Source organism: Mesorhizobium sp. P2_D5 (genome assembly GCF_056404355.1).
On record NZ_JBFUEE010000013.1, the window covers coordinates 1 to 57,671 of the forward strand.

Here is a 57,671-nt window from a genome sequence, read left to right on the forward strand (position 1 = left end):
GGGCGACATCCACGACATCGGCAAGAACCTCGTCGGCATGATGATGGAAGGTGCCGGCTTCGACGTCATCGACCTCGGCATCAACAATGCGGTCGAGAAATATCTCGATGCGATCGAACAGCACCAGCCCGACATCATCGGCATGTCGGCACTGCTGACCACGACCATGCCCTACATGAAGGTCGTCATCGACACGATGAAGGAAAAGGGCATCCGCGACGATTATGTCGTGCTGGTCGGCGGTGCGCCGCTGAACGAGGAATTCGGCAAGGCTGTCGGCGCCGACGCCTATTGCCGCGACGCCGCGGTGGCGGTCGAGACCGCCAAGGACTTCATGAAGCGCAAGCACAACGTGCGGACTTGAGCACAGCAGTTCGATCCATGTTTGTGACCGAGAACGCCGCCATGCACCCGGATGGCAAGATGGCCAGAATCGCTTGGCACGAAGGGGGCTGAGGTCCGTATGCGCATCGAGTCGATCAAAGTCTATCAGGTCCTTCTGCCTGTCAAAGGCGGCGCCTACCGGATGGCTAGCGATACCGTGCAGACTCTGGATAGCACACTCGTTGAAGTGACCACCGAGGACGGACTGTCAGGCTGGGGTGAGACGTGCCCGGTCGGCCCTGTTTATCAGCCCCAACATGCTCTGGGTGCGCGAGCGGCAATTGCCGAAATAGCGCCTGGACTCGTTGGTGAGGACACTGCGTCCATGCGCCGCCTCGCGAAAAGAATGGACGAGCGGTTGAACGGTCACAACTATGCCAAGGCGGCCTTGGACATAGCTCTCCTCGACCTCGCCGGCCTGCGGCTGGGTGTTCCGGTTTCAACACTTCTGGGCGGGGCGCTCACCGATCGTGTGCCGTCTTACTACTCGACTATTGTCGGTGCACCGGACGAGACGGCGCGTATTGCCGTCGACAAGGTCAAGGCCGGATACCCACGACTTCAGATCAAGATAGGCGGACAGGATCTCGAGCAAGACGTCGCCACCGTGCACAAGGTATGGGAAGTGGTTGGCTTCAAGGCCCGGATAGCCGTCGACGCCAATCGTGGCCTCACCGCCGCTGCGGCGTTGCACGTCGATCGGCTTTGCCAGGCAATCCCGTTCGTGTTCGAACAGCCTTGCAACACCATGGAGGAAGTCGCCAGTCTCAAGGGACGCGTGACCCATCCGGTCTACCTCGATGAGAATACCGAGGATTTGAATGCCGTCCTGCGGGCAGTTTCTTCAGGTATCGCGGACGGATTCGGATTGAAGGTCACCCGCCTTGGTGGCCTCACCAAGATGGTCACGGTCCGCGACCTGTGTGCGATACGATCGCTCCCGCACAGCTGCGACGATGCCTGGGGTGGGGACGTCATCGCCGCGGCGTGCGTGCACCTCGCCGCTACCGTCGAGCCGAGCCGTTTCGAGGGCGCCTGGATCGCGCAGGAATACATCGAAGGGCATACCGACCCGGTAAACCCCGTCGTCATCGAAAACGGGCATATAAGCGTCCCGCAGATGCCAGGGCTCGGTGTCAAGCCTGAGCGCTCCCGGCTCAAAGCGCCTGTCGCGACTTTCGGAGGCTGAGGATCCTGTGATGTTCGTGGCGATTGTATCTGCCGGTATCGTCGGCAGTTAACCGCGGAAGTGCTTTTGCGAACCTCCAGAATGTCTGGCGGGGCGCCTGGGGGCTGGCGCTGCGGGACTTCATGAGCCGCAAAAAAGTCGATATGCAGGATGTGTGGTATTGATAGCGTCAAGCCATCAAAAGCCGGAGACCCTGCATGCGACTGACAGTGCTCGTTGCCGCCCTTTCGATAGCCTTGCCCGCGGCTGCCTTCGCCGGACCAGCGTCCGATGCGGTGAAGTTCTTCTATGTGCCGGCGGTCAAATTCGAGGCTGACGAGCAATACCGGGATCGGTTTACCGAGCCGGTGACGAACCTGTTCAACCTGAACGACCAGGCAACGAAAAAGAACCCGGACGAGGTCGCCTGCATCGATTTCGATCCTGGCCTGGATGCGCAGGACTTCGATCAGAAGACTGTCTCGAAAACGCTGAAACTGTCCGAGAAGCTGGATGGTGACACCGCCGAGGTTACAGCCTCCTTCAGCCTCTTTGCGGAAGGCGATGACTCCAAGCGTGACATGGTCTGGTCGCTCAAGAAGATCGACGGCAAATGGAAGATATCGGACATTGCCTCCAAGACCAGCGACTGGAAGCTCAGCGCGCTGGAATGCGTGGCCGGCCAGACGCCGGAGTGAAGGCGATGGTCCGTCGCCGGATCCTGGCACTATCGGCCATGTGCCTGCTGGCAGCGGGTCCGAGCGGCGCCGCCGCGCAAGGGCTGTTCGGTGCGCCGCCGGCAAACGCGCCGGCCGACACCGCTCCGGGCGACAGCGGAGCGCCACCTGCAAATGCGCCCGGCGGTGCTGTGGAACCCGCAACGCCACCAGTTGCATGGCCGCCCAGCGAGCCCGCCGCCCCCGTCCAGCCGGGATCGCCGACAGCGGTGGTGCGGCCATTTTACGATCAGGTCGGGCTCGAACTCGATCCGGCGCAGCGCGGCCATTTCATCGATCCGGCGAAAACCGTTCTCGACAAGAGCGACGCCTTGCGCAAATCGGGACAGGGCGAATGCCTCGACCCCAACATGGCGCTCGACAACGCGAACTATGACAAAGCCGAGATCGACAAGAGCCTGAAGACGCTTGAAGCGATCAATGGCGACAAGGCCAAGGTCATTGTCGCCTTCGTTGTCGCCGGCAACCCGCACCGGCTGGAATGGAAGTTCAGCAAGGTCGACGGCGACTGGAAGATATCGGACCTGTTGTCGGTGACCGGCGAATGGGCGCTCAGCCAATATCAGTGCGAATGAGCGGGAGACCAAAAGCGCGTTGTTGAAACGGATTCAGGCGACGCGCTTTAAGTCTTTGTTCCTATATTTGCCGTTGCCTCAAAACCGGCGTCAATTTTGGGTGGCATGCATCAGCCGCGCCCGCGATAGGGCGCCACTCCGGTATCGGGCAACCAGGCGCCTTCCGGCGGCGCGCCGGTCTGCCAGAACACGTCGATCGGAATGCCGCCGCGCGGGAACCAGTAGCCGCCGATGCGCAGCCACAGCGGCTTGGTTGCCGCCACGATGCGGCGGCCGATCATGACGGTGCATTCTTCATGGAAGGCGCCGTGGTTGCGAAATGAGGTCATGAACAGTTTCAGCGACTTCGATTCCACCAGCAGCGCATCGGGGGCGTAGTCGATGACGATATGGGCGAAGTCCGGCTGGCCGGTGACCGGGCACAGCGAGGTGAATTCCGGGCAGGTGAAGCGCACGATTGCGGGCGGGCCGTCGCCGCGCGTAAACGGCACGGTCTCCAGCACCGCCTGATCGGGGCTCTGGGGGGTCTCGACGTGTGCGCCGAGCTGGGTAAGGTTCTTGGTGACGGTCATGGGCAACATTCCTTCGAATTTGCCGCTCATTAGCACCGGACCGAAAAGGACGCAGCGGTTTTCGGACGAATCCGATGATTAAATAGGATCTGAACCATCGGACCGAAAAGTGCCCCGGCATCGTTGGTGGCGCGCGGTCGGCCCTGCGTACGAGAGCCCGTGTACGTCGGTCAGGCCGCGCGCCCGCACGTCATTGGCTTGTCGCCAGACAACGTACGATTCTGTGAGTTACTGCTTCTCAGACCATCCTGGCGACGGCCATGCAGAGCACGGTCACGACCAGCAGCCGCGCGGCAATGCGCTCGCCCGTCGCCATTCTGGCGCGCAGTTGCGTTTCGGTTTCCGCACTTGCGCCGGCAAGCCGCCGGCTGGGCGCCCTGACCATGGCGCCGAGCACGCCCGCGGCGGCGAAAGCGGTCAGGATGCCAAGCGCCAGCACCATTTCCATCGAGCCGAAATAGGCGCCGTGGAAGAAATACCAGAGCAGCGCTCCGGTCAGGAAAACCATGCCGGCCGCACCCATTTGCGGCTGGATGAAGCGCTCGGCACGGATATCGGGATCGCGCGCCAGCGTGATCGTCGTGCCTGCCCAGAATACGCCGGCCATGACGTGAAGGCCGATAACGACGATGTAGACGTACTGCATGACCGGGTCTCCTCTTTCGTCCGCCATTGGTATAGTTAGATATCTAATGGTTAGGTGTCAATGTATAAACCATGGCCAGTTCCATCGGCCTTTCCCTTGTTCTAGTGTCTGGCAATGACGCCCTTTGAACGCCCGCCAGTCGGCATGAATCTCGGCCGTACCGCCAAGCTGGTTGCCCAGGCTTTTGACGCTGCCCTGGTCGAGGCTGGCGGCACGCTGCCTGTCTGGCTCACTCTGCTGTCGGTCAAGTCGAGCAAGCTTGCCAACCAGCGCGAGCTCGCCGGCATGATCGGCATCCAGGGCGCGACGCTGACCCACCATCTCAACGCGATGGAGACGCAGGGCCTGCTGACGCGCCGCCGCGATCCCGTCAACCGCCGGGTTCACCTGGTCGAACTGACCGATGCCGGAGAAGCGATGTTCGAGACATTGCGCAAGGCAGCGCTAGTTTTCGACAAGCGGCTGCGGGTGGGGTTGTCCGACGAGCGCTTGGCGGAGTTCGCACAAGTGCTGGCGGCCTTGCGGGGCAATGTGGAAAGCTAGGGCAGGCTCAGTCGTCGTAGCTCTGGATTGCGCCAAAGGTGTAGCGGCGCAGCTTCAATGCGGTGATCAGGTTGGTCAGCTTGGTCTTGCCGTCGAAACTGTCCTGGAACATCTCGTCATGCATCAGCAGGATCAGCTTGTGCGGCTTGACGAAGCGGCCGTAGCCGAACAGGTGATCGATCTCGCTGACCAGATGGTCGACGCTCTGCACCGGCTCGCCGCTGTCCTTGTGCACCCATTCATGGTCCCAGCCGTAGAGATAAAAGCCTGAGGCCGCGACAAACTCATAGTCGGGCTCCTCGCGGCCTTCCTGGGCCAGGCCAAGCGAAGTGTCGTTCTTCGACATCGAGGGCAGCCTGAACACGTCGCGCCCCGGCAGCCGCGCGTGCACCACCGGCTTCAAGCCGAGCACCGCGTTTGCCCGCATCATGTCGGCGACGACGCCTTCGGTGTCGGCGTAGTAATGCTGGTAGCGGTTGTTGGCGTGGCTGTAGCTGTGGTTGCCGAGCGTAACCAGCGGAAGCTGTTTGGCGCGCTGGACGAGTGCCCTGTTGGCGGCGCTCGCTTGCGCATGCATGCCGACCATGAACATGGTCGCCGGAACCTGTTCGGCTTCCAGCACGTCGAGGATGTTGCTGGTGCCGTTCAGCGGGCCATCGTCAAAGGTGAGATAGATTGTGCGATCCGCCCCATGGGCGGGGAACGCAAGAATCAACAGTGCCGCCAGGACAATCCGAAACGGTGTCATCACCCGCACTATCAGGTTGCGATGACGACAGGCCGCCATGTCCACAACGGCTTGTCAAGGCGTGCGGTGCATGTCGCCCAAAAATGCGCAGCGGTTTTGGGGCAACGACATGGAGAAAACAGAGAGACAAAGCGCGTCGGATGTCTCCGCTCGAGCGCGACGCGCTTTGTGCAGCGCCTACGCCAGGCTTCCCTGCAGCACCGTCAGCCTGGCCTTCTTCGGCATGCGGGCCGTCAGCCATTCCAGCGCCTTGTCGTGCGGCATCGGGAAGGCGATGGAATAGCCCTGCACCTGGTCGCAGCCGATCGCCATCAGCGAATCGAGCTCGGCCTCGGTTTCAGCACCTTCGGCAACGATCGAAATGCCAAGGCCCCGCGCCAGCTCGGTGATGGCGCGCACGATCTTCGAGTTGTCGCCATTCTCATGGATGTTCTGGACGAAGCGGCGGTCGATCTTCAGCCGGTCGATCTCGTTGGGGTTGACATGGCTGAGCGAGGCATAGCCGGTGCCGAAATCATCGAGTTCGAGATGGACGCCGGCTGCCCTGATATGGCGCAGCTTGGCGGCGATGCCGGTCTTCTCGTCGTCGAGAATGACGGACTCGACGATTTCCAGCGACAGTTTCTGCGGCGGCAGCCCAGCCTTCTCCAGCGTCTCGAACAGGAACGCATCGAAGTCGTGCTCGCGCAGTTCGGTGCCTGAAACATTGACGGCAAGCCGCCCAAAGGCAATGCCGGCGCGGTTCCATTCGGCGGCTTCGTTGATCGCCTTGCTGATGACGATGCGGCCGATCTCGGGCATGAAACCGCATTTCTCGGCGACCGGAATGAATTCGCCGGGCGAGATCATGCCGCGCTCGGCATGGTTCCAGCGCACCAGCGCCTCGATGCCGCTGATCGTGCCGTCGGTCAACGAGACCTGCGGCTGGAAATAGACCTGGAACGCCCGGTCCGCGATGGCGATCTTGATGTCGTGCTCGAGCTGCTTGCGATAGTCGAGCTCGCGGCGCAACTCTTCGGAGAAGAACGAGAAGTTGCTGCCTCCCAGCTTCTTGGCGGAGTACAGTGCCAGGTCGGCGTGGACCAGCAGGTCCTGCGCATTGTCGGCGTCGACCGGGTAGACGGCGATGCCGGCGCTGGCGCCCGGAAGAATGGTCGTGCCGTGGAAGATGATCGGCTCGTTGATGTGGGCCAGGATACGCCGCGCCAGCATGTTGATGTCTTCGGTGCCGCCGGCGCCGCCGAGGATCATGACGAACTCGTCGCCGCCCAGGCGTACGCACAGGTCCGATGCCCGGCAGGAATCGCGCATGCGCTGCGCCGTGACGACCAGCACATAGTCGCCGGCGGCGTGGCCGAGCGTATCGTTGATCTGCTTGAACCGGTCGAGGTCGAGCTGGACGACGGCAAGCCGCTCACGACGCCGTTGCGAGCCCTTGATCAGCGTATCGAAATGATCGGTCAGGAACGTGCGGTTGTGCAGGCCGGTGAGGCCGTCATGCACCGCGATGAAGGCCATGGAATTGCGTGCGTCGATCAGCTCATGCGTCTTGCGCAGGATGGCGTTCGACATCGGCCTGAAGATGAACAGCGCCACCAGCACGATCACCCCGAGGGTGGCGTAGAACAGCGTGCGGTGAAGTGCGAGCAGCTTCTCGGCGCGCTCGTCGGCATCGGCGCTGATGCGCTGGCCAAGCGCTGCGTAGCCCGACAAGGTCGCGTTGGCGACAGAGGCATCGAGATTGACGCGCTCGCCGCTGCCCTTGTAGCCGTCACTGGCGCCCGTCAGCTGGGATTCAAAGGATGAAATCAGCCGCTTGCCATTGGCGACGAGGCCTACCGAGAAATAATCGAGATGGAACGGCTTGGCGAACAGCACGCTCTCGGTCGATTTCGGGTCCAATCGGGCAGGGGACATCGGGTCGGCGTTGGTCTGCTCAAGCAGCAGATCGTAGTTCGTCTCGAACTCCGCCGTCGCCTGCTTGAGAGCGCTGACCAGCGCCGGCTGCTTGTCACGCGAACCAGAACTCGTTGCGCCGGCAAGGAAGACGATGCGCTGCGACAGCGTCTTTTGCGTGCTTACGATGTCGAGCAAGGTGTTGTTGTGCTGCTGGGTGGCCATCATCTGCTGCAGCAGGATGAAGGAAGCTATCACCATGGCGGCGATGATCAGCAGGGCCAGCCAGTAGCCAGCCTTGATCAGCAGTATGAGCTTGCCTGAAACGGTTTGCACCGGCTGCTGCGACATGTTGTGGGGCGGCCCTCTCGCCAACGGATTCTTGTTGCGAGGACCATTGGCTTGCAAACGTTAACAGGTCTGGAAATCGACAGCCGGACGGCGAGGGGGAAACGCTTAAAGATCGCGAAATGGTTATCGGCTGGTTTCGCGCTGTGTCGGCATTTGAGCGGTCGTCGGCCAGCACTGTTGTCGTGACGTCGCTTCCGCGGCCGCACGACGATGCATATCGGGGCCGCATGCCCACCGATCCGGTCGTTTTTGCGATGGATTTTTCGCGCGGGCCGGACGACAGTCGGCCCACATCAAACGAGGCCCGATCATGACCGCAGCATTTCTCTCTCACATCGACAGCGAACTCGCGGGGCTCAAGTCGGCCGGCCTCTATAAATCCGAGCGGGTGATCTCTTCGACCCAGTCGGCGCAGATCGAGGTCGGCGGCCAGAAGGTGCTTAATTTCTGCGCCAATAACTATCTCGGCCTCGCCGATAGCGCCGACCTGCGTGCGGCGGCCAGCCAGGCGCTCGACCGCTATGGCTACGGCATGGCCTCGGTGCGCTTCATCTGCGGCACGCAGGAGGAACACAAGCAGCTCGAGGCGACGATTTCATCCTTCCTCGGCCTGGAGGACACCATCCTCTACGGCTCCTGCTTCGACGCCAATGGCGGCCTGTTCGAGACACTCCTCGGCGAGAACGATGCGATCATTTCCGATGCGCTGAACCACGCCTCGATCATCGACGGCGTGCGGCTGTCGAAGGCAAAACGCTTCCGCTACGCCAACAACGACATGGCCGACCTCGAAGCGCGGCTGAAGGAGGCGAAGGATTGCCGCTTCCGGCTGATCGCCACCGACGGTGTGTTTTCCATGGATGGCATCATCGCCAATCTAAGGGGTGTCTGCGACCTCGCCGACAAATACGATGCCATGGTGATGGTCGATGACAGCCATGCGGTCGGCTTCGTCGGCCAGAATGGCCACGGCTCGGCCGAGCATTGCGGCGTCGAGGGCAGGGTCGACATCATCACCGGCACGCTCGGCAAGGCGCTCGGCGGTGCATCCGGCGGTTACACATCGGGCAAAAGCCAAGTGGTCGACTGGCTGCGCCAGCGCTCGCGGCCCTATCTCTTCTCCAACACGCTGATGCCGGCGATCGCCGGCGCCTCGATCAAGGTGTTCGACCTGATCCGCAATGGCGACGCCTTGCGCGAACGCCTATATGCGAATGCGGCACGGTTCAGGTCGCAGATGGGCAAACTGGGCTTCACGCTGGCCGGGGCCGATCATCCAATCATTCCGGTGATGCTGGGCGACGCGACGCTGGCGCAGGAGATGGCGGCGCGCATGCTGAAGCGTGGCATCTATGTCATCGGCTTTTCCTTCCCGGTGGTGCCGAAGGGCCAGGCACGCATTCGCACGCAGATGTCGGCGGCGCACTCCAGCGCCGACATCGACCGCGCGGTCGAGGCGTTCGGCGCCGTCGGGCGCGAACTCGGGGTGATTTCCTGAAAGGCCGAAGTCGCAAAGCGATTCCGGAACAAGAGATTCAAGGGATAAAGGCATGTCGAACATGATGAAGGCGCTGGTGAAGGCCAAGGCCGAACCGGGCATCTGGATGGAAGAGGTGCCGGTGCCGGAGATCGGCCCCAACGACGTGCTGATCAAGGTCAGGAAGACGGCGATCTGCGGCACCGACGTCCACATCTACAATTGGGACCAGTGGGCGCAGAAGACCGTGCCGGTGCCGATGGTGACGGGCCATGAATTCGTCGGCACGGTTGCCGATTTCGGCGCCGCGGTCACCGAATACAAGGTCGGCCAGCGCGTGTCGGGCGAAGGCCACATCGTCTGCGGCCACTGCCGCAACTGCCGCGCGGGCCGGGGGCATCTCTGCCGCAACACGCTCGGCGTCGGCGTCAACCGCCCCGGCGCCTTCGGCGAGTATCTGGCGATCCCGCAGCACAACGTCGTGCCGATCCCCGACGACGTGCCGGACGAGATCGCCGCGATTTTCGATCCGCTCGGCAATGCGGTCCATACCGCCCTGTCCTTCGATCTGGTCGGCGAGGATGTGCTGGTCACCGGGGCCGGCCCGATCGGCATCATGGGCGCGCTGGTGGCGCAATGTGTCGGCGCGCGCAAGGTGGTCATCACCGACATCAACCCGGTGCGGCTGGCGCTGGCGAAAAAGCTTGGCGTGCAGCACGTCGTCGACGCCTCGAAGGAAAAGCTGCGCGACGTCATGCCGGTGCTCGGCATGACCGAGGGTTTCGACGTCGGTCTCGAAATGTCGGGGGCGGCGCCCGCCTTCCGCGACATGATCGACACGATGAACAATGGCGGCAAGATCGCCATTTTAGGCATTGCGCCCACCGGCTTCGAGATCGACTGGAACAAGGTCATCTTCAAGATGCTGCATCTCAAGGGCATCTACGGCCGCGAGATGTTCGAGACCTGGTACAAGATGATCGCGCTGGTGCAGGGCCCACTCGATGTTTCCGGGCTGATCACGCATCGCATCGGCATCGACGACTTCCAGACCGGCTTCGATGCAATGCGCAGCGGCAGTTCCGGCAAGGTGGTGATGGACTGGTAAGGCGCCGAGTAAAGAGGCGCAGCGATCCTTCGCGCCGACCGCTAGCGATCTAATTCTTGCCCAACGCTTGCTCCAGCGCGGCCAATCCTACCCCGATTGCCATACGCTCGTTGACAGTCAACTTTTCCAGCAATTCCCGCTCGAACGCCTTCGCCAGCGGCACCATCTCACGATATGCCGCGAGCCCCGCCTTGGTCAGGGTCAGATGCTCGACGCGGCGGTCGTTTTCATCGGGAGTGCGCGTCAGCCAGCGCCGTCGTTCGAGTTCGGCGACAGCGCGCGACACCTTGGTCTTGTGCATGGCCGATTGCACGCCGAGTGCTGTCGCGGTCATCGTGCCGTGCTGGCCGAGCCCCGAAAGGGTGCGCCATTCAGGCCGGGTCAGGCCATGACTGTCCTTGTATATCCCCGCGAATTCCCGGCTGACCACGTCGGCCAGGCGATAGAGCCGGTAGGGAAGGAAGTTTTCCAGGTCGAGGATTTCCATGGTTGCACATCCGGCAGAAGCATTGGCATTGATAGTTACATTTTCGATGGTTACAAATGAAACCAGTTTGGTCAATTCCGGGAGGAAGCGATGGCCTTTTCCTACATGCCGGGCTTCGGCAACGACTTCGAAACCGAAACCTTGCCCGGCTCGCTGCCGCAGGGACGGAATTCGCCGCAGCGGCCGGCCTATGGCCTCTATGCCGAGCAGCTTTCCGGTTCGCCGTTCACCGCGCCGCGCGGCACCAATGAGCGCTCCTGGCTCTATCGGATCCGTCCGAGCGTGAAGCACACCGGCCGCTTCAAACCGGCTGACTATCCGTTGTGGAAGAGCGCTCCCAATGTCGGTGATCACGAGCTGGCGCTCGGCCAGTACCGCTGGAACCCGGTGCCGATGCCGAAGGAGCCGACCGATTTCATCGCCGGCATGCGCAGCATCACAACCGCCGGCGACGTGCTCGGGCAAACCGGCATGGCGGCCCACGTCTATGTCGCCAACCGCTCGATGGCCGACGATCATTTCTTCAACGCCGACGGCGAGTTGCTCATCGTGCCGCAGGTCGGCGCTTTGCGCTTCGTCACCGAAATGGGCGTCATCGAGCTTCGGCCCGGCGAGATCGCCGTGCTGCCCCGCGGGCTTGTCTTCAAGGTCGAGCTGGTCGATGCCGAAGTGCGTGGCTATGTCTGCGAGAACTATGGCGCCAAGCTGACCTTGCCGGACCGTGGCCCGATCGGCGCCAATTGCTTGGCCAATCCGCGCGATTTCAAGACGCCTTGCGCCTGGTTCGAGGAGAAGGAGACACCGTGCCGGCTGACGGTGAAATGGTGCGGCAACTTCCATGTGACCGAGATCGGCCACTCGCCGCTGGACGTCGTTGCCTGGCACGGCAACTACGCACCCTATAAATATGATCTGGCCACCTTTTCGCCGGTCGGCGCCATCCTCTTCGACCATCCCGATCCGTCGATCTTCACCGTGCTGACGGCGCCCAGCGGCGAGGAAGGCACCGCCAACATTGACTTCGTCATCTTCCCGCCGCGCTGGCTGGTGGCGGAGGATACGTTCCGGCCGCCCTGGTATCACCGCAACATCATGAGCGAATTTATGGGCCTGATCCACGGTCAGTACGACGCCAAGGAGGAAGGCTTCGTTCCCGGCGGCATCAGCCTGCACAATCTGATGCTGGCCCACGGCCCGGATGCTCCTGGCTTCGAAAAGGCCTCGCGCGCGGACCTGAAACCGGTCAAGCTCGACAACACCATGGCCTTCATGTTCGAGACCCGTTTTCCGCAGATGCTGACCCGCTACGGCGCCGAACTGGAAACCCGGCAGGACAATTACATCGACTGCTGGGCCGACCTGAAGAAGCGCTTCAACGGCACGCCCGAGGGCGACTGGTCTTGAGCGGCGAGCCGATACCGGACCGGCTGGTGCTTTTGGGCTCGAAGGGCGGCCCGGCGCTGCGGCCGGGTGGCCCATGGCCGAGTTCGTCGCTGCTGCAGATGGGGGGCCGCGGTATTGTCGTGGACTGCGGACTTGGCGTAACGCGGGGTCTCGTCGACGCCGGAATTGGGCTGAAGGCACTCGACCTGATCTTCATCACGCATCTGCATTCCGACCATGTGCTGGAACTCGGGCCGCTGGTCCACACCGCCTGGACGGCCGGTCTGGCCTCGCCCGTCAGCGTGTACGGTCCGCCCGGCACCGGCCATTACTGGCGGCGCTTTTGTCAGGCTATGGAATTCGACATCGAAATCCGCATCGTCGACGAAGGCCGGCCGGATATTCGCGAGCTGGTTTCGATCAACGAATTCACCGAAGGCTTGATTGTCGAGCAACACGGCCTCGAGGTTTCAGCGCTGCGCGTCGACCATCCGCCGGTGACCGACTGCTTTGCGCTGCGCTTCGAGCATGGCGGGAAAGGCGTGGTGTTCTCCACCGATACGGCCTTTTTTCCGCCGCTCGCTGATTTTGCCCAAGGCGCCGACATCCTCGTCCACGAAGCCATGCTGGAGGAAGGCATAGAGCGGCTGGTGGCCAAAACCGGCAATGGCGCGCGGCTGCGGGAACATCTGCTCGCCAGCCACAGCTTTGCCGAGGAGGCCGGGCGCATCGCCAGCGATGCCGGCGTGAAGAGGCTGGTGCTCAATCACCTCATTCCGGCCGACGATCCCGGAATCGGCGAGGCCGACTGGATCGCCGCTGTCAGGAAAACATGGGCCGGCGACTTGACGATCGCCAGCGACGGCCTTGTTGTGGAGTTCGCATGACCCTGAAAAGTGGAAACCGCTTTTCGCTGGAGAGAATGCGTAAGACAAAAATCCAAAGCGGCGCCAAGGCCGTAACAGGAGAGGAAACCGCATGAAGCTTGCCACACTGAAGGATGGGACGCATGACGGAAAACTCGTCGTCGTCTCGCGCGACCTGACACGCTTCACCGACGCCTCGTTCCTGGTGCGCACCCTGCAGGCAGCGCTCGACGACTGGCGGCGCATCGCCCCGCACCTCGCGACAATAGCGGAATCGCTGGAGAACAACGCGGTGCCGTCGGAGCGCTTCCACGAGCATGACGCGCACTCACCGCTGCCGCGTGCCTATCAATGGGCCGATGGCTCGGCCTATGTGAACCATGTCGAACTGGTGCGGAAAGCGCGTGGCGTCGAGATGCCGGCGAGTTTCTGGACCGACCCGCTGATCTACCAGGGCGGCTCGGATTCCTTCATCGCGCCGCGTGATCCGATCCGCATGGCCGACGAGGCCTTCGGCATCGACATGGAGGGGGAAGTCGCTGTCATTGTCGACGATGTACCTATGGGCGCCAGCCTGGATGAGGCACGCGCCGCAATCCGGCTGGTGATGCTGGTCAACGACGTGACGCTGCGCGCGCTCACCGGGCCGGAGCTCGCCAAGGGTTTCGGCTTCTTCCAATCAAAGCCGTCCTCGGCGTTTTCACCTGCCGCGGTGACGCCCGATGAATTGGGCGACGCCTGGGATGGCGGCAAGGTCAGCCTGCCGCTGCTCGCCGACCTCAACGGCAAGCCGTTCGGCCGGGCCAATGCGGGCGTCGACATGACCTTCGATTTTCCGGCCCTAATCGTCCACGCCGCAAGGACGAGGCCGCTGGTATCAGGTACGATCATCGGTTCCGGCACCGTCTCCAACAAGCTCGACGGCGGACCAGGCAAGCCTGTCTCGGCCGGCGGCGCCGGCTATTCCTGCATCGCCGAACTGCGCATGATCGAGACCATTGTATCAGGCGCGCCCAAAACGCCGTTCCTGCGCTTCGGCGACACGGTGCGCATCGAGATGAAGGACAGGACCGGTCATTCGATCTTCGGCGCCATCGAGCAGAAGGTCGAGAAGTACGAGAGGTGAGGGAATGACGGGGGAAGCATTCTATCTGCTGGCGGGCGTCTGGGCGCTTGCCATACTGGCCGTGTTCATCCTGGCGATCCGGTTGAGCTACCGCATCGAGGCGCGCTCGCCGGACCTGACCAACCGCAGCGGCTTTCCGCGCAAGGCGATGATGTTCCACACCATCACCAACATGAAAGTCGCGCGGGACGCCGAAACGCAAGGCTTGCGGCGGCGCATGAACAGGCTGCTGCTGATCGTTCTCGCCGGATTTGCGGTTATGTGGGCGGGTCTGTATCTGGTGCGGTCCGCCGGATGAACCTGCTGGATCATCTGCGCCGCATGGCCGGCAACAATCTCTGGTCGAACGATCGGCTGTACCGTGCTGTTCTGCAGCTCAAGCCCGGCGAATTCGCAGCCGAACGCACCAGTTTCTTCCCGTCGATCGAGGCGACGCTCAACCACATCCTTGCGGTCGATCTTCTCTATCTCGATTTTCTCGAAGAGGGTGGCGTCGGTGCTGCCGCCCATGACGATTTTGTGCCCATCGACGAGCCGCAGGCGTTGTTTGCCGCACAGGTCGCCGCGGACCGTCGCCTGATCGCTTTTTGCGACCGGCTCTCGGCAGCCGATCTCGATCGTCAGGTCGTCACCGACCGGCGCAAGGACGGCATGATCCCCGAGCGCATCGGCGACATCCTCGCTCACGTCTTCCTGCATGACATCCACCATCGCGGCCAGGTGCACGCCATGCTTTCCGGCACGTCGGTCGCGCCGCCACAGCTCGATGAATTCCTGCTCGACTACGATATGAAGCTGAGGAAAGAAGAGGTCGAGCGGCTGGGCCTCAAGATCTGATTTGGCGCATGACCCGAAACCAGGGTCATGCGCTATCCGCTCGACCTGAAGCCTACTCCGCCGCCTGAACCTTGATCACGCCGCGCTTGATCTGGTCCTGCTCGATCGATTCGAACAGGGCGCGGAAATTACCCTCGCCAAAGCCTTCGTCGCCCTTGCGCTGGATGAACTCGAAGAAGATCGGCCCGATCACGGTTTTCGAAAAGATCTGCAGCAGGATCTTGGTCATGCCGCCGTCGACCACGCCTTCGCCGTCGATCAGGATGCCGTGCTTCTTCATGCGTTCGATCGGCTCGTCGTGGCCGTTCACGCGGTCATAGGACATGTCGTAATAGGTTTCCGGCGGGCCGGGCATGAACTTCAGGCCGTTCTCGGCCAGCCTGTCGGTGGCGGCGTAGATCTCGTCGGTCCCAACGGCAATGTGCTGGATGCCTTCGCCATTGTACTTCTTCAGATACTCGGCGATCTGGCTGGTCTCGTCCTTGGACTCGTTGAGCGGGATGCGGATCTTGCCGCAGGGCGAGGTGATGGCGCGGCTGACCAGACCAGTGATCTTGCCGTCGATATCGAAGAAATGGATCTGCTTGAAGCCGAACAAATTGCGGTAGAAATCCCACCATTTGTCCATCTGGCCGCGATAGACATTGTGGGTGAGGTGGTCGAGAAAATAGAAGCCGACGCCTTGCGGCCGCGGATCGCGCGCGCCGAGCCACTCGAACTCGGCATCATAGGCCGAGCCCTTCTTGCCATAGGTGTCGATGAAATAGAGCAGCGAGCCGCCAATGCCGACGATGGCCGGCACGTCGAGCGCCTTGTCTGTGCCTTCATAAGGCGTGGCGCCCTTGGCAACGGCGTGGTCGAAAGCGTGCTTGGCATCGACCACCCGCCAGGCCATCGATGCGGCACAAGGGCCGTGCTTGTCGGCGAACTTCATCGCATGTGAGCCCGGCTCGGCATTGACGACATAGTTGACGTCGCCCTGGCGCCAAACGGTGATGTCTTTCGTGCGGTGCTTGGCCACCGCGACATAGCCCATGCGGGTGAACAATTCGGCGAGCTTTTCGGGCTCCGGATGCGCGAACTCGACAAACTCGAACCCATCCGTGCCGGCGGGGTTGTCCTTGCTGATCTTGGCGGGCGGGGCGTCGTGCGGGAAGGGGCCCATGATAGTTCTCCGGATATGGCTTGGCCTGAAACGGCCACCTGACGCCATCATAGCGCGGAGCCGGCGCATGGTGCTTGCATTCGAACGCTTGAAATGATCAGTTCATGCGTAAAGCGTGCACGAAAGGGTAGAAATCCATGGACGAGACGCGCATTGATCAATTTGACCGCAAGATAATGGCGCTCTTGCAGGGCGATGCGGGGCTGACCAACAACGATTTGTCTGAGCGGGTGAACCTGTCGGCGTCACAATGCTCGCGCCGCCGCCAGCGGCTGGAGGAGGACGGCTATATCAAGGGCTATCACGCCGTGCTCGACCGCGACAAACTCGGTTTTTCCTTGGTCAACGTCATCTCGGTGACGTTAGCCACCCACAATCGCGACAACGCCAGGCGCTTCGGCGAACTGGTGGCGCGGCTGCCCGAGGTGCAGGAAGCGCACGCGTTGACGGGCGAGATGGACTACATCCTGAAAGTGGTGACGCCCAACCTGAAGTCGCTATCGGAATTCGTCAACGGCGTGCTGCTGCCACACGAATCCGTGCAGCATGTGAAGACGGCGATCGTGCTCGAGACGCTGAAGGAAACCGGCGCGTTGCCGATTTGAACATTCTTCGATTGGCCCGCGCTAAATGGAATTACCAACCTGCGGTGAACCATGTCCAACTTTCAGCTTGCCGGCATAATCCTCTTTCTGGTCGGGCTGGTGCCGTTCACGATCGGCGGCCTGATCTTCCTACGGTACGATTCCTCGAATTGGAACGCGTCGCTTTTGCGAGATACAAGTTGGTCATGGCGGGATCGCAAGATAGGTTTTGAGGGCATCCTGGCCCATCCGAAGTCCCGCTGGTGGTGCGGGATTGGCTTTTCAATCTGTATCTCGGGTTTTGTCTTGCTGGTCGTGAGCACGGTCCCACTCGCCGCGCTCGCGCCCTTCATCGCTCTTCTAGGGCTTCTTTTTGGCATCCGAAGCTTCGTCGCCAAGGGGCGCCAATAGGCTCACGCCGATCAGCCAATTCACCCTTTCGACTGCTGGATCAACCCATACAGATTGGTGCAGCGCGCGCCGGAGCGGCAATAGGCGAACACCGGGCCTTGGAGCTCGTCGAGCGCCTCGGCTTGATCCTCGACATTCTCGGCAGTGATCTGGCCGCTGATGACGGGGATGTAGCGGAAGGCCATGCCGGCGGCCTCGACCGCGGCTTTGAGCGTGTCGGCCGAAGGCTGGCCGGGCTGCTCGTCGTCGGGCCGGTTGCAGATGACGCTCTTGAAGCCGGCCTCCTTGATGGCGGTGACGTCTTCGGGCTGGATCTGGCCCGAGACCGAATAGGCCTCGCTGATCTCGCGGTATTCCATGGCTGTATCCTCGCAATCTGATTTGGCGAGAAGTCTTGCCACTCTCCGGCGGAACCGGCAACTACTTCCTATGCCGCAGCCGGCTGAGCAAGCCGTGACCTCGCGAAACGCGCCACGACGATGCCGGCGATCACCGCCGTGACAAAGATCGCCGTCGCGGAGGAGCCGAGACCAAGCGCGGGAATGGCGCCGCCGGGACAGAAGCCGGCGATGCCCCAGCCGATGCCGAAGACAGCGGCGCCGCCGGCCAGCTCCGCGTCGATGGTGCGCGTCGTCGGCAGGGCGAACGCGGTTTCGAACACCGGTGACTTACGGCGCCGGAATATCAGGCGGTAGCCGGCGAAGGCGACCGCAAGGCCACCACCCATGACGAAGATCAGGCTCGGGTCCCAGCCGCCGGCGATGTCGAAGAAGTTCAGCACCTTGGCAGGATTTATCATCCCGGACACGGCGATGCCGAGGCCGAAAATCCCACCGATCAGAAATGCCGAGACGAGCTTGTTCACGGGCTCAGCCTCCGATCACGTGGCGGATGATGAAGACGGTGACGAAGGCTGTGACCATGAAGATCGCGACGGCGACTATCGAGCGTGGCGATAGCCGCGCTATGCCGCAAATGCCGTGTCCGCTCGGGCAGCCGCCACCGAAATGCACGCCGATGCCGACCAGGAAGCCGCCACCGACAAGTGCCAGCGTCGACACGGGCACGCTGAAGGCGATGTGTCCGCCGACCGTCTGATAGAGAAGCGGCGCCGCCACGGCGCCGGCGAGAAAGGCGGCGCGCCAGCGCCATTCAGGCGAAAGCGGCGGAATGACGCCGGTCAGAATGCCGGTCATGCCGGCAATCCGCCCATGCAGTGCCATCAAGAGCACTGCCGACAGGCCAATAAGAGCGCCGCCAAGCAGCGACTGGAAAGGCGTAAAGTCTGTCATGTGATGCCGGCTTTTGATCCACGGTCGATCCGCGTCTTTGCGCAACTCGACAACATAGCGCAGATAGGCATTTCCGGCGCGGAATCCAGCTCAAACTGCCAGAGCGCAAAACAGACAGGCGGAGACCGGCTCCGCCTTTCCGGGGAGGGCGCGTCAGCTGCCGAGGATGGCGCCTTTGATCTGGCGGATGTTGTTGTGCATCATGTCGATATAGGTCGAGGCCGGGCCGTCGGGCTGCGACAGCGCATCCGAATAGAGCGTGCCGCCGACCTTGATGCCGGTCTCGCTGGCGATCTGCTCGATCAGGCGCGGATTGGTGATGTTCTCGACGAAGATCGCCGCCGCCTTGTCCTGCTTCACCTGATCGACCAGCCTGGCAACATCGGCGGCGGACGGTTCGGAGTCAGTCGAGATGCCTTGCGGGGCGAGGAAGGTCAGGCCGTATTCGTGCTCGAAATAGCCGAAGGCGTCATGCGAGGTGATGACGACGCGCTTCGCTTCGGGGATCGACTGGATCGCGGCCTTCACTTCGCCTTCGACCGCTTCGAGTTTCTTGGTGTAGGCGGCGGCATTGGTCTGGTAGCTGACGCAGCCGTCGGAGTCCGCGGCGCAGAAGGCTTCGGCGATGTTTGCCACATAGATCTTGGCATTGGCGATCGACTGGAAGGCGTGCGGATCGGTAACCGTCTTGCCGCCGCCGGTCCCGGCCCCTTCGGCGGCGTCGGCGTCGGCGAATTCAGGCTTGAAATCGATCGGCGTCACGCCCTTGGTCAAGGTGACGATCGAGGCCTTGGTGGCGCTGGCATCGACCAGCCGCTGCAGAAAACCCTCGAAATGCAGGCCGTTGACCAGCACGATGTCGGCCTTGGCCATCGCCACCGCGTCAGCCGGGCTCGGCTCGTAGACATGGGCATCGCCGTCCGGTCCGACGATGGTGGTGACATCGATGCGGTCGCCACCGACATTTTTGGCAAAATCGGCAATGACGGTGAAGCTGGCGACCACTTTCAGCGGTGCCGCGAAAGCCTGCGAGGCGCCGATGGCAGTTAATGTTATAACGCTCATCGCCAGGGCGGCACGGATCGATTTCAGCATGGACGGGTCTCCTTCTAGGGGCGGGGGATCAGGCCGTTCTGTGACGGTGATGGACGATGCGGGCGCGCAGGATGCCGCGCGTGCCGAACAGGATCGAGGCGAAATAGACCACGCCGGCCGACAGGATGATGGCCGGGCCGGACGGCAGCGACGCGTGATAGGACAGAAGCAGCCCGGCGATGCAGGAGGCAAAGCCGATCAGCACCGCCAGCACGCACATCGGCTCGACGCGCACGGTCCAGAAACGGGCAGCTGCCGCCGGCAGCATCATCAGTCCGACCGATAGAAGCGTGCCGAGTGCCTGGAAGCCGCCGACGAGGTTGAGCACGACGAGGCCGAGGAAGATGAAATGCACCGGACTGCCGAGCCGGCTGACCGAGCGCAGGAACAGCGGATCGAGGCATTCGGCGACCAGCGCCCGCCAGAAGATGGCGAGGCTGACCAGCGTCACCGCCACAATGCCGCCGATCAGCGTCAGCGCTTCGTTGTTGAGCGCCAGCACGGTGCCGAACAGCACATGCATGAGATCGACGCTGGAGCCGCGGATCGACACCATCAACACGCCGATGGCGAGCGAAATCAGATAGAAGGCTGCCATCGAGGCGTCTTCGCGCTGGATGGTGAAGCGCGAGACGGCGCCAGCGCCGAGCGCAACGATGACGCCGGCGATCAGCCCGCCAATGGTCATCGGCAGGATTTCCAGGCCGTAGAGCAGGAAGCCGGCGGCGGCGCCCGGCAAGATGGCATGCGCCATGGCGTCGCCAGACAGGCTCATGCGCCGCAGCATCAGGAACACGCCAACCGGGCAGGCGCCGAGCGACAGCATCAGCGAACCGATCAGCGCCCGCTGCATGAAGCCGAAATCGGCGAAGGGCGCGATGAAGAGACCGTAAAGCGTGTCCATCAGGCAGCCCTCGGTCCGGCACCGTGGTGATGGTCATGCCCGTGATCGTGGCCATGATGGTCGTGATCGTGGTCATGAGCATGCCCGTCCGGCTCGCACCAGGGCGCATTCTCTTCCCAGGCTTCGTGGAAGCGGCGGGCGCGCAACAGGTTCTCCGGCTTCAGCGTTTCCCTGGTCTCGCCCCAGGCAATCGGCTGGCGGGCCAGCAGCAGCGTTTCGGGGAAATTCTGGCGCACCAGGTCCAGATCGTGGACGACGACCAGGATGGTGCGCTCTTCGCCATGCCAATGCTTGATCAGCGCGATCAGGTCGCCGACCGTCTTGGCGTCGACCGCGTTGAACGGCTCGTCGAGCAGGATGAGGTCAGCGTCCTGCAGCAGCACTCGCGCAAACAACGTGCGTTGCAACTGGCCGCCTGACAGCGTGTCGATCGGCCGCTTTTCGAAGCCGCCGAGACCGACGGCCATCAGCGCCCGGCTGACGGAATCGCGATCTTCCCTGGTATGGCGGCCGAGCAGGCCACGCCGCGGCCACAGGCCGAGCGAGACCAGGTCAACCACCCGCGCAGGGAAGGAGCGGTCGAGCTCCGACTGCTGCGGCAGATAGGCGGCACGCACGCCGGGCGCGCGGATGACTTCGCCGGCCATCGGTTTCAGGACGCCAACAATGCCTTTCATCAGCGTCGATTTGCCCGAACCGTTGGCGCCGACCACGGCAGTCAGCGAGCCTTTGCGAATCTTGCCGTCAAGATGATGGATCGCCGGGTGGCTGCCGTAGCCAAGCGTCAGGTCGCGGAAGGTCAGGCAGGTATTTGTCATTCTGCGATCCGTGAGGGCAGCGAAAACCGGCTGCTGGTAGCGGCCGATTGGATATGTGATGTTATTACATTAGTCAACAAGCCAGTCGGGCGGAATTGCGACTGCCGGGTCAACTTGCCGTGTGTGGACATCACACGCCCTTGGCCCAAAGGGATTTGCCAAGGGATTTGACTGGGCGACCTTGCCCGAAGCCGGCCGCAACTTTAAAGAAGCGCGACCACAAAGGAAGGAACCTCCCATGAGCATTCGTCGCATCGATGTTGGCCCGCGCATGAGCCCGATCGTCATTCACGGCAATACCGTCTATCTGGCCGGCCAGGTTGGTCAGCCGGGCGGCAACGTCGCGTCGCAGACCAGGGATGTCCTGGCGACCATCGACGGACTGCTGGCCAAGGCCGGCTCGGACAAGACCAAGATCCTGCAGGCGATCATCTGGCTGGCCGACATGAGCACCTTTGCCGAGATGAACGCGGAATGGGACAAGTGGGTGCCGCAAGGCAATACGCCCGCCCGTGCCACCGGCGAAGCAAAGCTCGCCGGACCGGAATATCTGGTCGAGATCATTATTACCGCAGCGGTTTGAGGCGCAGCGCTGGCGAATTCAGCGCGCCAGTGGCGCGCTGAAAGGCGGGCGAACGCCGGGAGGCTGCCGTAGGCAGCGGGGATCCGGGCTTGCTCGACTGCCTCCGCTATGGCTCCAGGCGTTCGGCGTTCGAAATGCCAAATCGTTGGCTTTTCGCCAGCCTTCAACTGGACACACCTCACCCCTGCGACGGCCTGAATCGCGCCACCAGCGTGTGGCTGTCGGCGGGGTAGGTGAAGCGCACATAAGTGACCGGGTGTTCGGCGCTCCATGTCCGCCGCTCGACCACCAGGCAGGGCGCGCCGGCCGCGATGTCGAGTGCCGCCGCGACCTGCTTGTCGGCGCCGACCGCACGAATGCGGTGCTCGGCTTCGCTCCACGGCACGCGGCCGATCAGCCACGGGCTCGGCGCGATGGTCAGGAATTCCTCGTCTGATGCTTCCGGCACGGCGGTCAGGTTGATCAGCCGCTGCTCGTGCGCGAACGGCCGCTTGCCGGCGAAATGCCGGCATTCCAATGCCAGCACCGGCCCGGCGGCACCAAGCTCCAGCAAGGCGCGATCCTCGGCGTCGCTGCGCCTTTTGTGCCGTGTCACGCGCTCGTAGCGATAAAGCAGGCCGAGCGCTTCGACCTCGACCCGGATGTCATGGATCTCCAGCACCGCAGCCTGCGACTGCGGCTGGCGGACAAAGCTGCCTGAGCGGCGCCGCCGCTCGATTAGCCCCGCCTTGGCAAGCTGCGACAGCGCCTTGTTCACTGTCATGCGCGAGCAATTGTATTGCGCGCTCAGTTCATGCTCGAACGGGATGCGATGGCCGGGCGCCCAGGCGCCGGACAGGATCTTTTCGCTGATGTCGGACAGGATGCGCTGGTGCAGCGAGACGCCGCCTTCCGCATCCGCCGTCTCGATCATGCTCATGCCGAAAGCGCCGTCATCACGCTGCGAAACCGCTCGGCGATGGCCTCGCGCCTTGCATGCCGGCCGCCGCTGACCTGTTTATTGCCATGCACCCAGACGCAGTCGACCTTGCTGCCATTGGCGAAGATCCAGGCATCGAGGATCGCGTCACCGGTCTTGCCGGCCAGCGAGGGGTGATTGCCGTCGAGAGAGACGAGATCGGCGGATGCACCGGCGGCGATTTGCGAGGCGCCGGCCCCAAGGGCGACGCTGCCGCCGTCGAGCGCGGCCTCGAACAGCGCGCGTCCGGTCGAGCCGCCGGCCACCGCCAGCACATTGCGGGCGCGGTGCGCGAGGCGCTGCGAATATTCGAGCTGCCGCAGCTCGTCGGGCAGGCCGATCAGCACATTGGAATCGGAGCCGACGCCGGAGCGGCCGCCATGCTCCCCGAACAGCGGCGCTGCAAAAGTGCCATCGCCAAGATTGGCCTCGGTGATCGGGCAAAGGCCGGCGATAGCGCCGCTCTTCGCCATCCCGACCGTTTCCGCATCGGTCATGTGCGTGGCGTGGATGAGACACCAGCGTTGGTCCACCTTCGCGTTGGCCAGCAGGAATTCGACTGGTCGCGCGCCCGACCAGGCAAGACAGTCCTCGACTTCCTTCACCTGCTCGGCGACATGGATATGGATCGGCCCATCCGGCGCCATGGCGGCCACCTCAGTCAATTCGTCCGCTGTCGCGGCGCGCAAACTGTGCGGAGCGACGCCGACAACAGCTTGATTCAAAGTGCGAACGCATTCCCGGCTTTTCTCAAGAAGCCTGGAGAAGCGATTCACATCGTTGGTGAAACGCCGTTGGCCTTCGTTAGGCGCAGCGCCTCCGAAAGAAGAGTGCGCGTAGAACACCGGCAGCAGCGTCAAGCCGATGCCGGTTTCGCCGGCCGCCGCCGCGATGCGCTCGGCCATCTCGGCAGGGTTGGAATAGGGTTGTCCGTCGCGGTCGTGATGCAGATAGTGAAATTCGCCGACGCGTGAAAAGCCGGCCTCCAGCATCTCGACATAGAGCTGCGCGGCAACCGCCTCGACCTGGTCGGGCGTCATGGACAGGGCGAAGCGATACATCACCTCGCGCCAGCTCCAGAAACTGTCGGCGGAGGGCCCGCGAAGCTCGGCCAATCCGGCCATGCCGCGCTGGAAGGCATGGCTGTGCAAATTGGGCATACCGGGCAGCAGGATCGCATGGCGTTCGTCGCCGGCCACGGTGGTCGCACCCGGCTCGACAGTTGTTATGCGTCCCTTGGCCAAGGTGATCCGCACATTGCTGTGCCAGCCATTGGGAAGGAGCGCCTGTTCCGCGAAGATGTCAGTCACTTTTCTCTCCGGTTCCCTGTCTCATATGCGATGATGGCACTTGCAGTGCGTTTCAATATGTATATACATAATCGCCACCGATTGAAACGGAAAAGATGATGGCTGCAGAGAGCAAAAGCCGGGCAGGGGGTCTTCGTCTATGGCGCAATGCGCGCCTGGCGACCATGGCCGAGGGAGCCGCCGGACTTGGCGTCGTCGAACACGGCGCGGTCGCGGTTCGTGATGGCCGCATTGTCTATGCCGGCCCTGAATCGGGCATGCCCACAGCGCTTGCCCAAAATGTCGAGACGATCGATTGCGAGCAGCGCTGGATCACGCCCGGCCTGATCGACTGCCATACCCATCTGGTCCATGCCGGCAATCGCGCCAATGAATTTGAGATGAGGCTCGCCGGCGCCACATATGAAGAGGTCGCCAGGGCCGGCGGCGGCATTGTCTCTTCGGTCAAATCCTTGCGTGCCGCCGGCGAAGACGATCTGGTCGCGCAATCGCTGCCGCGCCTCGATGCGCTGATCGCCGAGGGCGTGACGACGGTAGAAGTAAAGTCGGGCTATGGGCTCGATCTGGAAAACGAAATGAAGTCGCTGCGCGCCGCGCGGCGGTTGGGCGGTGAGCGGCCGGTGACGATCCGCACGACCTTCCTTGGCGCCCATGCGTTGCCGCCGGAAGCCAAAGGCGACAAGGACGCCTTTATCGATCTGGTCGCAAGAGAAATTCTCCCGGCGGTCGCCGCCGAGGGGCTGGCCGATGCCGTCGACGGGTTTTGCGAAGGCATTGCCTTTTCTCCGGAGCAGATGGCGCTCGTGTTCGATGCCGCCAAGGCGGCAGGCTTGCCGGTCAAGCTCCACGCAGACCAGCTCTCCAACCTGCATGGCGCCGAACTCGCCGCCCGCTATGGTGCGCTGTCGGCCGATCATCTCGAATACACAGACGAGGCAGGCGCCGTGGCCATGGCGAAGGCGGGAACCGTGGCGACGATCCTGCCCGGTGCCTACTATTTCATTCGCGAGACCAAGAAGCCGCCGGTGAGCCTGTTCCGCCAGCACGGCGTCAGAATGGCGGTCGCCACCGACAACAATCCCGGCACCTCGCCGCTGACCTCGCTGCTTTTGACTATGAACATGGCGGCGACCCTGTTCGGCCTGACGGTCGATGAATGCCTGGCCGGCGTTACCCGCGAGGCCGCCCGCGCGCTCGGCCTGCTGGGAGAGACCGGCACGCTCGAAACCGGCAAATCCGCCGATCTGGCGATCTGGAACATCGAGCGCCCCGCTGAACTCGTCTACCGCATGGGCTTCAACCCGCTGCATGCCCGCATCTGGAGAGGACAATGACCGAACTGACCCTGAAGCCCGGCAATGCGACGCTGGCCGACTGGCGCGCCATCTACCGTGGCGCCGTGCCCAAGCTTGACGATGCCTGCCAGCCAAAAATCAAGGCGAGCGCCGAGGCGGTCGCCAGGATCGTCGCCAAGGGCGAGCCGGTCTATGGCATCAACACCGGCTTCGGCAAACTGGCCAGCGTCCGCATCCCCGCCGCGGACCTCGAGACCTTGCAGCGCAACATCGTGCTGTCGCATGCCGCCGGCGTCGGCGAGCCGATGCCGGTCGCTGTTTGCCGGCTGATGATGGCGCTGAAGTTGGCCAGCCTGGCGCAGGGCGCCTCCGGCGTGCGGCCGCAGACCATCGAGTTGCTTGAAGCGATGCTTGCCAACGACGTCATCCCGGTGGTGCCGGCGCAAGGCTCCGTCGGCGCCTCCGGCGACCTTGCCCCCCTGTCGCACATGACGGCGGTGATGATCGGCGTCGGCGAATGCTTTACCCCGCATGGCCGTTTCCCGGCCAAGGTCGCCTTCGTCTCGCACGGGTTGGAGCCAGTGACATTGGGCGCCAAGGAAGGCCTGGCACTGCTCAACGGCACGCAATTCTCGACGGCCTATGCGCTGGCTGCATTGTTCGAGGCCGAAGTGCTCTACCAGTCGGCGCTGGTCGCCGGCGCCTTGTCGACCGATGCGGCAAAGGGCTCCGACGCGCCCTTCGATCCGCGCATCCATCAACTGAGAAAGCATCGCGGCCAGATCGAGACGGCGGATGCGCTGCGCAATCTGATGGCCGGCAGTGCCATCCGTGAATCACACCGCGTGGGCGACGAGCGCGTGCAGGATCCCTATTGCCTGCGCTGCCAGCCGCAGGTGATGGGTGCGGCACTCACCGTCCTGCGTCAGGCGGCGGACACGCTGGGCACCGAGGCCAATGGCGTCACCGACAATCCGCTGATTTTCGCCGAGGACGATACCGCACTTTCCGGCGGTAATTTTCATGCTGAGCCGGTGGCCTTTGCCGCCGACATGATCGCGCTGGCCGTCTGCGAGATCGGCTCGCTGTCGGAGCGGCGCATCGCCATGCTGGTCGACCCCGCGCTGTCGGGCATGCCGGCGTTCCTGACGCCCAAGCCCGGCTTGAATTCCGGTTTCATGATCCCGCAGGTGACGGCGGCGGCGCTCGTTTCCGAGAACAAGCAGAAAGCCTATCCGGCCAGCGTCGATTCCATCCCGACCTCGGCCAACCAGGAAGACCACGTTTCGATGGCAGCGCATGGCGCGCGCCGGCTGATCGGCATGGTCGAGAATGCGACGGCGGTGATCGGCATCGAGTTGCTGGCCGCAGCGCAAGGCTGCGATTTCCATGCGCCACTGGCATCGAGCAATGCCCTGGAAGCGGTGCGCAAGCTGGTCCGGGCCGAGGTGCCGCATCTCGACAATGACCGCCACTTCCATCCTGATATGGAAAAAGCCATCGCCATGGTGCGCAGCGGCGCGACCGTCAAGGCGGCCGGCGCGGTAACACTGCCTTCGATCTCGGGAGCCTGAGATGACCGACTGGCTTACAGTGACGGAAGGCACGGCACCTCTGCTGGTGTCGATCCCGCATACCGGCATCGATCTCGTCGGCATCGACAACCGGCTGGTCTCGCCCTGGCTCGGTCGCCGCGACTGCGACTGGTGGATCGACCAGCTCTACGATTTCGCCGCCGGCCTTGGCGCGACAGTCGTGCATACGTCGATCTCGCGCACCGTCATCGACGTCAACCGCGATCCCTCCGGCGCCTCGCTCTATCCCGGGCAGACGACGACGACGCTTTGCCCGACAGAGACTTTCGACGGCGATCCGCTTTACCTGCCCGGCGAGGAACCGACGCCGGCGGAAATCAGCCAGCGCTATCAGTCATATTTCGCGCCCTACCATGAAATGCTCGGGTTTCAGGCGACCAGGCTGCGCGGCCTGCATCCGAAGGTTGTCATCTATGATTGCCACTCGATCCGCTCGGTTCTCCCGCGTCTGTTCTATGGCACGCTGCCGGTGTTCAATCTCGGCACCAATGACGGCCAGACCGCCGATCCGGTGCTGCAGGGCCTGGTCGGCCAGATCATGGCCGAAAGCGGCGACAGCTACGTCATCAACGGCCGTTTCAAGGGTGGCTGGATCACGCGCTACTTCGGCAATCCGCAAGGCGGCTTCCATGCGCTGCAGATGGAACTTGCCGATCGCGGCTACTTGCATGAGCCCGAGGGCAAAGGTGAACCGGACAATTGGCCGGTGCCCTATGATGCCGCGTTCGCCGCACCCATGGCTGCGAAGCTGAAGAAGATTCTCGAGACCGCGATCACCTGGGCGCAGAGCTGACATCGAAACATCGGGAGGATGTCATGAACCGCCATGCCAGGATCGGCTTTCTCGCCATTCTGTTCGCAGCGACGCTGGTTTTCGGCGCGTCAGCCGATGAGGTGAAGATGAAGGGCGCCAATATCCTCGCCACCTTGAAAGGCGCGCATGTCGAAGGGCCGGACTGGACACAGAGTTTCGACGACGGCGGAGCCACCATCTACACAAAAGGCGGCACCCAGTCTCCCGGGCGTTGGGATGTTCGTGGCGACCAGTACTGCTCGCTATGGCCGCCTTCGGATGTCTGGGCCTGCTACGCCATGACCATCGATACTTCCGACCCTGCCCATGAGCAGGTCACCTGGATCAGTGCTGACGGCCACCGCAACGCCGCGCACCTCATTCGAAAGGGACAATGATGAACAATCCTCGCCACAACATCCGCGAAGTCCGCAGCCCGCGCGGCACGGAAATCAGCGCCCGCTCCTGGTTGACGGAGGCGCCGCTGCGCATGCTGATGAACAATCTCGACCCGGACGTCGCCGAAAACCCCAACGAGTTGGTTGTCTATGGCGGCATCGGCCGGGCGGCGCGCACCTGGAACGACTTTGACCGCATCGTCGCCTCGTTGAGGACGTTGGCCGATGACGAGACCTTGCTTGTGCAGTCGGGCAAGCCGGTCGGCGTCTTCCGCACCCATCCCGACGCGCCGCGCGTGCTGATCGCCAACTCCAACCTGGTGCCGCACTGGGCGACATGGGAAAAGTTCAACGAGCTCGATAAGAAGGGTCTGATGATGTACGGCCAGATGACGGCCGGCTCGTGGATCTACATCGGCACGCAAGGCATCGTGCAGGGCACCTACGAGACCTTCGTCGAGGCCGGCCGCCAGCACTATGGCGGCAATCTCAAGGGCAAGTGGATCCTGACCGGCGGCCTCGGCGGCATGGGCGGCGCCCAGCCGCTCGCCGCAGTTATGGCCGGCGCCTGCTGCCTGGCCATCGAATGCAACCCGGATTCGATCGATTTCCGCCTGCGCACCCGCTATGTCGACGACAAGGCCGAGACGCTCGACGAGGCGATGGCGATGATCGAGCGCTGGACCAAGGCAGGCGAGGCGAAGTCGGTAGGCCTGCTCGGCAATACAGCCGAGATCGTTCCAGAAATGTTCAGGCGCGGCATTCGCCCTGATATGGTCACCGACCAGACCTCGGCCCACGACCCCATCAACGGCTACCTGCCCAAGGGCTGGACGATGGCTGAGTGGCGTGAGAAGCGCGTCAGCGACCCGAAGGCAGTTGAAAAAGCCGCCCGCGCCTCGATGCGCGAACATGTCGAGGCGATGGTGGCGTTCTGGAATGCCGGCGTGCCGACGCTCGACTACGGCAACAACATCCGCCAGGTGGCCAAGGAGGAGGGGTTCGAGAACGCCTTTGCCTTCCCCGGCTTCGTGCCGGCCTATATCCGTCCGCTGTTTTGCCGCGGCATCGGCCCGTTCCGCTGGGCGGCCCTGTCGGGCGATCCCGAGGATATCTACAAGACCGACGCAAAGGTTCGCGAACTGACGCCCGGCAACACCCATCTGCACAACTGGCTCGACATGGCGCGCGAGCGCATCGCCTTCCAGGGCCTGCCGGCGCGCATCTGCTGGGTTGGTCTTGGCGACCGGCACAGGCTCGGCCTCGCCTTCAACGAGATGGTGGCCAAGGGCGAGCTCAAGGCGCCTGTCGTCATCGGCCGCGACCATCTCGATTCCGGCTCAGTCGCCTCGCCGAACCGCGAGACGGAATCAATGAAGGACGGCTCGGACGCGGTGTCCGACTGGCCGCTGCTCAACGCGCTGCTCAACACCGCATCTGGCGCCACCTGGGTATCGTTGCACCATGGCGGTGGTGTCGGCATGGGCTTCTCACAGCACGCCGGCATGGTCATCGTCGCCGACGGTACGCGTGAGGCGGCTAGGCGCCTCGAGCGGGTGTTGTGGAACGACCCGGCGACCGGCGTCATGCGCCACGCCGATGCCGGCTACGACATCGCAGTCGAATGCGCGAGGGAGCACCAGCTCAACCTGCCCGGCATTCTCGGGTGATGGACTGACTGATGCGCGTCCTGCGGGCAGCCGGATACAAGTCCATGCCGTGGAAGAACGGCGGCGGGGTGACTACCGAGGTCGCCGTCTCGCCTGCCGACGCCGGGCTAAATGACTTCGACTGGCGCGTCTCGATGGCGCGCGTCGAAGGCAGCGGTCCGTTCTCGCAATTTGCCGGTATCGATCGCACGCTTGCAGTGCTCGAAGGCGAGGGCATCGTGCTGGATGTTGCTGGCCGCCCGCCGATATCAGTCACTGGGGCGACCGCCCCACTTTCCTTTCCGGCTGACGTGGCGACCGCGGCCGCGCTGATCGGCGGGCCGATCACCGATCTCAATGTCATGACCCGCCGCAGCCGGATGACGCATTCGGTCGAACGCCTTATGGTTTCGAACCCTGTGGAAATCAGGACCGGGACCGGGACGACCCTCGTCCTGTGTTTGAACGGCGAAGTCACCGTGCCCGGCACCGAGCCGGTCCACCTCGGGCCGCTCGACACGCTGCTGCCCGGCCCGGACACCGCCAGCCTCTTTATCCAGCCCGTCCAGGAGACGACGCTGTTCGTGATCCGGATCGGCGGCATCTCCGGCAACGATTAACGCTTGTTTCCAAACATGATCGCGATGCCGGCGAAATATAGCGTAAGCTATCGGCGGCATCACGAAAAAGCCTGAATCCTCCCCGTCGATCGAGCTTGACGGGAGAAGGGGCGCTCGTCTTGGAATTTTTGCTGAGAGATAACGCCCTGTCGTGGTGCGGAAACAAACTTTCAGCAAGTGGGATTATGCAACCAATTGCATTTGAATCGGTTTTAGGGCCATTGCCGTGGCGGTGACGCCGCTCAGTGTCCGCATACGGAATTTTCAATGAATATTCAGACGACCCCTGCCCAGATCGAGAAGACGAGCGCGAGCTTCCCAGGCATCACGGAAGAGCCGATCCGATCCAATTTCCTACCCGAAGAGCGTCTTCGCCTGCTTGGCGAAAGCCTGGCAAAAGGCGATCTCACCGATCTGTTCGGCCTGACGCCGTTCGACTTTCAGGCCCGCATCCGCGACAGCGCCAAGAAGATCTTGGAAGTCTACCGCTCGACCAATGCCGCGCAGGCGAGGGGCGAGACGATCACGCCGGCGGCGCAGTGGCTGCTCGACAACAATTATCTGGTCGAAGAAACCATTTTCCAGGTCAAGCGCGATCTGCCGCGCCGCTTCTACCGCCAGCTGCCCAGCCTGAAACTGCCCGAGGGCGGCAGCGTGCCGCGCGCGCTGGCGCTGGCCTGGACCTATGTGGCGCATTCGGACAGTTCCGTCTCGGCGACGATGTTCAAGTCCATCGTCCAGGGCTTCCAGTCGCTCGAGCCGCTGAAGATCGGCGAACTCTGGGCGCTGCCGTCGCTTCTGCGCTTCGTCCTGATCGAAAATCTCCGCCGGCTGGCGGTCAGGGTCAACCGCACCCGCCAGATGCGCCAGATCGCCAACGATGTCGCCGACAAGGTTCTGTCGACCGACGACAGCCCGGACCGGCAGGCGATCCTGTCCAAATTCAGCGCTCATGCGCAGGACACCACCTTCGCCACCCAGCTGCTCTATCGCTTGCGCGATGGATCGCAGAATGCCGGCAAGGCCCTGGAATGGCTCGAAGGCGAGCTCGAAAAGACCGGCTCCGACGCCGAGGAAATCATCATTTCCGAACATCACACGCTGTCCAGCGGCAATGTGACGACCGGAAACATCATCCGCGGCCTGCGCCTCATCAACGACGTCGACTGGACGGTGTGGTTCGAAGGCGTCAGCCGCATCGACACCGTGCTGCGCGAGCGCACCGATTTCGCCGCGCTCGACTTCTTCTCGCGTGACCAGTACCGGACCGCGATCGAGGAACTGGCGCGCCGCTCGGACCTTTCGGAATATCGCGTCGCCGAGAAGGCCATTGAACTGGCCGATCACGCCGCCACCGAGACCCTATCGGGCGATGATGAAGGCTCTGCCGCCCAAGTTGCATCCGCCCACACCGATGTCGGTTTCTTCCTCGTCGGTCCGCGCCGGCTGGAACTGGAGAAGGCGATCGGCTATCGGCCGACCATCAGCCAGACGGTCAAGCGCACCTTCCGCAAGACCGGATGGCTTGGCATCGTCGTACCGGTATTTGCGCTGACGGCCCTGCTTCTCGTGCTCACCGGCAACGCGCTGGCCAATCTCGGCCTGTCGGTGCCGTCAATCGTCGTGATGTTGGCGCTGTTTGCCGTACCGGCCAGCGAGGGCGCGCTCGCCTTCTTCAACACCGTCGTATCGCTGTTCCTGAAACCGACGCGCCTCGTTGGCTATGATTACAGGCACGGCGTGCCGCCTGAGGCGCGCACCCTGGTGGTGGTGCCGTCGCTGATCGGCTCACGCGACGACGTCGAGGAAAACATCCGCAACATCGAGGTGCATCATCTCGCGAACACGGCGGATGAAATCTATTTCGCGCTGCTTTCGGACTGGCCCGACAGCAAGACCGAAATCGATGCGGCCGATACCGAGATCCTCGAATTCGCCCGCGCCGAGATCGCTCGTCTCAACGCCCGCTATCCCTCCGAAGGCACGCCGCGTTTCTACATCCTGCACCGGCGCCGGCTCTTCAATGCGGCGCAGGGTTCCTGGATGGGCTGGGAGCGCAAGCGCGGCAAGCTGCATGAACTCGACCTTCTGCTGCGCGGCGACAGCGACACCACATTCCTGCCGCTCGACGTGCCGCTGCCCGAGAACGTCGTCCATGTGATGACGCTCGATGCCGACACGCGCACAACCCGCGACGCGGTCGCGACCCTGGTCGGCAAGCTCTGCCATCCGCTCAACCGTCCGCATTTCGATGCTACCAGGCGTGTTGTCACGGCCGGCTATGCCATCCTGCAGCCGCGCATCACCGCGTCGCTGACCAGTGGCGACGATGCGTCGTTTTTCCAGCGGGTGTTCTCGGCCAATCGCGGCCTCGACCCTTATGTCTTTGCCGTCTCCGATCTCTATCAGGATGTCTTCGGCGACGGGTCCTTCACCGGCAAGGGCCTTTATCACGTCGATGCTTTCGAGGCCGCACTACAGGGCCGCATCGAGGAAAACACCATCCTAAGCCACGATCTGCTGGAAGGCGCGCTGGCGCGCTCGGCGCTGGTCACCGACGTCGAACTGGTCGAGGACTATCCGATCCGTTATTCAGTCGACGCATCGCGCCACCATCGCTGGGCACGCGGCGACTGGCAGCTTCTCGGCTTCATGCTCGATCCGCGCTCCGGCGTGCCGGCTCTGTCGCGCTGGAAGATGGTCGACAATCTGCGCCGCTCGCTGACGCCGATCTTCTGGGTCATGGCCGCGATCGCCGGCTGGACGCTGCTGCCCTTCACGCAGGCCGCCCAATGGCAGGCCCTGCTGATCCTCAGCCTGTTCATGGCCCCGACGTTCGACATCGTCAACGCCATCCTGCCCAAGAGCGGCGACCAGACGCCGCGCGGCCATTTCTCGGCCCTGGCGCGAGACGTCGCCTTCGGCACCGCCATGGTGGCGCTGAAGATCGTGCTGATGGCGCACAACGCCTGGATGATGGGCGACGCCATCATCCGCACGATTTACCGGCTCTTCGTCAGCCGCCAGAACCTGCTGGAATGGCGCACCGCCTCGCAGGCGCACAAGGCGGGCGACAACGATGTCGGCTCCTATTACGGCATGATGTATGGCGCCGTGATCATCGGCTTCGTCGGCCTCGCCATTCCGGTGCTGGCCGATTCCACTGGCGCCTTCGTCGCCTTCTTCTTCGCCCTGTTCTGGATCGCTTCGCCGGCCATCGCCAGCTGGATCAGCCGTTCGGCCGAAACCGAGGATCGCTTGCGCATATCGCAAGCCGATATCCACGCACTGCGTACGGTGGCGCGGCGCACCTGGCATTATTTCGAAAGCTTCGTGACGGCCGAGCACCACAATCTGCCGCCGGACAATTTCCAGGAAAGCCCGGCGCCGGTCGTGGCGCCGCGCACCTCGCCGACCAATATCGGCGTCTATCTGCTGTCCGTCGTCTCTGCCCGCGACTTCGGCTGGATCAGTCTGTCCGACGCCATCACCCGCATCGACGCCACCATGACGACGATCGAAGGCATGCCGCGCGACCGTGGCCATCTCTTCAACTGGTATGACACGACGACGCTGAAGCCGCTCTACCCGCTCTACATTTCGGCTGTCGACAGCGGCAATCTGGCCGGCCATTTGGTGGCGGTTGCGGCGGCATGCGCCGAATGGGCGGAAGCGCCCTCGGTCCATCTCCAGGGCGATTTCGAAGGCATTCTGGACACGGTGACCATCCTCAGCGAGAGCCTCGACGAACTGCCCGACGACCGCCGACAGCTGCGACCCTTGCGCCAGCGCCTCGTCGACCGTCTCGACGGTATGCGGCGCGCGGTCGACACCATCAAGGCGCAGCCGGAAATGGCGTCGATCCGCACCATCAATCTGGCCGTGCTGGCCGGCGAGATCCGCAAGCTCGCCACCGCCATCCACACCGAGGCGGCGTCGGCCCAGAGCGACGTCATCGTCGACTGGGCGGCCAGGCTCGAGGCCACCTGCGAGGCGCATGTCCATGATGCGCATAGCGACGACAACGCCGTCGAGGCGCTGCGCGCCAAGCTGCTCACCTTGCGCGAGCGCACGCGCCGCTTCGCCTTCGAGATGGATTTCTCCTTCCTGATGCGGCCCGAACGCAAGCTGCTGTCGATCGGCTACCGGGTCGAGGAACACCAGCTCGATGAAAGCTGCTACGACCTTATGGCTTCCGAGGCGCGGCTGACCAGCCTGTTCGCCATCGCCAAGGGTGACCTGCCGACCGAGCACTGGTTCCGGCTTGGCCGGCCGATCGTCGAGATCGGTTTCAAGGGCGCGCTGATGTCCTGGTCCGGCTCGATGTTCGAATACCTCATGCCGCCGCTGGTGATGAAGGAGCCGCAAGGCAGCATTCTCAACCAGACCAGCAAGCTGATCATCAAGCGGCAAATCCAGTATGGCCGCCAGAAGAACGTGCCGTGGGGCATTTCGGAAGCGGCCTACAACGCCCGCGACCGCGAACTGACTTACCAGTACACCAATTTCGGCGTGCCCGGGCTCGGCCTGAAGCGCGGCCTTGGCCAGAACACGGTGATCGCGCCCTACGCCACCGTGCTCGCGGCACAGTTCAACCCGCGCGAAGCCGTGCAGAATCTCGCCAGGCTGCGGGAGATCGGCGCGCTTGGCCGCCACGGTTACTACGACGCCGTCGACTTCACGCCGCAGCGCGTGCCGGAAGGCACCGATCATGTCGTCGTGCAGAACTACATGGCCCACCATTCGGGCATGTCGATCGTGGCCGTCGCCGACGCCATCTTCGAAGGCCGCATGCGCGATCGCTTCCACAGTGACCCGGTCATCGAATCGGCTGAACTGCTGCTGCAGGAGAGGGCGCCGCGCGACATCCCGACCGCGACCGTCAGGACCGAGGCCGACGAGCGCTCCAAGGACGAGACGGAAGTCGAGAGCCCCGACACCCGCATCGTGCTCGATCCGTTGCGGTCGCTGCGGTCGACCAGTGTGATGTCGAACGGCCGGTATTCGGTGATGGTCACCGCGACCGGCTCGGGCTACAGCCGCTGGGGCGATCTCTCCATCACCCGCTGGCAGCCGGATCCGACCGAGGACCGGCTCGGCTCCTACATATTCCTGCGGGACGCAGGCACCGGCGATTGGTGGTCCGCTACAGCCGAGCCGAAGCGTGCGGCCGAGGAGAAGGCGCAGACCTTGTTCTCCGACGACAAGGCAAGCTTCGTCAAATCGGTGGGCACGTTGCGCTCCGAAGTCGAATGCATCGTCATCTCGGAAGGCAATGGCGAGGGCCGTCGGGTCACGCTCTACAATGACGGGCCGTCCGACCGTCACATTGAAGTCACCTCCTTTGCCGAACTGGTGCTCGGCCTGGAGGCGTCGGACAACGCGCATCCGGCTTTCTCGAAGATGTTCGTGGAAACCGAAATCGCATCGAACAACGCGCAGATCTTTGCGACGCGGCGCAAGCGGGAGACCAGCGAGCCCGATATCGCCATGGTGCATTTCGTCACCGATCCGTCCGGATCGGCGCGCGATGCCGAAGCCGAGACCGACCGGCGCGCCTTCATCGGCCGCGGCCGCACCATCGTCGACGCCGCCGCCTTCGACCCCGGCGCCAGGCTTGGCGGCCATTCGGGCTTTACGCTCGATCCCGTCGCAGCGCTGCGCCGCCAGGTGCGCGTGCCTGCCAACAAGAAGATATCGCTGACCTTCTGGACCGTCGTCGGCGCCAGCCGCGCCGAACTGGAAGAGGCCCTTGCCCGGCTTGACCATCCTGAGAGTTTTGCCCGCCAGGCCATGCTCGCCTGGACGCGAAGCCAGGTGCAGACCCGCCATATGGGCCTCAGCCTGACCGATGCCGCCAATGTGCAGAAACTGGCGCGCTATCTGATCTATCCGGATCCGTTCCTGCGTCTTCCGGCCGAATCCATCGCCACGGGGCTGGGCAAGCAGTCGAGCCTGTGGCCGACCAGCATTTCGGGTGATTTCCCGATCTTCCTGGTCAGGATCGGCGACGTCGCCGATCTCGAAATCGTCGCCCAGGCGCTGCGTTTCCAGGAATACATGCGCACCCGCGGCATGATGATCGACTTCGTCGTCGTCAACGAGCAGGCGTCGTCCTATGTCCAGGACCTGCAGCGGGCCGTGGAGACGCTGTGCGAAAACAGCCGACTGCGCGGCAAGGAACTCGGGCCTCGCCAGCACATTTTCGCGGTGCGCCGCGACCTGATGGACGAGATCACCTACAAGACGCTGCTCGCTGTCGCGCGCGTCGTCCTGCACACGCGCAACGGCACCATCTTCGACCAGATCGAGCGGGCCGAGGCGGCCGCCCTGCAGGCGCGCGACGCCCTGCAGCCGGCAGCATTGGCGGTCGCGCGCGAATTGCCGTCGCCGGTGCCCGTGATGCACGCCTCGCAGGCCGTGGCGGATGTCAGCGCCGATGGAAGCGGCCTCAGCCAATGGAATGGTTTTGGCGGTTTCGACGGCGACGGGCGGCACTATGTCGTGCGCCTGGCTGGCCGGCGCACCACGCCGCAGCCATGGATCAACGTCGTCTCCAACGCTTCGTTCGGCTTCCACACCTCCGCCGAGGGTGCCGCCTTCACCTGGAGCCGCAACAGCCGTGACTACCAGCTGACGCCGTGGTCGAACGATCCGGTCTCGAACCGGCCGGGCGAGGGCGTGTACATCTACGATCAGGCCAGCGGCAAGGCGTTCTCGCCGCTCGCCGCCGTGGTACGCGACCCCTCGATGACCTACGAGGCCTGGCACGGCCAGGGTTTCTCGACCTTCCGTTCGAGGCGCGGGCCGTTGTCGATGGACCTCACCCATGTCGTCGACCCGATCGACCCGGTGAAGATCTCGCGGCTGCGTATCCAGAATTCGGGCTCGGCGCCGGCGCGGCTTCGTGTCTACGCCTATGCCGAATGGGTGCTCGGCGGGCATCGGTCGCGCACGGCCGCAACCATCGTCCCGTCTCGCGACGCTGCCACCGGTGCGTTGCTGGCGCAAAACCCCTACGGGCTCGATTTCAGCGAGCGGGTGGCTTTCCTTGCCGCCGACGGCGGCGTCCATTCGGTGACCACCGACCGTTCGGAGTTCCTCGGACGGCATGGCTCCAGCGAGCTCCCACAGGCGGTGCTGAGCGGCGCGGCGTTGTCGGGCCGTGTCGAGGCCGGAGACGACCCTTGCGCGGCGATTGCCCGCGACATCGAGATCCCGGCCGGCGGAGACGTGACGCTGCTCTGGCTGCTCGGCGATGCCGAGACCGTCGAGGAGGCCAGCGCCCTGGTGCAGGAGCATCGGGTCAAGGACTTCGACCGGAGGCTTGCCGACAACGAGCGCGAATGGCGCGGCTTCCTCGACACCATCCAGGTCGATACGCCGGACAAGGCGCTCGACGCCATGGTCAACCACTGGCTGCCCTACCAGAGCCTCGCCTGCCGCATCCGCGCCCGCTCCGCCTTCTACCAGGCAAGCGGTGCGTTCGGCTTCCGCGACCAGTTGCAGGACACGCTGGCATTGCTGGCGCATGATCCGCAACTGGCACGCGACCAGATCCTCAATGCGGCGCGGCGGCAGTTCCCCGAAGGCGACGTGCAGCATTGGTGGCTGCCGCGCACCGGGGCTGGCGTGCGCACCATGATTTCCGATGACGTGGTCTGGCTGGCCCACGCCACGGCGCGCTATTTGCTGGTCACCGGCGATGCCACCATCCTGAAGCAGCAACTGCCATTCATCGATGGACAGGCGCTGGGCGAGGGCGAGCACGATGCCTTCTTCACCCCGGAGATTCTGAAGAAGACGGCGTCGCTCTACGACCATTGCGCCCGGGCGCTCGATCTTGCCATCAAGCGCAGCAGTCCCGCCGGGCTGCCGCTGATCCTCGGCGGCGACTGGAACGACGGCATGAACCGCGTCGGCGAACACGGCAAGGGCGAGAGCGTCTGGCTCGGCTGGTTCCTGCTGAAGACGCTGGGCGACTTCGCCGCAATTGCCAAGACCGAAGGCGATGCCAAGCACGCGCAAGCCTGGGCAAAGCATGCCGATGCGCTGAAGCGGGCGCTTGAAAGCACGGCATGGGATGGCGAATGGTACAGGCGCGGCAGCTTCGACGACGGCACGCCGCTCGGGTCGCGGTCCTCGCAGGAGTGCAAGATCGACTCGATCGCCCAGTCCTGGAGCGTGCTTTCGGGAGAGGGCGATCCGGCTCGGTCGACGACGGCGATGGAGCAGGCGACCAAACTCCTCGTCGACGACAAGCTCAAGATCGTCAAGCTGTTCACGCCGCCGTTCTCGAAGACGGACAAGGAACCGGGTTACATCAAGAGCTATCCGCCCGGTGTCCGCGAAAATGGCGGCCAGTACACCCACGCCGCCACGTGGTTCGTCATCGCGCTCGCCGAAATGGGGCGGACCGACGAGGCCTATCGCTGTTTCTCGATGCTGAACCCGGTCAACCACGCAACCGACGAGGCCTCGGCCGAGCACTATCGCGTCGAGCCCTATGTGGTGGCGGCTGACATCTACGCCGGGGACGACAAAGGCGGCCGTGGCGGCTGGACCTGGTACACCGGCTCGGCCGGCTGGCTCTACAGGGCTGCGGTCGAAGGGATCCTCGGCATCGAACGGCGCGGCAAGCGTGTTCAGTTCAAGCCAAGACTCCCCCGCCATTGGGATGGTTACTCGGCAACCCTCAAGATGCTGGGGGCCGAACTCAAGGTTCGCGTCGTCCGCGACAATAAGGCCAAGGCGATTTCGTTGGAGCTGAATGGGGTTAAGACCAAGGTTTCGGCGGTCGAACTGAAGGATGGCGAAGTTACCGACGTCGTCATCAGGATCCCGGCCTGAGGCATTTTGCCCAGAAAGCGTGCTCTCGGGCTCAAGAGCCCGGGGGCGGTTTTCGGGACCACGACAAGGCTAAAGGCGCCATGCCACCCTGCGTTGCCATCGCCTTGGGTGAAGGGCATGCCGATGAAAAGAACATAAAATCAAAGGCTTGACGCCAAGTGCATACGCCGCCCAGGCTGGCTGGGCTTGGCACCTCGTCGCCTTTGGCGGGCGCGAGGCCGCATTTGTTTGGCGCTATACTGTGTAGAAGGCGATTTCGGCATTGGTCATCCGCCAGACATCGTTGTTGATTAAATTTGTGGCAGCACGTGCCAACTGCCATGATTTCGCCGCATGCCTGACATTTTACCTGTCTTCTCAAACCGTTAGGTGATCACGGCAGATTTCGGAACGTCGCCATCTTTTGTTCGCGAATTGGGAACTGAAGAGGTACACGGCCATTGTTTTGCGACGTATCAACCGATACGAGTCAAATGATGCAGTGCACAATAAACAGCATGGCGGAGTAACTGGGGTGACCCTTCTGCAAATCTACTGGCGAGCGCTCGGTTATCTGGCCGCAGACAGGAAACGCGTCGCGTTGATCTGTTCGGCCAACGTCGCTCTCGCGATCATCGCTATTCTCGAGCCGATCATGTTCGGACGAGTGATCGATGCGATTTCCGAACGCGGTTCGGTGTTTGCCACGCTTGCCCTGTGGGCGGGCCTCGGCGCCTTCAACATCGTGGCCTTCGTCCTGGTGGCGCGCGGTGCCGATCGCTTTGCCCACAAGCGGCGCAGCGAGGTGCTTTGCCAGTCGTTCGAGCGCGTGATCACGATGCCGCTTGCCTGGCATCACCAGCGCGGCACCTCCAATGCCCTGCACACCCTGTTGCGCGCGGTCGAGACGCTGTTCAGCCTGTGGCTTGAATTCATGCGTCAGCACCTGTCGACGGCAGTCGCGCTGTTCCTGCTGATCCCGACCGCGATCAGCATGGACCTGCGCATGTCGATGGTGCTGTTGGCGCTCGGCGTGCTCTATGTCGGCATCGGCCGGCTGGTGATGAAGCGGACCAAGGAAGGTCAGGCCGCGGTTGAGCGCCATTACCACAAGGTTTTCGCGCATGTGACCGACTCGGTCTCCAACGTCGCCGTGCTGCAGAGCTACAACCGCCTCGGCCACGAGGCAGACACGCTGCGCCGCTATGTCAAGAACCTGCTCGACGCGCAGAACCCGGTGCTCGACTGGTGGGCGATGGCCAATGCGCTGCACCGTCTGTCGTCGACGATTTCGATGATGGTGGTGCTGTTGATTGGCGCCTATCTGGTCACCCATGGCCAGCTGCGCATCGGCGACGTCATCGCATTCACCGGCTTTGCCACGCTGCTGATCGCCAGGCTCGACCAGATGTCGGCTTTCGCCAACCAGATTTCGGAGGCCCGTGCCAAGCTCGAGGACTTCTACCACCTCGAGGATTCCGCGGCCGACGCCGCCGAGCCGGACGGGTTGCGCGATCTCACCAACGTCACCGGCCATGTTCGCTTTGAGAATGTCGGCTTCGAATTCGCCAATTCGGGCCAGGGTATCGACGACGTGTCGTTCGAGGTCCAGGCCGGTCAGACGGTCGCCATCGTCGGCCCGACGGGGGCCGGCAAGACCACGCTCATCAATCTGCTGCAGCGCGTCTTCTCGCCGTCCCATGGCCGTATCCTGGTCGACGGCATCGACACCCGGAGCGTGACCCGCAAGTCGCTGCGTCATTCGATCGCCACCGTGTTCCAGGACGCGGGCCTGCTCAACCGCTCGATCGAGGACAACATCCGCGTCGGCCGGGCTGACGCGACCAATGACGAGGTCCATGCAGCAGCCACCGCGGCTGCCGCGCAGGACTTCATCCTGTCCAAGAGCAATGGCTATGACACGCTGGTCGGCGAACGTGGCGGCCAGCTGTCAGGTGGCGAGCGCCAGCGCATCGCCATTGCCCGCGCCGTGCTGAAGGATGCCCCTATCCTGGTGCTCGACGAGGCGACCAGCGCCCTCGACGTCGAGACCGAGGATCGGGTCAAGGAAGCGATCGACGAATTGCGGCGCGACCGCACCACCTTCATCATCGCCCACCGCCTGACCACCGTTCGCGACGCCGATCTGGTCGTGTTCATGGACAAGGGCAGGGTGGTCGAGATGGGCGGCTTCGCCGAACTGTCGATGCGCAATGGCCGCTTTGCCAGCCTGCTGCGCGCCGGCGGCCTGCTCAACGACGAGGAGGTTCGCCGCCTCAGCCGCACCGTGCAGCAACAGCAGGAAGCCGCCGCCTGATTTCGTTCTTTACCTCCCCCTTGTGGGGAGGTCGGACCGAAGGTCCGGGTGTGGCCTCCTCCGCTGCTTCGCAGTGCCCTCCATGCAAGGGAGGCAGCCTGCGACACCACCGCTCGATTGCCCCAAGCGCACGAGCGGTCTATGTAGATCCGCATGAGCGACGCGACTTCACGCCTGACCGGCTGGATGGATCTTGCCAACCCGACGCGCTTTGTCGGGCTGGCAGACAGGGTCGTGCCATGGCTGGCGTCCATCGCCGCACTGGTCCTTGCCGTCGGGCTCTATATGAGTTTCGCCGCGCCTGAGGATTTCCAGCAAGGCATTACCGTTCGCATCATGTACATCCACGTGCCTTTCGCCTGGCTCGCCATGATGTGCTACACGCTGATGGCGGTCTCCGCACTTGGCACTCTGGTCTGGCGGCATCCGCTGGCCGATGTGGCGCTGAAATCAGCGGCCCCCATAGGCGCCGTCTTTACGGCGCTGGCGCTGATCACCGGCTCGATCTGGGGCAAGCCGATGTGGGGCACCTGGTGGGTCTGGGATGCGCGGCTGACCTCGGTCTTCGTGCTGTTCCTGATGTATCTCGGCATCATCGCGCTGACCCGCGCGCTCGACGATGCCGGACGCGCCGCCTGGGCCGCCGCCATCATCACCCTGGTCGGCTTCATCAACATCCCGATCATCAAATTCTCGGTCGACTGGTGGAACACGCTGCACCAGCCGGCCTCGGTGTTCCGGCTCGGCGGGCCGACCATCGACCCCAGCCTGCTGTGGCCGCTGCTGGTGATGGCCGTCGGCTTCACGGTGCTGTTCTTCGCTCTGCACCTGATGGCGATGCGCACGGAAATTCGCCGCCGCCGGGTTATTGCCATGCGGCGTGTGGCGGCACGACAGGCTAGCTGACGACCGGCGAGTTCTCAAAAAATCTTGCTGCGCGCGGCAGCACTCGCTGGCGTGGGGTTAGCCCATCCGTCCGCGCGCTGCCACCGGCAGTGTCTCCAGCACCTTGTCGCCGTCGATCAGGTTGACCTCGTTGAACAGGTTGGTGACCACGCAGCAATGGTCGGGCACGACGCGGACGCGTTCGCCGATGCGCAGCTTGGCATGGTCTGAAAGCGTGACGGTGCCGTGCTCCTCGCTCAAGCCCGTCACCCGCGCTCCCGCAACGCCAAGCAGTTCGCCAAAATCGGCAAGCCCCAGCGTGTCGCTGGACAGCGCCTTGCTGCCGGCATCGAGGATAGCGCGCGTCGCTGTGGGATGGCTGACCACCGTCGACAGTACCGTCAGCGCGCAATCGTCGAGAGTGCCGACGCCTTTGGCGACCTGGTAGCGGTCGAGATAGATGTAGGTGCCGGGGCGATACTCGGTGACGACCGATGCCTCGTTGGAGCGCCACATATCCGGCGTGCCGCCGCTGGAGATGCGGTCACAGGCGAGGCCCGAAGCGGCCAAGGCCTGCCTGACGTCGGCAAGCCACGCTTCGGCCTCCGCCGCGCGGCCGGCGGCCGGGTAGGTCATCAGCCCGCCGAAAGCGAGGCCACCGGCCTTGTCGATCTGTCTGGCCAGCGCAACGGCTTCATCCGCCGTCTGCACGCCACAGCGGCCCATGCCGGTGTCGAACTCGACCAGCACCGGCAGAGGATGGCCGGCATCGGTGAAGGTGGCCGCCAGCCCCTCGAGCGTCTCGACGCTGTCAGCCGTCACCGACAGCGTGACCCGGCCATGCAGCGCCAGAAGCCGTTCCAGCTTGGCCCGCCCGAGGATGTTGTAAGGGAGAAAAATATCGGTCAGGCCAGCGTCGGCCATCACCTCGGCCTCGCCGATCTTCTGGCAGGTGATGCCGACGGCGCCGGCCGCGACCTGCTTCTTCGCCCAATAGGGCAATTTGTGCGTCTTTATATGCGGCCTAAGCTTCAGCCCGTTCTTGTCGGCATGGACCTGGGCGCGGGCAATGTTGGCTTCGGCGCGCGCGGCGTCGATCAGGATCGATGGCGTATCGAGGTCGTGGATGGTCGGCATCGTCTGTCATCCCATGGAAATCCGCAGGGTTTATGACCCCGAAAGCGCATGATGTCACGCGGCCAGCGCAGCTGATCTGTGGTCCATGCGCTTACACCGCAAGGACGGGCAGGGCGGCAAGATGGATCGACACCGGATCGGCGTTCCGCTATGCGATTTGTCGGAAAAATCGACACGAAGGACCATGATCATGAAACGCTCCGCCATCAACGACATCATCCGCGACGCCGACGCTTTCATCCGCTCGTTCGGCTACATCATGCCGCCCTTCGCCTATTGGTCGCCGCAGGAGGCAAAGGCGCGCCAGGTCGATTCCTCGGCCGTTTTCACCTCACGGCTTGGCTGGGACATCACCGACTATGGGCAGGAGAAGTTCGATGAACTCGGCCTGTTCCTGTTCACGGTTCGCAACGGCCGCTACGAAGACATGAAGAAGGGCATGGGCATGCTCTATGCCGAGAAGATCATGATCTCGCGCAAGGACCAGCTGTCGCCGATGCACCGCCACAACATCAAGGCCGAGGACATCATCAACCGCGGCGGTGGCAAGCTGGTGCTGGAACTGTTCATGCACGATCGCGACGGGGGTATCGATCCCAAGGCCGAGGTGTCGGTGCCTGTCGATGGAACCATCCACAGGCTGCCGGCGGGCGGGCTCCTGAAGCTCGACCCGGGCCAGAGCGTCACGCTGCTGCCCGGCGTCTGGCACGCCTTCTGGGCCGAGGGCAAGGATGTGCTGATCGGCGAGGTGTCGACCGTCAATGACGATCTCACCGACAATGTGTTCCGCGAGCAGATCGGCCGTTTCTCCAACATCGACGAGGACGTCCCCCCGGTGCACCTGCTGGTGTCCGACTATGAGAAGTGGCTGGGGTAGCTTCGGGGCTCAGTGACAGCAACTGGGCGCTGACCGTACGCTCGTCCTGCAGAGGCAGGACGAGGTGATCGGCACGTCTGCCTTGGCCAGCGCCGTGGCAAGGCTTGCCTGCAGCGCCGGCAGTTCTTCGGTCTCGTCGTGCCGCTTCAGGCATTCCACCAGCCCGTGCAGTGCCCAGACATTGTTCGGGTGCTGGGCGCAGCGCTGCACCTTGCTGCTCAGACCCAGATCGTCGCGATAGACCTGTTCGGCTTCCTCGGCGTGGCCCTGGTCGAGAAGCAGCGCCGCCAGCGCATGGCGCGGCGGGTGCATCCACGCCCACGGCTCGGTGTAGGACAGATTGTCGTCAAGCTCGACCGCTTGCCGCAGATGGCCATACGCCACCTCATGCCGGCCCTGGTGATAGGCAAGCTCGCCATCGAGGAGAGCCGCGCCGACAGCCAGCGAGGCGCGGGTCGGGTTGCTGAGGAAGCGCCGTTCCATAGGAATGCCTTCCAGATGCCGGTGGAATTTCTCGCGTTCGCGCTCGCCTTCGGCAAAGTTCCTCAGCGTCGCGTGCGCCACACCCTTGGCGTAGTGCTGCATGGCCGCCGTCAGCACATAGACGCCGGGCTCCCGGGTCACCGGTTCGTCGATGATTTCCTGCCAGCGGCCGAAGCGCACCTCAACATGCGATTTCATCGCGTGGTAGCCTTCCACCGTCTGCGTGAGTTTTGGCCGGTCGGGAAGGCTGACCACGTCGCGCGTCACCAGGCTGCGCACTCTTTCGGCGGCCCACAGGGCCGGTCTGGACTGGCCGAGCAACATGCAGGTGAACATCATCAGATGCAGGTCGTGGCAGCAGCCGAGCAGGTAGTAGGTCGGCTCGTCCGCATAGGCGAGATAGAGGTCGTTGGCGCGAACCGCCTTCTCGCTGGCGAGCTTGGCCTTCTCGTACGCGCCGCACAGCACATAGATGTGACCCGGCATGTGGTTCATGTGCCCGGCATCGGGGCACATTTCGCCGAGCAGGTCCGCCGATCGCATGCCGCGTTCCGGCATGGTCGACATTTCCAGGAGATGGATGTGCAGATGGACGATCGCCGGATGCTGTGAAATGCCGGCCTCGTCGGCAAGCCGGATCGACCGCTCGCAAACCGCGAGCGCCTCGAGCACGTCGGAGTTCGGCGCCGGCGCACCGGTCTTGAGGTTCCACAACCGCCGCACCGTACGCATCATCAGCGCCTCGACCAGCAGCGCCATCACGTCATGGTCGTCAGGAAAGATTTGATACACCAGCCGCATCGCGGCGGCGTAGGCGTCATCCCACTGCTCGAATTCCGGCGGCGTCACCCGATGCGGTTTTTGGAAGCGGCAGGCCAGCGCCTCGATCAATCGCCTTTCGACCTCGCTGGCGGAAGCCGCATTGGCGCGTGCGAGTTGAACATGCTCGAAGCAGCGCTTCGTCGCGCTGTTCGCCTCGGCCTCGCCATGCTCCTTCCAGGTCAGATTGTAGAAAGGCCCGGCGGCATAGGCGATGCCCCAATGCACCATCGGGCAATCAGGGTCCGTTGCGAGTGCCTTCTCAAAACACTTGATGCCTTCCTCATGGTTGAAGCCGTAGCACCAGTTCAGGCCGATATCGAACCAGCGCTGGGTTTCCGCCGAGTGGGTGGAGATGGGGCGGCGGTAGCTGCCGAGGTTGAAGCGATCCATTAAGCCCCCGAGTTCTCCGAGCGCTTTGGTCAGAGTGCGCTTACGGAGCGCCCCGGCGGAGGGCCGGACACGGTGTCAGCGCTTCCAGAAATCGCGGTGTGGTGCGATCAGCTCGTCCGCGATCTCGGGGAAGGGGCCAAAGACCTCGATCTTTTTTTGGCCGGAGTCGAGTACGGTGCGCGAAGAGAGGCTCATCGTCGGGTTGTCCGCATGATTCCCGGTGAGCGCCAGAAGCTTACTCTCCTCGAAGCCGTAGACCAGCCGGCCGATATTCGCCCAGTAGAGCGTTCCGGTGCACATCGCGCAGGGCTCACCGGTCGAGACCAGCGTGCATTGCCACAGGAACTCCGGCTCGTAGGTCGCCGCGGCGCGCCGGGCGAGCTCGGTCTCGGCATGGCGCACCGTGTCGAGATTGCCCTGCCGCATCAGCACGTGATCGTCCGGCCCGACCAGCACGCAACCGAACGGATGATGCCCATGCGCCGCCGCCTCGCGCGCGACCGCGTCTGCGGATCGGAGGTGGGCGAGCATCTGATCTCGGGTCATGGCAAAATCCCCATCACGCCGACATCCGATGAGCGGCTCTTCGCGCCGAGATTGCGGCCAAAGCGACGCGATTGGCAAGAGCTAACCCCGCTTGAGGGTCCACCTACTCCAAGGTCGGTGGCGCGGAGGCGAGCGCCGATCGGCTCGGACCTGGACAACGAGCTGATCTAACTTGGCAAATTGCGTGGCTGTGCTGGCAGTCTCAAGCGAACCCGTCTCTGGTCTCGGTTCCCTGAAGCACAGGGAAAAAACAGGGATTTTGGTGAAGGCATAGGCTTCCTTCGTGGTGAAGAGCGCCTCGCAGGCGATCAGATAACGGCTGGCGAAGTCGGTAATCGTCAGCGGATTATGAAAGTAACGACCGACCTTCGAGCCGTTGAGGAAGGGCCTACCCGCCTTTCCTCAATCTTCGCCCGCTACTTTAATTATGACCCCGCAGGGCGACAGGCGTAGTCCTGCGTGCTATCTTTGGCTTTTGATACGAGGGGTGCGTGTATTGTCCGCTTCTTCTCAAAAAGCCGCGGGGCGACGTTTCCAGCTCGTCCTGATAAAGCCATCGCACTACGACGATGACGGATACGTTATTCGCTGGTGGCGAGCGATGATCCCGTCGAATTCGCTCGCCGCTGTCTATGGCATCGCTACCGATTGTGCGGATCGCGAAATCCTCGGTTCAGACGTAGCCATCGACATCATGGCGATCGACGAGACCAACACGCGGGTCGATATTCCGGCGCTGTTGGCGAAGCTCCGGCAGCACGACAATTTCGGAATGATCGCTCTGATTGGCGTCCAGTCCAATCAATATCCCCGCGCGCTCGATATTGCTCGACCCTTCCGCGACGCGAAAGTGGCCGTCGCGATGGGCGGCTTCCATGTCTCGGGATGCCTGGCCATGCTGGACGGGAGCGCGGTCGAACTCGACGCTTGTCGCGAAATGGGCATTTCCATGTTTGCAGGCGAGGCCGAAGGCAGATTCGAAGCGGTACTGCGCGACGCTGCATCAGGCCAGCTCGCGCCGCTATACGATTTCCTGAAGGACATGCCCGGCATTGAGGGCTCGCCGGTACCGTTCCTTCCTAAACAGTACGTCGAACACACTATGGGCCTCAGCACGAGTTTCGATGCGGGTCGCGGCTGCCCCTATCAATGCTCGTTCTGCACCATCATCAATGTGCAAGGTCGAAAATCACGGTTCCGCTCCGCAGATGACGTGGAGAAGCTGGTGCGGATGAACTGGACGCACGGGGTCCACAAGTTCTTCATCACTGACGACAATTTCGCGCGCAACAGGGAATGGGAAGCGATTTTCGACCGCCTTATCTCGTTGCGTGAGAAGGACGGCATCCCTCTCGGCCTGATGATCCAGGTGGACACGCTGTGCCACAAGATCGAGAACTTCGTGGAGAAGGCGAAACGAGCTGGTGTTACGCGCGTCTTCATTGGCTTGGAGAACGTCAATCCGGACAATCTTGCTGCGGCCAAAAAGCGGCAGAACAAGATTACCGAATACCGTAAGATGCTACTCGCCTGGAAGGCACAGGGCATCATGACTTTGGCGGGCTATATTCTCGGCTTTCCGTCGGACACGCCCGAGACGATCAGACGCGATATCGCGATCATACAGGAAGAGCTCCCTCTCGACATAATAGAGTTTTTTAACCTGACGCCGCTGCCGGGGTCGGAGGACCACCAGGGCCTTTGGAGGAAGCGGGTCGAGATGGACTCCGATCTCAACGTCTACGACCTTGAGCATGTCTGCACAGCACATCCGAGAATGACCAGCCAGGAATGGGAGAGCATCTACCAGGAAGCATGGTCGCTCTACTACACGCCCAAGCATATGCGTACGCTGTTGCGCCGTGCGGTCGCGACTGGCGTTCCACTCGGCAGTCTGGTCAAGCTCCTCGTGACGTTCTCAACCGTAGTCCCTCTTGAGAAGGTGCATCCGTTGCAGACTGGTCTTCTGCGCCTCAAGCGGCCGTCGGAGCGGCGCCCCGGCATGCCCCGCGAAAACCCTTGGTACTTCTGGCCTCGATTCGTATGGGAAACTCTTCGGAAACACGCCGTCCTCGCCAGCACAATTGTGCGTCTTATGGTAGCGGCACGTGCGATCTCGCGAAATTCTGCATCAAAGGATTACATGGATCAGGCGCTCATGCCGGTCGGTGATGACGGCGACGAGACACTCGATCTTTTCACAAAGACCGCTGGCGGCGACGCGGCGGTAACGCACATCAAGAAGGTCGCGGGATTGACGAGGGGCATTAAAGCCGCCTGACAGCGAGGCTTGGAGAAGCCCGCTTTGCCGAAGCCGAGGGCATCGCGATCGTCGGCGAGTTCGCCGAGATCGAGACCGGCAAGGGCGCGGATGCGCTCGATCGGAGGCCACAGCTCGCCGCAGCGCCAACAGTCTGTCCAGAAGCGTCTCAATGACCACCTGGACCGCTAGGCTTTGTTGAGTGAAGATGGTGAGAAGTCTAGCCCGCACCGCCACCGTGATTGCATCGATAGCTGCCGCTATCGTGCTGACATTCATGGCAGCTAAAAGATTTGAGCTATCGACGCCAAATCCGATCGAGGCTCATATCGAGAGGAACATCTGATGCGCTACGCTAGGGGCACTGATTTCCTCAGCATCAGCCTGCCAGGGCGCGCTCGACTGAGAACATCGTGCCAAGCGGAGCGTAAGAACTCCCGTATCTCAACAGGCGAACCGAAAAGCCCGCCACCCCCCCCGTGAGGCAGCGGGCTAGATGCGGGCAGCGTGCGCTATTTCAGTAGCGGTAGTAGTGCCTACGATGGTAATACCTGTGGTGGTAGTAGTGCCCATAGTTATAGTAGTACCTGTGATGATAGTACCTGTGATGATAGTACCTGTAGTGATAGTGCCTGTGGTGATAATAATGCCTATGGTAGTAGTGCCTGTGATAATACACCGGTCGGTAATAGCCACCGCCGTAATACGGGTCGGGATAATACCCGCCATCGTAGTAGCCGCCACCGTAGTAGCCGTTGTTGAACATGCTTCCGATCAGGGCTCCTGCGACAAGTCCTCCCGGAAAGAAGTCATTGTAGCCGTCATATCCACGCCGATAGTAGCGGTGGCCATAGTAGCCACCTCTGTATCGCCCATAATTGCCGCCTCCCCAATGATTGTTGCGCCATCTGGCGCCCCGAACTTGGAAAACGTGGGGCTGCGCGCTTTGCGCCTGAGGAACGAAAATTGGTGCGGCATCAACTGGAACAGCGCTCGTTAGCGCTAACGCTGATATCAAGGCGGCGGCCATGCCGGTCAGGAACTTCATGATCAAGTCCTCGCTGATTGGGCACTATTTCTGGCTATCCACCAAACGTCGTCGTTGCGAAATAGTTCCAGACTGATGAGCCGCGCCAGGCTGCTCGTCACAAGCTGCTGACAAGCCTAAACCTCGGACGGATTTCAGCAGGGCGTCACGTCAGCCCGCCAGCGCCAGCCCGATGGGACACCAAGGCCGAACACGATGCCCGCGGCGCCTCCAAGGCTGATGGTGAGAGCCAGGGTGTTGTGCTGCCAATTTGGACCGAGTCGCAAAACTGCTACCGACAGAAGGCCCGCTTCGGCGGGCTTTTTGTTGTGGTGGTCGCAGACGAAAAACCCGCTGCCGAACGGGGAATGGCAGCGGGTTTATCTGAGCTAACCTTGGGGGAGGAGTTAGCTGGGTACCGGCATCGCATCTTGGGAGGAGTAGATGGCCGATAGCTGATGAAGTACCGGCTGCAGTACGTCGCCGCAATTGTGCGAAGGTCTTGCTGCCTAAACGAAGGTTTAGGTTTAGCCCCCACTTCGATGGGGTTTCATGCCGCCATGTTGCTATCCATGTTGCTATCGCGATTCCCGCAACCATTACCAATCGTTACAAATCAATGGCTTAGGTTGCTAACGCTACACGGGCCTAGCAACATGATTTTTGGGGCATTTGGCAGCTAAGTGTTTGAAATTGGTTGGCTGGGGAACCTGGATTCGAACCAGGACTAACGGAGTCAGAGTCCGTGGGTCTACCGTTAACCTATTCCCCAGCAAGCGCGGTCATGAACCGTGCGGGCCGAGCGGCCAAGCCGCTTGAGCGCTGCCTTGTAGCCGCCAGCGGAAAATAGTCAAGCCTGCTCGGCAGTTCAATCGCAACGTTTTGTCGGTCCGTTTTGCAAGTCGGTTCCACGCATTGCGTGGCCCGGGCGCTGAGTTCGCCCGCGCTTCAGGACTCGCTTCGGCTGAACTGCGACCGTTCGAAGAACAGCACGATACCAAGGCCCAGAATCAGCGGGATGACCAGGTAGAACAGCCGGAACACCAGCAGTGCCGCCAGCACGCCGACCGGATCCATGTCGGACAGCCCCGCCAGGAACACCACTTCGAACACGCCGAGCCCACCCGGCGCATGCGAGATCTGCGCGATCGAGAACGAGATCAGGAAAACGCCAAGGACGACAAAATAGCCGGGATTGTGGATCGATGGCAGGGCAAAGAAGATGATCGCAGCCGCCGCCAGCAGCTCGACCGGGCCGATCAGCAATTGCCGCGCGACGATCGGCAGCGCCGGATAGTGCAACTGGAAGCTGGCGATCTTCAGTGGGCGCAGATGCAGCCAGCTGCCGAATATGTAGGCGGCGACGAGCAGCAGCATCACGATCCCCGCCGCCTCCGACAGACCGTGATGGGCGATGCCGGAAAACCGGTCGAGAATCTCAGGCTCGAAGACCAATACGAGGCCGGAGGCTAGAATCGTCGACAGCACGAAGGTGATCCAGCAGATCGCCACCAGCACGCCGACATCCTGGCCGGTCAGGCCCCTGGTGCCATAGGCGCGGTAGCGGATGACGGCGCCGGAGAACACCGATCCGCCGATGTTGTGCGACAGCGCATAGGTGGTGAAGGAACAGAGCGTAACGAACAGCCACGACACTTTCTTGCCGATATGCAAGAGCGCGATGTGGTCGTAGCCGGCGAGCGAGGCATAGGCGACGACCGAACACAGCGCCGCGAGAATCCAGCGGCGAGCCGGAATCGCCGATATGCCGCCCCAGACATCGTCGAGCGAGATGCCGCGCAGTTCGTGCCAGAGCAGGAGCAGCGAGAAAATCACCGCCGCAATGCCGACGACCGGCCAGAAATAGCGTCTCCAGTTCATTGCCTGATTGCCATGCGTTGCGGGTCCGCTTCCTTTTCTGTCGAGAGGCCGGTTGCGCCGGATTCTTCCGCTCATTTCAGAGATGCCTCATTGAAGCCGGCTATTCAACCGCGAACGCTTTGCGTTGCGGCAGCCGGCAGGATTTGCCTGCGTCGAGGGCGGCCCAACGGGACGCCAGCCGGCATTGCGCCTACCAATCGAGGCTTACGGGTACATTGCGTGGCGCGGCCTCAAAGGCGGTTCACGCGCCGAGCCGGCAAAATTGAGCGCGCGGCTCTTGGTAATCGGGCGCGGCACTGTTAGTCTGGCGGCAACTTAAAACACGTCAAAGCGCCTGCTGCGTCCGTCATCGGTTCGCGCGGCGCCGGAAGGAACGACAGTGGAAGACCGCGACACCGGCGCTGGCGCGCCGGAGGTGGGTGCGTCCAGCGCTTCCCCAGGGCCAGCGGGCTCGTGGCGGCAAAGCCGCCCGACGGAGTCCCGCTCCGCCGACGGGCAGGCGGGCGACGCAACCCACAGCCAGAAGGGCAAGCCCAGGAAGCGACGCAAGAGAAGGCGCGGGCGCAAGGTTTTTGCGCGCGACGAGGCGCATCCCGTAGGGAATAGATCGCCTGTGCCCGGCAACGCCCCTTCGGCGGCGGAAGCGACAAAACTGCCCAATTCGGTGGTCTTGCCCGCCGTTGCGCCGGCACGGCATGAGCCGGGCGCCCACCGGTCGCCGCTGCAGGAGCTTCCGGTGTTTGCGGCTCTCGACCTCGGCACCAACAATTGCCGGTTGCTGGTTGCCGTGCCGACGCGGCATGGCCAGTTCCGGGTCATCGATGCTTTTTCGCGCATCGTCAGGCTGGGCGAGGGGCTCACGGCCAATGGCCGGCTCGGCCAGCCGGCGATGGACCGCGCGGTCGAGGCGCTGAAGATCTGCGGCGACAAATTGCGCAACCGCAAGATCAGAAAAGCCCGGCTGATCGCCACCGAAGCCTGCCGCTCGGCTGAAAACGGCGTCGAATTCCTCGATCGCGTCGAGCGCGAGGCCGGCCTGAAGCTCGAGATCATCGATCGCCAGACCGAAGCACGGCTGGCGGTTTCCGGCTGCGGTTCGCTGGTCGAGCGTGACACGCAAGGCGTCGTCCTGTTCGACATTGGCGGTGGTTCGTCCGAAATCGCGCTGATCGACCTCAGCGGCCGCCGTTCGCCGCGGCTCGCCCACCATATCGTGTCGTGGACGTCGCTGCCGGTCGGCGTCGTGTCACTGGCCGAGCGTTTCGGCGGCCGCACGGTGACGCGCGAGATCTTTGGCGCCATGGTCGACGACGTCGCCAACCGGTTGGCCAGCTTCGACGGCCGCGACCGCTTAAGCCATCTCAAGGCCAGCCCGAATTTCCATCTGCTCGGCACGTCGGGTACGGTGACGACGCTGGCCGGCGTCCACCTTGACCTCGAACGCTACGACCGCCGGCGCGTCGACGGGCTGTGGATGGACCGCGACAGCGTCGACCGCATGGTCGAAAAGCTGGTCGGCTGGGATTTCCAGCAGCGCTGCGCCAACCCTTGCATCGGCGCCGATCGCGCCGATCTGGTGTTGGCCGGCTGTGCTATCCTCGAGGCGATCCGCGCGGTATGGCCGTCGGAGCGGCTGCGCGTCGCCGACCGTGGCCTGCGCGAGGGCATATTGAGCGAACTGATGGCCGATGACGGCGTCTGGCGCAACGATGGACGTGGCAGAGCATGATCCCGAAAAGTGGCGCCCGGTTTTCGGAACAGATCATGCTCAGGCAAAAAGGCGAGCATGATCCCGAAAAGTGGCGCCCGGTTTTCGGAACAGACCATGCTCAGGCAAGAAATTAGGCAATGACCAAGAAACCGGAAAAACCAGGGTCTGCGAGCATTCGCGTGCTGAAGACGCGGATCAAGAAGAAGAGCGGCCTCAAGGAATCGTCGCGCCGCTGGCTGCAGCGCCACATCAACGATCCCTATGTCCAGCGCTCCAAGGCGGATGGCTACCGCTCGCGCGCGGCCTACAAGCTGATCGAGATCGACGACAAGCATCATTTGCTGAAACCCGGCATGAAGGTGATCGATCTGGGTGCTGCCCCCGGCGGCTGGTGCCAGGTCGCGGCGGCGCGCACGAAATCGACGGCCGACAAGCCGCATGTCGTCGGCATCGACTATCTGGAAATGGATGCCGTGCCCGGTGCGCCGGTCCTGTTGATGGATTTCCTCGATCCACTGGCGCCGCAAAAACTGGCCGAGGCGCTGGGCGGCGACCCGGATGTCGTGCTGTCCGACATGGCGGCACCCACCACCGGCCACAAGAGGACCGACCATATCCGCACCATGCATCTGTGCGAGGTCGCGGCCGATTTCGCGCTGTCGGTCCTGAAGCCGGGCGGGCATTTCCTCGCCAAGACCTTCCAGGGCGGCGCCGAAAACGAACTGCTCTCAATGCTCAAGCGCAACTTCCGCTCGGTCCATCACGTCAAGCCGCCGGCGTCGCGCGACGAATCGGTCGAGCTCTATCTGTTGGCCAAGGATTTCAAGGGACGCATGGCGCCGGATGGTGCCCAGGTTGAAAGCGCTGAGCAGGAGCCGTCCGAAGGCTGACGGCTGCCTTCCGGGCCGGCATCAATTGCCAGGCGGGCTCACCGGTTCCAGCGTCTTGGGCGTGCTCAGCCGGCCATGGCCGGAGATGGCGTTGCCGGCATCGGGCGCCAGCCGCACGAACGACAGCGCCGCCGCCGCCGATACAGCCGCGACGATGAAGAAGGCGATGTGGAAGTCGTCCAGCGACAGCGGACCGCCATGGATTGACGTCGAAACTTCCAGGATGCCGCCGGCCAGCGCCACGCCGAGCGCGATCGAAAGCTGCTGGAAGACAGCGGTAATCGGCGTCGCCTTGCTGGTGTCTTCAGCCGAAACCTCGGCATAGGCAAGCGCATTGACGCCAGTGAAGAACATCGAGCGGATGAAGCCGCCGACCAAAAGCATGGCCAGCATCAGCAGATAGGGCGTGTCGGGTGTGAACAGCCCGTTGATGGCAATCGACGCCGCAGCGACCAGCGAACCGACGACCAGCACGCGGCGGAAGCCGGCGACGCGGAAGATCAGCGCGGTGACGAATTTCATGCCGATGGCGCCGATCGCCGAGACGAAGGTGATCATGCCCGACTGAAAGGGCGTCAGTCCGAAGCCGATCTGGAACATCAACGGCAGGAGGAAAGGCACGGCGCCGATGCCGATGCGGAACAGTGAGCCGCCCAGCACCGACGAGCGGAACACCTGGTTGCGGAACAGTTCTAGCGCCAGCAGCGGGTTTTTGGCGTGGCGCGCATGCAGCAGATAGAGTGCTCCTGACGCCAAGCCGACTACCACTGTGATGATGCCGACGATCGGCGGCAGATATGGCAGGCTGACCACCGACAGGCCGAACACCACGCCGGATGCCGCCAGCCCGCTCAGCACGAAGCCGATGAAATCAAGTGGCGGGTTCTCCGTTGGTTCGGTCCGCGGCAGGAAGCGCGTCGCCAGCCAGATGCCGATCAGGCCGATCGGCACATTGATCAGGAAGATCCAGTGCCAAGTGAAATAGGTGGTAATGAAGCCGCCGATCGGCGGTCCGACCAGCGGCCCGACCAGCGCCGGAACGGTGAGCCAGGACATAGCCGCGACCAGTTCGCTTTTCGGCGTCGCGCGCACCAGCACCAGTCGCCCGACCGGTGTCATCATGGCGCCGCCAATGCCTTGCAGGAAACGCGAAACGACGAAAGCCGGCAGCGAACCGGAAAGGGCGCAGGCGATCGAGCCGACGATGAAGACCGCGATCGCGGCACGAAAGACATTCTTGGCGCCGAAGCGGTCGGCCATCCAGCCACTGATCGGAATGAAGATCGCCAGCGACACCAGATAGGCCGTCAGCGCCAGCTTGAGCGCGATCGGGCTGGTATGGATGTCCATGGCGATCGCCGGCAGCGACGTCGCGATGACGGTCGAATCCATGTTTTCCATGAAAAGTGCGACCGCCAGGATGAGCGGGATGGTGCGGTTCAAGGAACGCGTCCGAACTGAATGTTTCGTCGTCAATTGCTTGCCGACCTTGGGGGCAAGCCGACACGAAGGGCGGTTATCACGGCTTGGGGCGGATGTCGCATTAATTTGCTGTCACTTTTATGCGACCGCAGCCGCAGATGACGTCCGTTCGGCGTCACGTCACCTTTACGGGAGCGTGAAATCATCGGCTTTTCATCGGCGGCGGGACGTGTTACGAGCCAGCGCCAATCCTGAAAGGGAAGAAGACGAGTCGGCGCTGTCCATTCTGGTCAAGCGCTTTTTTGTATTCCGAGGACTGGCCATGGCAAAAATCATCGAAACGTCCACCGGCGCACTGGCGCTCACCTTTGACGACGTGCTGCTGCAGCCCGGTCATTCCGAGGTCATGCCTGGCGAGACCGATGTCCGCACGCGCATTGCCGGCGACATCGACCTCAACGTGCCGATCCTGTCGGCGGCGATGGACACCGTCACCGAAGCGCGGCTTGCCATCGCCATGGCCCAGGCCGGTGGCATTGGCGTCATCCACCGCAATTTCTCGCCGGCCGAACAGGCCGAGCAGGTGCGGCAGGTCAAGAAGTTCGAATCCGGCATGGTGATCAATCCCGTCACCATCGGCCCCGACGCCACCCTTGCCGACGCGCTTTCGCTGATGCGCACCTATTCGATTTCTGGCATTCCGGTGGTCGAGAATGGCGGCACCGGCGGCCAGAAGATCGGCCGGCTGGTCGGCATCCTGACCAACCGCGACGTGCGCTTCGCGTCCGATCCGGCGCAGAAGGTCTACGAACTGATGACGCGTGAGAACCTGATCACGGTCAAGGAGAATGTCGACCAGGACGAGGCCAAGCGCCTCCTGCATCAGCACCGCATCGAAAAACTGGTTGTCGTCGACAGCCGAGGCAATTGCGTCGGGCTGATCACCGTCAAGGACATCGAGAAGTCGCAGCTCAACCCGCACGCCACCAAGGACGCGCAGGGCCGCTTGCGCGCCGCCGCCGCCACCAGCGTCGGCGATGACGGTTTCGAGCGTGCCGAACGTCTCATCGATGCCGGCGTCGACCTTCTGGTCATCGACACCGCGCACGGCCATTCGCAGCGCGTGCTGGACGCAGTGGCGCGCGCCAAGAAGCTCTCCAACTCGGTTCGCATCCTGGCTGGCAACGTCGCCACCGCCGAAGGCACGCAGGCGCTGATCGACGCCGGCGCGGATGCCGTCAAGGTCGGCATCGGCCCGGGCTCGATCTGCACAACCCGCATCGTTGCCGGCGTCGGTGTGCCGCAGCTTTCGGCCATCATGTCGGCGGTCGAGACGGCGCACAAATCAGGCGTCTCGGTGATTGCCGACGGCGGCATCAAATATTCCGGCGATCTGGCCAAGGCGCTCGCCGCCGGCGCCAGCGCAGCCATGATCGGCTCGCTGCTGGCCGGCACCGATGAAAGCCCGGGCGAGGTCTATCTGCATCAGGGCCGCTCCTTCAAGGCCTATCGAGGCATGGGTTCGGTCGGCGCCATGGCGCGCGGCTCCGCCGATCGGTACTTCCAGGCCGAGGTGCGCGACACGCTGAAACTGGTCCCGGAAGGCATCGAGGGGCAAGTTCCCTACAAAGGACCTGTGTCTGGCGTGCTGCACCAGCTTGCAGGCGGGCTGAAAGCCGCTATGGGTTATGTCGGCGGTCGCGATCTTGCCGATTTCCGCGAACGCGCCACTTTTGTACGCATATCCAACGCCGGACTTCGTGAAAGCCACGCCCATGACGTCACGATTACCCGTGAAAGCCCGAATTATCCCGGCGGAG

The 57,671-nt window shown here is 63.1% G+C and carries 49 protein-coding genes and 1 tRNA gene (1 of these 50 running past the window's edge); 29 read left to right on the forward strand and 21 right to left on the reverse strand.

Going from position 1 to position 57,671, the window contains the following annotated elements:
• From AC1DYW_RS32275 to AC1DYW_RS32290, 4 genes are all read left to right on the forward strand, one after another.
• On the forward strand, positions 1 to 364 hold a 364-nt coding region (locus AC1DYW_RS32275; RefSeq protein WP_477228872.1), incomplete at its 5' end, for a cobalamin-dependent protein.
• 99 nt (positions 365 to 463) lie between these two features.
• Positions 464 to 1,573 (forward strand): mandelate racemase/muconate lactonizing enzyme family protein, encoded by a 1,110-nt coding sequence (locus AC1DYW_RS32280; protein WP_477228873.1) that lies wholly within the window; start codon positions 464 to 466, stop codon positions 1,571 to 1,573.
• Between the two features lie 197 nt (positions 1,574 to 1,770).
• Positions 1,771 to 2,250 (forward strand): DUF3828 domain-containing protein, encoded by a 480-nt coding sequence (locus tag AC1DYW_RS32285; RefSeq protein ID WP_095085912.1) that lies wholly within the window; start codon positions 1,771 to 1,773, stop codon positions 2,248 to 2,250.
• A gap of 5 nt (positions 2,251 to 2,255) precedes the next feature.
• Positions 2,256 to 2,864, forward strand: coding sequence for a hypothetical protein (locus tag AC1DYW_RS32290; protein WP_477228874.1), 609 nt, complete (start codon positions 2,256 to 2,258; stop codon positions 2,862 to 2,864).
• 110 nt (positions 2,865 to 2,974) lie between these two features.
• Here AC1DYW_RS32290 and queF read toward each other — a convergent pair whose 3' ends face one another.
• A complete protein-coding gene (queF, locus tag AC1DYW_RS32295; RefSeq protein WP_095086672.1) occupies positions 2,975 to 3,436 on the reverse strand; it encodes a preQ(1) synthase in 462 nt (153 codons plus the stop codon).
• A 238-nt stretch (positions 3,437 to 3,674) separates the two neighbouring features.
• Positions 3,675 to 4,082 carry a hypothetical protein gene (locus AC1DYW_RS32300; protein WP_477228875.1) on the reverse strand — a complete coding sequence of 136 codons (408 nt, stop codon included), beginning with the start codon at positions 4,080 to 4,082 and terminating at the stop codon, positions 3,675 to 3,677.
• A gap of 114 nt (positions 4,083 to 4,196) precedes the next feature.
• Here AC1DYW_RS32300 and AC1DYW_RS32305 point away from each other — a divergent pair, with 114 nt between their 5' ends.
• A complete protein-coding gene (locus AC1DYW_RS32305; protein WP_477228876.1) occupies positions 4,197 to 4,625 on the forward strand; it encodes a MarR family winged helix-turn-helix transcriptional regulator in 429 nt (142 codons plus the stop codon).
• Positions 4,626 to 4,632: 7 nt separating this feature from the next.
• Here AC1DYW_RS32305 and AC1DYW_RS32310 read toward each other — a convergent pair whose 3' ends face one another.
• The gene (locus tag AC1DYW_RS32310) at positions 4,633 to 5,340 is read right to left on the reverse strand and encodes a polysaccharide deacetylase family protein (RefSeq protein ID WP_477228877.1); all 708 of its coding nucleotides are present in this window, start codon (positions 5,338 to 5,340) and stop codon (positions 4,633 to 4,635) included.
• Between the two features lie 210 nt (positions 5,341 to 5,550).
• Positions 5,551 to 7,620: a putative bifunctional diguanylate cyclase/phosphodiesterase gene (locus tag AC1DYW_RS32315; protein ID WP_477228878.1), complete on the reverse strand. Its 2,070-nt coding sequence runs from the start codon at positions 7,618 to 7,620 to the stop codon at positions 5,551 to 5,553.
• Positions 7,621 to 7,930: 310 nt separating this feature from the next.
• Here AC1DYW_RS32315 and AC1DYW_RS32320 point away from each other — a divergent pair, with 310 nt between their 5' ends.
• Both AC1DYW_RS32320 and tdh read left to right on the forward strand, forming a co-directional pair.
• Entirely contained in the window at positions 7,931 to 9,118 is a 1,188-nt protein-coding gene (locus AC1DYW_RS32320; protein WP_457151996.1) for a glycine C-acetyltransferase, read from the forward strand.
• Between the two features lie 52 nt (positions 9,119 to 9,170).
• Entirely contained in the window at positions 9,171 to 10,205 is a 1,035-nt protein-coding gene (gene tdh / locus AC1DYW_RS32325) for an L-threonine 3-dehydrogenase (protein WP_040584004.1), read from the forward strand.
• A 49-nt stretch (positions 10,206 to 10,254) separates the two neighbouring features.
• Here the strand turns inward: tdh and AC1DYW_RS32330 are convergent, their stop codons facing one another.
• Positions 10,255 to 10,692 carry a MarR family winged helix-turn-helix transcriptional regulator gene (locus AC1DYW_RS32330; protein WP_477228910.1) on the reverse strand — a complete coding sequence of 146 codons (438 nt, stop codon included), beginning with the start codon at positions 10,690 to 10,692 and terminating at the stop codon, positions 10,255 to 10,257.
• A gap of 90 nt (positions 10,693 to 10,782) precedes the next feature.
• On the opposite strand from AC1DYW_RS32330, the gene hmgA reads away from it, so the two are divergent.
• The 5 genes from hmgA to AC1DYW_RS32355 all read left to right on the forward strand — a co-directional run bounded on the left by hmgA (position 10,783) and on the right by AC1DYW_RS32355 (position 14,904).
• On the forward strand, positions 10,783 to 12,096 hold the full coding sequence (gene hmgA, locus AC1DYW_RS32335; RefSeq protein WP_477228879.1) for a homogentisate 1,2-dioxygenase: 1,314 nt from the start codon (positions 10,783 to 10,785) through the stop codon (positions 12,094 to 12,096).
• Positions 12,093 to 12,962 (forward strand): MBL fold metallo-hydrolase, encoded by an 870-nt coding sequence (locus tag AC1DYW_RS32340; protein ID WP_477228880.1) that lies wholly within the window; start codon positions 12,093 to 12,095, stop codon positions 12,960 to 12,962. The genes hmgA and AC1DYW_RS32340 overlap by 4 nt, the downstream gene beginning before the upstream one ends.
• 91 nt (positions 12,963 to 13,053) lie before the next feature.
• A complete protein-coding gene (locus AC1DYW_RS32345; protein ID WP_477228881.1) occupies positions 13,054 to 14,067 on the forward strand; it encodes a fumarylacetoacetate hydrolase family protein in 1,014 nt (337 codons plus the stop codon).
• 4 nt (positions 14,068 to 14,071) lie between these two features.
• Positions 14,072 to 14,365, forward strand: coding sequence for a hypothetical protein (locus AC1DYW_RS32350; RefSeq protein WP_477228882.1), 294 nt, complete (start codon positions 14,072 to 14,074; stop codon positions 14,363 to 14,365).
• Positions 14,362 to 14,904 carry a DinB family protein gene (locus tag AC1DYW_RS32355; RefSeq protein WP_477228883.1) on the forward strand — a complete coding sequence of 181 codons (543 nt, stop codon included), beginning with the start codon at positions 14,362 to 14,364 and terminating at the stop codon, positions 14,902 to 14,904. The genes AC1DYW_RS32350 and AC1DYW_RS32355 overlap by 4 nt, the downstream gene beginning before the upstream one ends.
• A 52-nt stretch (positions 14,905 to 14,956) precedes the next feature.
• On the opposite strand, the gene hppD is transcribed toward AC1DYW_RS32355, so the two are convergent.
• Positions 14,957 to 16,069 (reverse strand): 4-hydroxyphenylpyruvate dioxygenase, encoded by a 1,113-nt coding sequence (gene hppD / locus AC1DYW_RS32360; protein ID WP_477228884.1) that lies wholly within the window; start codon positions 16,067 to 16,069, stop codon positions 14,957 to 14,959.
• 137 nt (positions 16,070 to 16,206) lie between these two features.
• Between hppD and AC1DYW_RS32365 the strand changes: the two genes are divergently transcribed.
• Positions 16,207 to 16,674, forward strand: coding sequence for an Lrp/AsnC family transcriptional regulator (locus tag AC1DYW_RS32365; protein WP_477228885.1), 468 nt, complete (start codon positions 16,207 to 16,209; stop codon positions 16,672 to 16,674).
• 51 nt (positions 16,675 to 16,725) lie between these two features.
• Positions 16,726 to 17,064 (forward strand): hypothetical protein, encoded by a 339-nt coding sequence (locus tag AC1DYW_RS32370; RefSeq protein WP_477228886.1) that lies wholly within the window; start codon positions 16,726 to 16,728, stop codon positions 17,062 to 17,064.
• Positions 17,065 to 17,084: 20 nt separating this feature from the next.
• Here the strand turns inward: AC1DYW_RS32370 and AC1DYW_RS32375 are convergent, their stop codons facing one another.
• The 6 genes from AC1DYW_RS32375 to aztA all read right to left on the reverse strand — a co-directional run bounded on the left by AC1DYW_RS32375 (position 17,085) and on the right by aztA (position 21,173).
• Positions 17,085 to 17,423 (reverse strand): protein tyrosine phosphatase family protein, encoded by a 339-nt coding sequence (locus AC1DYW_RS32375; RefSeq protein WP_477228887.1) that lies wholly within the window; start codon positions 17,421 to 17,423, stop codon positions 17,085 to 17,087.
• A 68-nt stretch (positions 17,424 to 17,491) separates the two neighbouring features.
• Positions 17,492 to 17,929: a DUF6691 family protein gene (locus AC1DYW_RS32380; protein ID WP_477228888.1), complete on the reverse strand. Its 438-nt coding sequence runs from the start codon at positions 17,927 to 17,929 to the stop codon at positions 17,492 to 17,494.
• 4 nt (positions 17,930 to 17,933) lie between these two features.
• Complete coding sequence (locus AC1DYW_RS32385) at positions 17,934 to 18,356, reverse strand: YeeE/YedE family protein (protein ID WP_477228889.1); 423 nt, start codon at positions 18,354 to 18,356, stop codon at positions 17,934 to 17,936.
• 153 nt (positions 18,357 to 18,509) lie between these two features.
• Positions 18,510 to 19,451, reverse strand: a complete 942-nt coding sequence (gene aztC, locus AC1DYW_RS32390) for a zinc ABC transporter substrate-binding protein AztC (protein WP_477228890.1) — start codon at positions 19,449 to 19,451, stop codon at positions 18,510 to 18,512.
• A gap of 28 nt (positions 19,452 to 19,479) precedes the next feature.
• Entirely contained in the window at positions 19,480 to 20,355 is an 876-nt protein-coding gene (gene aztB / locus AC1DYW_RS32395) for a zinc ABC transporter permease AztB (protein WP_095085859.1), read from the reverse strand.
• Positions 20,355 to 21,173, reverse strand: a complete 819-nt coding sequence (gene aztA, locus AC1DYW_RS32400) for a zinc ABC transporter ATP-binding protein AztA (RefSeq protein WP_477228891.1) — start codon at positions 21,171 to 21,173, stop codon at positions 20,355 to 20,357. Before aztA ends, aztB begins: the two co-directional genes overlap by 1 nt.
• A 238-nt stretch (positions 21,174 to 21,411) precedes the next feature.
• Between aztA and AC1DYW_RS32405 the strand changes: the two genes are divergently transcribed.
• The gene (locus tag AC1DYW_RS32405) at positions 21,412 to 21,756 is read left to right on the forward strand and encodes a RidA family protein (protein ID WP_095085854.1); all 345 of its coding nucleotides are present in this window, start codon (positions 21,412 to 21,414) and stop codon (positions 21,754 to 21,756) included.
• 178 nt (positions 21,757 to 21,934) lie between these two features.
• Here the strand turns inward: AC1DYW_RS32405 and hutC are convergent, their stop codons facing one another.
• Positions 21,935 to 22,675, reverse strand: a complete 741-nt coding sequence (hutC, locus tag AC1DYW_RS32410) for a histidine utilization repressor (RefSeq protein ID WP_477228892.1) — start codon at positions 22,673 to 22,675, stop codon at positions 21,935 to 21,937.
• The gene (locus AC1DYW_RS32415) at positions 22,672 to 24,024 is read right to left on the reverse strand and encodes a formimidoylglutamate deiminase (RefSeq protein WP_477228893.1); all 1,353 of its coding nucleotides are present in this window, start codon (positions 24,022 to 24,024) and stop codon (positions 22,672 to 22,674) included. The genes hutC and AC1DYW_RS32415 overlap by 4 nt, the downstream gene beginning before the upstream one ends.
• A 98-nt stretch (positions 24,025 to 24,122) precedes the next feature.
• Between AC1DYW_RS32415 and hutI the strand changes: the two genes are divergently transcribed.
• From hutI to AC1DYW_RS32460, 9 genes are all read left to right on the forward strand, one after another.
• A complete protein-coding gene (gene hutI / locus AC1DYW_RS32420; RefSeq protein ID WP_457152812.1) occupies positions 24,123 to 25,358 on the forward strand; it encodes an imidazolonepropionase in 1,236 nt (411 codons plus the stop codon).
• A complete protein-coding gene (gene hutH / locus AC1DYW_RS32425; protein WP_457152813.1) occupies positions 25,355 to 26,893 on the forward strand; it encodes a histidine ammonia-lyase in 1,539 nt (512 codons plus the stop codon). Before hutI ends, hutH begins: the two co-directional genes overlap by 4 nt.
• Before the next feature lies 1 nt (position 26,894).
• Positions 26,895 to 27,707, forward strand: coding sequence for an N-formylglutamate deformylase (gene hutG / locus AC1DYW_RS32430; RefSeq protein WP_477228894.1), 813 nt, complete (start codon positions 26,895 to 26,897; stop codon positions 27,705 to 27,707).
• Positions 27,708 to 27,730: 23 nt separating this feature from the next.
• Positions 27,731 to 28,105, forward strand: a complete 375-nt coding sequence (locus tag AC1DYW_RS32435; RefSeq protein ID WP_095085839.1) for a hypothetical protein — start codon at positions 27,731 to 27,733, stop codon at positions 28,103 to 28,105.
• Complete coding sequence (hutU, locus tag AC1DYW_RS32440; RefSeq protein WP_477228895.1) at positions 28,102 to 29,775, forward strand: urocanate hydratase; 1,674 nt, start codon at positions 28,102 to 28,104, stop codon at positions 29,773 to 29,775. The genes AC1DYW_RS32435 and hutU overlap by 4 nt, the downstream gene beginning before the upstream one ends.
• A gap of 11 nt (positions 29,776 to 29,786) precedes the next feature.
• Complete coding sequence (locus tag AC1DYW_RS32445; protein ID WP_457152816.1) at positions 29,787 to 30,374, forward strand: HutD/Ves family protein; 588 nt, start codon at positions 29,787 to 29,789, stop codon at positions 30,372 to 30,374.
• Positions 30,375 to 30,641: 267 nt separating this feature from the next.
• Positions 30,642 to 39,224, forward strand: a complete 8,583-nt coding sequence (locus AC1DYW_RS32450; RefSeq protein WP_477228896.1) for a glycoside hydrolase family 94 protein — start codon at positions 30,642 to 30,644, stop codon at positions 39,222 to 39,224.
• A 514-nt stretch (positions 39,225 to 39,738) separates the two neighbouring features.
• Positions 39,739 to 41,520 (forward strand): glucan ABC transporter ATP-binding protein/ permease, encoded by a 1,782-nt coding sequence (locus tag AC1DYW_RS32455; RefSeq protein WP_095085827.1) that lies wholly within the window; start codon positions 39,739 to 39,741, stop codon positions 41,518 to 41,520.
• 153 nt (positions 41,521 to 41,673) lie between these two features.
• Complete coding sequence (locus tag AC1DYW_RS32460) at positions 41,674 to 42,426, forward strand: heme ABC transporter permease (RefSeq protein WP_477228897.1); 753 nt, start codon at positions 41,674 to 41,676, stop codon at positions 42,424 to 42,426.
• Positions 42,427 to 42,483: 57 nt separating this feature from the next.
• Here AC1DYW_RS32460 and AC1DYW_RS32465 read toward each other — a convergent pair whose 3' ends face one another.
• Positions 42,484 to 43,542 (reverse strand): D-TA family PLP-dependent enzyme, encoded by a 1,059-nt coding sequence (locus tag AC1DYW_RS32465; RefSeq protein ID WP_477228898.1) that lies wholly within the window; start codon positions 43,540 to 43,542, stop codon positions 42,484 to 42,486.
• Between the two features lie 190 nt (positions 43,543 to 43,732).
• On the opposite strand from AC1DYW_RS32465, the gene AC1DYW_RS32470 reads away from it, so the two are divergent.
• Positions 43,733 to 44,419 (forward strand): D-lyxose/D-mannose family sugar isomerase, encoded by a 687-nt coding sequence (locus tag AC1DYW_RS32470; RefSeq protein WP_095086666.1) that lies wholly within the window; start codon positions 43,733 to 43,735, stop codon positions 44,417 to 44,419.
• 9 nt (positions 44,420 to 44,428) lie between these two features.
• On the opposite strand, the gene AC1DYW_RS32475 is transcribed toward AC1DYW_RS32470, so the two are convergent.
• Entirely contained in the window at positions 44,429 to 46,114 is a 1,686-nt protein-coding gene (locus AC1DYW_RS32475) for a hypothetical protein (RefSeq protein WP_457153747.1), read from the reverse strand.
• 75 nt (positions 46,115 to 46,189) lie between these two features.
• Positions 46,190 to 46,660 (reverse strand): nucleoside deaminase, encoded by a 471-nt coding sequence (locus AC1DYW_RS32480; protein WP_457153748.1) that lies wholly within the window; start codon positions 46,658 to 46,660, stop codon positions 46,190 to 46,192.
• A gap of 496 nt (positions 46,661 to 47,156) precedes the next feature.
• On the opposite strand from AC1DYW_RS32480, the gene AC1DYW_RS32485 reads away from it, so the two are divergent.
• On the forward strand, positions 47,157 to 48,941 hold the full coding sequence (locus AC1DYW_RS32485; RefSeq protein WP_477228899.1) for a B12-binding domain-containing radical SAM protein: 1,785 nt from the start codon (positions 47,157 to 47,159) through the stop codon (positions 48,939 to 48,941).
• 496 nt (positions 48,942 to 49,437) lie between these two features.
• On the opposite strand, the gene AC1DYW_RS32490 is transcribed toward AC1DYW_RS32485, so the two are convergent.
• From AC1DYW_RS32490 to AC1DYW_RS32500, 3 genes are all read right to left on the reverse strand, one after another.
• Positions 49,438 to 49,968 (reverse strand): BA14K family protein, encoded by a 531-nt coding sequence (locus tag AC1DYW_RS32490; RefSeq protein WP_477228900.1) that lies wholly within the window; start codon positions 49,966 to 49,968, stop codon positions 49,438 to 49,440.
• 677 nt (positions 49,969 to 50,645) lie between these two features.
• A tRNA-Gln gene (locus AC1DYW_RS32495) sits at positions 50,646 to 50,719 on the reverse strand.
• A gap of 176 nt (positions 50,720 to 50,895) precedes the next feature.
• Positions 50,896 to 51,828 carry a lysylphosphatidylglycerol synthase domain-containing protein gene (locus AC1DYW_RS32500; RefSeq protein ID WP_477228901.1) on the reverse strand — a complete coding sequence of 311 codons (933 nt, stop codon included), beginning with the start codon at positions 51,826 to 51,828 and terminating at the stop codon, positions 50,896 to 50,898.
• 334 nt (positions 51,829 to 52,162) lie between these two features.
• Here AC1DYW_RS32500 and AC1DYW_RS32505 point away from each other — a divergent pair, with 334 nt between their 5' ends.
• Together AC1DYW_RS32505 and AC1DYW_RS32510 are read left to right on the forward strand one after the other, a co-directional pair.
• Positions 52,163 to 53,557: a Ppx/GppA phosphatase family protein gene (locus AC1DYW_RS32505; RefSeq protein ID WP_477228911.1), complete on the forward strand. Its 1,395-nt coding sequence runs from the start codon at positions 52,163 to 52,165 to the stop codon at positions 53,555 to 53,557.
• A 119-nt stretch (positions 53,558 to 53,676) separates the two neighbouring features.
• A complete protein-coding gene (locus AC1DYW_RS32510; protein ID WP_477228902.1) occupies positions 53,677 to 54,429 on the forward strand; it encodes an RlmE family RNA methyltransferase in 753 nt (250 codons plus the stop codon).
• A gap of 21 nt (positions 54,430 to 54,450) precedes the next feature.
• On the opposite strand, the gene AC1DYW_RS32515 is transcribed toward AC1DYW_RS32510, so the two are convergent.
• Positions 54,451 to 55,872: a DHA2 family efflux MFS transporter permease subunit gene (locus AC1DYW_RS32515; protein ID WP_477228903.1), complete on the reverse strand. Its 1,422-nt coding sequence runs from the start codon at positions 55,870 to 55,872 to the stop codon at positions 54,451 to 54,453.
• Positions 55,873 to 56,173: 301 nt separating this feature from the next.
• Between AC1DYW_RS32515 and guaB the strand changes: the two genes are divergently transcribed.
• Positions 56,174 to 57,671, forward strand: the 5' portion of a protein-coding gene (gene guaB, locus AC1DYW_RS32520) for an IMP dehydrogenase (RefSeq protein WP_477228904.1). 5 nt of this gene lie beyond the right edge of the window; 1,498 of the gene's 1,503 nt are visible here — the first part of the coding sequence; it begins with the start codon at positions 56,174 to 56,176; its stop codon lies beyond the right edge, outside the window.

Coding starts and splice junctions, on each gene's coding strand:
- AC1DYW_RS32480 (WP_457153748.1), bottom strand. CDS start 46,660: ATGACCCGAGATCAGATGCTCGCCCACCTCCGATCCGCAGACGCGGTC.
- AC1DYW_RS32320 (WP_457151996.1), top strand. CDS start 7,931: ATGACCGCAGCATTTCTCTCTCACATCGACAGCGAACTCGCGGGGCTC.
- queF (WP_095086672.1), bottom strand. CDS start 3,436: ATGACCGTCACCAAGAACCTTACCCAGCTCGGCGCACACGTCGAGACC.
- AC1DYW_RS32365 (WP_477228885.1), top strand. CDS start 16,207: ATGGACGAGACGCGCATTGATCAATTTGACCGCAAGATAATGGCGCTC.
- AC1DYW_RS32450 (WP_477228896.1), top strand. CDS start 30,642: ATGAATATTCAGACGACCCCTGCCCAGATCGAGAAGACGAGCGCGAGC.
- AC1DYW_RS32460 (WP_477228897.1), top strand. CDS start 41,674: ATGAGCGACGCGACTTCACGCCTGACCGGCTGGATGGATCTTGCCAAC.
- hppD (WP_477228884.1), bottom strand. CDS start 16,069: ATGGGCCCCTTCCCGCACGACGCCCCGCCCGCCAAGATCAGCAAGGAC.
- AC1DYW_RS32330 (WP_477228910.1), bottom strand. CDS start 10,692: ATGGAAATCCTCGACCTGGAAAACTTCCTTCCCTACCGGCTCTATCGC.
- AC1DYW_RS32385 (WP_477228889.1), bottom strand. CDS start 18,356: ATGACAGACTTTACGCCTTTCCAGTCGCTGCTTGGCGGCGCTCTTATT.
- hmgA (WP_477228879.1), top strand. CDS start 10,783: ATGGCCTTTTCCTACATGCCGGGCTTCGGCAACGACTTCGAAACCGAA.
- tdh (WP_040584004.1), top strand. CDS start 9,171: ATGTCGAACATGATGAAGGCGCTGGTGAAGGCCAAGGCCGAACCGGGC.
- AC1DYW_RS32490 (WP_477228900.1), bottom strand. CDS start 49,968: ATGAAGTTCCTGACCGGCATGGCCGCCGCCTTGATATCAGCGTTAGCG.
- AC1DYW_RS32465 (WP_477228898.1), bottom strand. CDS start 43,542: ATGCCGACCATCCACGACCTCGATACGCCATCGATCCTGATCGACGCC.
- AC1DYW_RS32435 (WP_095085839.1), top strand. CDS start 27,731: ATGAACCGCCATGCCAGGATCGGCTTTCTCGCCATTCTGTTCGCAGCG.
- hutI (WP_457152812.1), top strand. CDS start 24,123: ATGGCTGCAGAGAGCAAAAGCCGGGCAGGGGGTCTTCGTCTATGGCGC.
- AC1DYW_RS32280 (WP_477228873.1), top strand. CDS start 464: ATGCGCATCGAGTCGATCAAAGTCTATCAGGTCCTTCTGCCTGTCAAA.
- AC1DYW_RS32405 (WP_095085854.1), top strand. CDS start 21,412: ATGAGCATTCGTCGCATCGATGTTGGCCCGCGCATGAGCCCGATCGTC.
- AC1DYW_RS32345 (WP_477228881.1), top strand. CDS start 13,054: ATGAAGCTTGCCACACTGAAGGATGGGACGCATGACGGAAAACTCGTC.
- AC1DYW_RS32500 (WP_477228901.1), bottom strand. CDS start 51,828: ATGAACTGGAGACGCTATTTCTGGCCGGTCGTCGGCATTGCGGCGGTG.
- AC1DYW_RS32445 (WP_457152816.1), top strand. CDS start 29,787: ATGCGCGTCCTGCGGGCAGCCGGATACAAGTCCATGCCGTGGAAGAAC.
- hutH (WP_457152813.1), top strand. CDS start 25,355: ATGACCGAACTGACCCTGAAGCCCGGCAATGCGACGCTGGCCGACTGG.
- hutG (WP_477228894.1), top strand. CDS start 26,895: ATGACCGACTGGCTTACAGTGACGGAAGGCACGGCACCTCTGCTGGTG.
- AC1DYW_RS32315 (WP_477228878.1), bottom strand. CDS start 7,620: ATGTCGCAGCAGCCGGTGCAAACCGTTTCAGGCAAGCTCATACTGCTG.
- AC1DYW_RS32285 (WP_095085912.1), top strand. CDS start 1,771: ATGCGACTGACAGTGCTCGTTGCCGCCCTTTCGATAGCCTTGCCCGCG.
- aztB (WP_095085859.1), bottom strand. CDS start 20,355: ATGGACACGCTTTACGGTCTCTTCATCGCGCCCTTCGCCGATTTCGGC.
- AC1DYW_RS32375 (WP_477228887.1), bottom strand. CDS start 17,423: ATGGAATACCGCGAGATCAGCGAGGCCTATTCGGTCTCGGGCCAGATC.
- AC1DYW_RS32300 (WP_477228875.1), bottom strand. CDS start 4,082: ATGCAGTACGTCTACATCGTCGTTATCGGCCTTCACGTCATGGCCGGC.
- aztC (WP_477228890.1), bottom strand. CDS start 19,451: ATGCTGAAATCGATCCGTGCCGCCCTGGCGATGAGCGTTATAACATTA.
- AC1DYW_RS32355 (WP_477228883.1), top strand. CDS start 14,362: ATGAACCTGCTGGATCATCTGCGCCGCATGGCCGGCAACAATCTCTGG.
- AC1DYW_RS32475 (WP_457153747.1), bottom strand. CDS start 46,114: ATGGATCGCTTCAACCTCGGCAGCTACCGCCGCCCCATCTCCACCCAC.
- hutC (WP_477228892.1), bottom strand. CDS start 22,675: ATGAGCATGATCGAGACGGCGGATGCGGAAGGCGGCGTCTCGCTGCAC.
- AC1DYW_RS32350 (WP_477228882.1), top strand. CDS start 14,072: ATGACGGGGGAAGCATTCTATCTGCTGGCGGGCGTCTGGGCGCTTGCC.
- AC1DYW_RS32290 (WP_477228874.1), top strand. CDS start 2,256: ATGGTCCGTCGCCGGATCCTGGCACTATCGGCCATGTGCCTGCTGGCA.
- aztA (WP_477228891.1), bottom strand. CDS start 21,173: ATGACAAATACCTGCCTGACCTTCCGCGACCTGACGCTTGGCTACGGC.
- AC1DYW_RS32305 (WP_477228876.1), top strand. CDS start 4,197: ATGACGCCCTTTGAACGCCCGCCAGTCGGCATGAATCTCGGCCGTACC.
- AC1DYW_RS32370 (WP_477228886.1), top strand. CDS start 16,726: ATGTCCAACTTTCAGCTTGCCGGCATAATCCTCTTTCTGGTCGGGCTG.
- hutU (WP_477228895.1), top strand. CDS start 28,102: ATGATGAACAATCCTCGCCACAACATCCGCGAAGTCCGCAGCCCGCGC.
- AC1DYW_RS32470 (WP_095086666.1), top strand. CDS start 43,733: ATGAAACGCTCCGCCATCAACGACATCATCCGCGACGCCGACGCTTTC.
- AC1DYW_RS32510 (WP_477228902.1), top strand. CDS start 53,677: ATGACCAAGAAACCGGAAAAACCAGGGTCTGCGAGCATTCGCGTGCTG.